The organism is Thermoactinospora rubra (assembly GCF_002093975.1).
GTDB lineage: Bacteria > Actinomycetota > Actinomycetes > Streptosporangiales > Streptosporangiaceae > Nonomuraea > Nonomuraea rubra_A.
Window position 1 is genome coordinate 112,350 of sequence record NZ_KZ084330.1, and the last position, 57,157, is coordinate 169,506.

Sequence of the window (57,157 nt, forward strand, 5' to 3'; positions counted from 1 at the left end):
GGCGTAGTGGGCGGGCAGCCAGCGCGCCACCGGGTCGTCCAGGCCCAGCAGCCCGTCCTCGGCCAGGGAGAGCATCGCCGCGGTGGTGCACAGCTTGCTGATGGAGGCCAGGTCGAACAGCGAGTCGCGGCGGGCTGCCGGCCGGTCGGCGGCCAGGGTGCCGGAGCAGTCGGCGTAGCGGACCAGCTCGCCCGCGACCGCGGCGGCGGCCACCCGCCCGCCGACGGCGACGAGCGCGACGGCGGCCGAGCACACCTCGGGCACGGCCCGCTCCAGCAGGGCGGCCAGCCCATCCGGCGGCCCATCGGGCCGCACGTCCGGCCGCTCAGCCACCGTTGACCTTCTCCAGCGCGGCGCCCAGGCGCTCGCCGTGCGACTCCAGCAGCGCCCGCGCGGCGTCGGCGTCGAGCCCGTGCTCGATCATGACGACCGCGACCTTGGCCTGCCCGCCCGCCTCCTCCAGGGCCTTGCGCGAGGTCTCCAGGTCCGCGCCGGTGATGTCGCGGACCATGCGCAGCGCGCGTTCGGCGAGCTTGGCGTTCATCGCCGACACCTCGATCATGCGGTTGCCGTAGGTGCGGCCGAGCCTGATCATCGAGATCGTCGAGATCATGTTGAGCACGAGCTTCTGCGCGGTCCCGGCCTTGAGCCTCGTCGAGCCGGTCACCACTTCCGGGCCGACGACGACCTCGATCGCGTGCTCGGTGGCCGCCGACAGGGGCGCCCCGGCGTTGCACGACAGGCCCACGGTGAGCGCGCCGCGGTCGCGCGCCTCGGCGACGGCGCCCAGCACGAACGGGGCCCGCCCGCTGGCCGAGATGCCCACCACCGAGTCCAGGCGCCCGACCTCCAGGCGCGCCATCTCCGCCGCGCCCGCCTCGGCGTCGTCCTCGGCGCCCTCGATCGAGCGGGTCAGCGCCTCGGGTCCGCCCGCGATGACGCCCTGGACGAGCGAGGGGTCGGTGCCGAAGGTCGGCGGGCACTCGGAGGCGTCGAGCACGGCCAGCCGCCCGGAGGTGCCCGCGCCGACGTACAGGAGCCTGCCTCCCGCCTCCATCCGGGCGGCGATCGCGTCGATGGCCGCGGAGATCGCGGGGATCGCCACGGCCACGGCCACGGGCACGGCGGCGTCGGCCGCGTTCATCAGCCTGGCGATCTGCTCGGTGGGCAACCGGTCGATCTGGCTGTAGCGCGGATCGCTCTGCTCCGTGGACAGCTCGGGAAGCGGCTCAACCATGACGCTAATCTTCACCTTCTCTTGCAGATTTGGCAATTAGTTTCACAGAATGCTCTCCATGCGCATCGGAGCAGAACGGCTGGCCGCGGATCCCTCCCTGGTGGAAGGCGCGCGGATCGGCCTGGTCACCAACCACGCGGGCGTGCTGCCCGACCTGACTTCTACCCCGTCCGCCCTGCTGGAGGCCGGCGTGCCGCTGGCGGCGCTGTTCGGGCCCGAGCACGGGCTGCGCGGCGCGGCCCAGGCGGCCGAGGGCGAGGCCGACGGCGTGGACCCGGCCACCGGGCTGCCGGTCTTCGACGCCTACGGCCGGGACCCCGGCGAGGCGCTGGCCAGGGCCGGCGTCGACACGCTCCTGATCGACCTGCCCGACGTGGGCGCGCGCTTCTACACCTACATCTGGACCATGCACGACTTCCTCCGGGCGGCGAGCCGGCAGGGCGTGCAGGTCGTCGTGCTGGACCGGCCCAACCCGCTCGGCGGCCTGGTGTGCGAGGGGCCCCTGCTGGACCCCGCCTACGTCAGCCCGGTCGGCAAGGCGCCCATCCCCATCCGGCACGGGCTCACCGTCGGCGAGCTGGCCCTCGGCTTCGACCCCTCGGCGCGGGTGATCGAGATGGAGGGCTGGCGGCGCGAGATGCTCTTCCCCGACACCGGCCTGATCTGGGTGATGCCGTCGGTCAACATGCCGTCCTTCGACACCGCGCTGGTCTATCCGGGGACGGGCCTGTTCGAGGGGACGAACTTCTCCGAGGGGCGGGGCACCACGCGCCCGTTCGAGCTCGTCGGCGCGCCGTACGTCGACGAACGCTTCGCCCCGGCGCTGGGCGCGCTGGACCTGCCCGGCGTGCGCTTCCGTGAGGCGTGGTTCCGTCCCACCTTCCACAAGCACGCCGGGACCCTGGTCCGCGGCGTCCAGGTGCACGTGCTGGACCCGCGGAGCTTCCAGCCGGTGCTGACCGGCGTGTCGATGCTCCACGTGGCCAGGACCCTGTATCCGGAGCAGTTCGCCTGGTGGGGTCCGGAGCGGTTCGAGCAACACCTGTGGGGTTCGGGCACGCTCACCGAGGGCCTGCGCGACCCCCGCGAGCTGTGCCCCGAACCCGCCCACCCCGTCGGCCACCTGCTCTACCCCAGCTCGCGCCGGTAGAGCCAGAACACCCGCTCCACGCGGGCGCCGACGGCGCGGGAGTAGAAGCGCTTGGGCCCCACCCAGCCGATCTGCGCCGTCGCCTGGCCCGCCACGCGCTGCTCGGCCAGGCAGCGCCGCAGCAGCACCCGCCCCAGCCCCAGGCCGGTGGCGTCCGGCCGGGTGCCCATCGGGCCGAACCAGGCGGGCCGGGCGCCCCAGGCCGCGAACGCCAGCACCTGCCCGTCGCGCATCGCGTAGTGCAGCCCCGCGGCGTTGGCCGCCTCCCAGGCCCAGGCGTCGTTCCACTGCTCGCGGACGAAGGCGACCACCTGCTCCGTCACCCCGGCGTGGACGCTCACGCCCCGCCCGGCCAGCCGTTCGAGGTCCGCCGCCACGTCCAGGTCGGCGGCCAGGTCGGCCGTCATGTTCCAGGCCGTGCGGTAGTGCTCGTAGCCCAGACTCTCGGCCAGGCAGGCGGCCGGGGTGTAGCGGACGTCGATGCCCGGCCAGGCGTAGCACGGCGGGTTGCCGGCGAACCTGGCCTCGCGCGCCCCCTGCGCCCGCAGCCAGTCCTCGGCCGCCCGGACCAGGCGCCGGCCGGTGCCGCGGCCCTGCCGTTCCGGATGGACGGCCAGCAGGTCCACGTGGCCGACGGAGGGATCCACGCCGGACAGCGAGGCGAACACGACGCCGCCGTCGAGCTCGATCGACGTCCAGCGCCGCGCCGCGGGCGGGGCGGCCAGCCGCCGCACGATCGCGGCGGCCTCCGGCGCGTCGTAGGTCAGGGCGGCCTCGGCCACCTCACAAGCCCAGGCCGCCTCCCACGCCTGCCGCATCCGGCTCACACCTCGGCCAGGGGCCGCGCCACGACGCTGCGGCGCTCGGGATGGAAGCACGCGTGCTCCTGCGGCACGCCCGCCGTGACCTGGAGCGTGGGCCGCTCGGCCAGGCACCGCTCGGTCCTGAACGGGCAGCGCGCGGCGAACAGGCAGCCGGCGTCGTCCACCGCCGCCTCGGGCCCGCCGGCCGGGACGACGGGCTGCGCCCCCGGCTCCTCCAGCCCGTGGAGCACGGGGATGGCCGACAGCAGCGCCTGGGTGTAGGGGTGGACCGGCTCGGAGATCACCGTGTCGACCCTGCCGTGCTCGACGACCTGGCCCCGGTAGATGACGTACAGCTCGCCGTCGTCGCCGATGTAGCGGGCGGTCGCCACGTCGTGGGTGATGAACAGCACGCTGACCCCGAGCCGCTCGCGCAGGTCCTTCAGCAGGCCCAGGATGCCCAGCCGCAGCGACACGTCGATCATGGAGACGGCCTCGTCGGCGACGAGCATCTCCGGGTCCACGGTCAGCGCCCTGGCGATCACCACGCGCTGGCGCATGCCGCCGGACAGCTGGTGCGGGTAGCGGCCCAGCACCGCGCCGGGGTCCAGCCCCACGAGGGTCAGCACCTCGGCCGCGCGCTCCTCGACCCACGCCGCGCTCCGCCCGGTCTGCCGGGCCCGCAGCTTCAGCGGCGCGTGCAGCGTCTGGTGGATCGTCCTGGTGGGGTTGAGCGCCGAGTAGGGATCCTGGTGGATCATCTGGATGCGCCGGAAGTACGGCTGGCGCGCCTTGGGCTTGAGCGGGGACATGGCCGCCCCGTCGATGGTGATCTCGCCCGCGTCCCAGCTCTCCAGGCCGGCGATGATCCGCCCGAGCGTGGTCTTGCCGCAGCCGGACTCGCCGATGAAGGAGGCCGCGCCGCCTTTGGGGATGGCGAAGTCCACCCCGCGCAGCGCCTGGACGGTCTGCCCGCCCAGCACGTGGCCGCGCTGCCGGAACGTCTTGGTGATGCCCGTGCCCGTGATCATGCGGTCTCCTCCCGGGTGGCGCCCGCCATGGCGGTCGCGTGACAGGCGACGAGCCGCTCGCCGTAGGCCGCGCTGGGCGGGTCGACGCTCTCGCACACCTCCATCCTGAGCGGGCAGCGCTCGCGGAAGACGCAGCCCTCCCTCGGCACGGTGGCCAGCGTGGGCGGGCGTCCCGGCAGCGCCTGGGCCAGGCCGATGTCGCCGGTCAGGCGCGGGATGGCCCTGATCAGCCCGCGGGTGTAGGGGTGGCGGGGGGAGGCCAGCACCTCGCGGGTGGGGCCCTGCTCGACCAGGCGCCCGCCGTACATGACCGCGAGCCGGTCGGCCACCTCGGCCACCACGCCGATGTCGTGGGTGATGACCAGGGTGGTCAGGCCCCGCTCGGCGTGGATCTCCCGGATGATCTTCAGGATGGTGGCCTGGGTGATCATGTCGAGCGCGGTCGTCGGCTCGTCCAGCACGACCACGTGGGCGTTGAGCACCAGCGCCAGCATGATGCCGACGCGCTGGCGCATGCCGCCGGACAGCTCGTGCTGGTAGGAGTCCAGCACGCGGGCGCCGTCCATGCCCATGCGGCCCAGCAGCTCCCTGGCCTCGCGCACCAGCGCGCGCAGGTCCGCCACGCCGTGCGAGCGGCCCAGGTCGAGCAGCTGCTTGCCGACGGTCTTGAGCGGGTTGAGGGAGTTCTGCGCCGCCTGGAACACATAGCCGATCTTGGCGCCGCGCGCCTGCCGCAGCCGCTCGCCCTTCAGGCCCACGATGTCGCCGAGGCCGCCGATCTCCACGCTGCCCGCGGCGATCCGGCCGGGCGGCTGCACGGCGTTGAGCAGCGACAGCGCCAGCGTGGACTTGCCGGAGCCGGACTCGCCGACGATGCCGGTGATGGAGCCCGCCGGCAGTTCCAGGCTGACGTCCCGGACCGCGGGCAGCTCGCCCAGGGGTGTCTTGTAGACGACCGTGAGGCCGTCGATGCGCACTGCGGTCACGCTACTCCTCGCGAAGGCGGGGGTTGAAGATCTCGTCCATGGCGTCGACGACCAGCACGATGCCCAGCGTCAGCAGCAGGATCGCCAGCAGCGGCGCCAGCAGGTACGGCAGGGCCGCCGCGGTGGTCATCGCGCCGCCGCCGAAGACGGCCAGGTTGAGCATCACGCCCCAGTTGTCGGCCTCGTAGGGCAGCACGCCGAGGAAGAACAACCCGACCTGCGCGTAGACGGCGCCGGTGACCGAGATGAGCATGTTCATCGCGATGTAGGGCGCCATCGTGGGCAGCAGCTCCTTGCCGATGATGTGCCCCGTCGACAGGCCCAGGCCGCGCGCCGCCTCGATGAAGCCGCGCTCGCGCAGCGACAGCGTCTGCGAGCGCACCGCCCGCGCCACCGTGCCCCAGTTGAGCAGGCCGAGGACCAGGCCCATCTCCACCGCGCTGCCGAACTTCCACACCGTGGAGAGCACCAGCAGCAGCGGCAGGCCGGGGATGGTGAGCTTCATGTCGGTCAGCCGCATGAGCACGGTGTCCCACCGGCCGCGCTTGAAGCCCGAGAACAGCCCGATCGCCGTGCCCAGCACCACCGTGATGAGCGCCGTCACCAGCGCGCTCAGCAGCACGTACTGCGAGCCGGTGACGACCTGGGCGAGCACGTCCTTGCCCTGGCCGTCGGTGCCGAAGGGATGCTCCCAGGTCATCGGCCCGTAGGTGTTGTTCACGTCCCGGGGCAGGTTGTCGGGGTAGAACAGCGGCCCGGCGGTGGCCATGAAGGCGAAGCCGATCAGGATGAGCACGCCGGCCATGCGGCTGGGCTTGCGCTTCATCACCCGCCACACGCCGCGCCAGAAGTTGCGGCGCAGCGAAGCGCTCGACGTCTCCAGGATGACGCTGGTCACGCCGCTGCCTCCTCTCCGCTGCGCACGCGCGGGTCGATGACGGTGTAGAGCAGGTCGGCCGCGATGTTCGCCACGATCGTCGCCCCGGTGATCAGCAGGAACGCCCCGCCCATGAGCGCGTAGTCGCGGTTGGTCACGCTCTCGATCAGCATGAGGCCCAGGCCGGGATAGTTGAAGATCCGCTCGATGAACACCGCTCCCGCGAACAGCAGGCCCATGGAGATGGCCAGGATGGTGAACAGCGGCAGGATCGCGTTGCGCGCGATGTAGCGGAAGACGATGGAGCGCTTCATCCCGCGCAGCTCCGCGGCCAGGATGAAGTCGTCGCCCAGCACGGTGACCACGCTGGACTTCATCGCCAGGATCCAGCCGCCGTAGCTGGCCAGGGCGTAGGTCAGCACCGGCAGCGTGGCGTGCTCGATGAGCGTGCCGATGTACTCGGGGGTGAAGCCCGGCTCGATGAGGATGTCCGCGGTGCCGTCGGTGGGCAGGATCGCCAGCGTCGTGCCGAAGATCGCGCCGAGCAGCAGCGCCAGCACGTACTGCGGCACGCCGTGCAGCAGCGAGCCGGAGATCGCCAGGATGTCGCCGAGCCTGCCCGAGCGCCGCACGGCCGCGTAGACGCCCATGATCACCCCGACGAGGAAGCTCAGCAGCGTGCCGGCCAGGACTGGTAGAACGGTCCACTTGGACGCCTCGGCCAGCACGCCGGTCACCGGCGCGCCGGGATTGGTCACCGAGGTGCCGAGATCCAGGCGCAGCAGCCCGCCCATGTAGTCGACGTACTGCTCCCACAGCGAGCCGGAGGGGTAGAAGCCGTAGGCCACCCGGACGGCCTGGCTGGCCGCCGCTGGGTCCATCCCCGAGGTGACGAGTTTCTCGTACAGCGCCAGCATCGGGTCGCCGGGGATGTTCCTGACGATGAAGAAACTGATCGTGGCGACCACGAAGATCATGGCGAGCCCGCGGGCCACGTGGCCCGCGAGCCGCCGGAGGAATGCCGTCATGCCTTCTTCTTGATCATCCCGAGCTGGATCCAGACGCCGTGCGGCTGGCGCAGCAGGTCGTGGTCGTCGCCGGGGAAGCCGGTGAAGCGGCTGTGGTTCTGGAACTGGGTGTTGACGTAGTCCCACATCTGGACCACCGGCAGGTCGGCGTTGGCGACCTTGGCCAGCTGGAGCATGAGGTCCTTCTGCTCCTCGGCGCCGACGCTGTTGAGCTTGGCGGTCAGCTCGCCGGGGTTGACCTTGCCCAGGCCCTCGACCTCGATCTCCTCGGCGCTGCCCATCCAGTTGCCGTTCTTGCCGGGCGCGTTGTGGGTGACCTTGCCGGCGATGTTGGTCCAGCCGTTGGCCGAGCCGTAGATGCGCTGGAAGATGTTGTACGGCGCCGGCCCCAGGGCGATGAGCCAGAAGCCGGTGTCGTACTTACCCTCGGCCATCTCGGTCTGGTAGAGCGGGAAGTCGGCGGTGGTGACCACCTCGGCGTCCACGCCGTTGTCGATCAGCTGGCTCTTGATGTTCTCCTGCGCCGCCAGCCAGTCGGAGAAGCCGGCCGGGGCGTGCATGGACACCTTCCACGGCTTGCCGTCGGGCAGCGTCCACTTGCCGTCCTTCTTGGTCAGGCCGGCGGCCTTGAACTCCGCCTCGGCCTTGGCCACGTCGTGGGCGTAGGGCTCCAGGTTGTTCAGCTCGGCGCCGAGCCACTCGGCGGCGGCCTTCTGGTGGATGCCGGTGGTGGTGACGGCGGGCAGGCCGCCCTCCGGCGAGGCGATCTTCTGGACCTCGGCCCGGTTGATCAGGTAGGCCAGGCCGCGCCGCACGTGGACGTTGTCGTAGGGCTTCTTGGACTGGTTGAACGCCAGGCCCACCGCGACGGGGGAGTAGCCCTTGACGACCACGTTGCCGGGCGTCTGCTTGATCTGCGCCATGGTGTCGGCGGGCACGGCGACGAACGGCGCGCTGTCGAGCTTGCCGGCCTTCAGGTAGTTCCACACCTGCTCGTTGCCGGTGTAGTTGAGCAGCTGCACCGCGTCGGGCGCGACGTTGGCGGCGTTGTAGAAGTTGGGGTTCTTCTTCAGCAGCGCCGCGCTCGGGTTGACCCGCTCCAGCACGTACGGCCCGGCCGAGACGTCCTTGCCCGGGTTGTGGGCGATGATCTTCTTGCCCAGCTCGGTGATCTCGGTGCGGGCGGCCTCGGCCGCGGCGTCGGTGCCGCGCGCCGCCTTGATCTTGTCCCAGATGTCGGCGGGCAGCACGCTGCTCCACACGTGCGCCGGGACGACGGCGGTGTCGAGCACGCCCCGCGCGAAGGTCTGGGAGGGGTTGGACATGTCCTGGGTGACCTTGACGGTCTTGTCGTCCACCACCGTCACCTCGGCGGCGGCGCCCGCGGCGCCCGGCTGCAGCGCGAAGGCCGTGCTGCCCTGGGTGTAGGCGATGGCCAGCGACAGCTTGACGTCCTCGGCGGTCACGGGCTTGCCGTCGGACCACTTGTTGTCCGGCTGGAGGCGGATGGTGATCGAGGAGTTGTCGGGGGCGACCTCCCAGCTCTCGGCGATGCCCGGGTAGAACTGGTTGGGGTCGGTCAGGTGGTTCTTGGCCCAGGCCAGCTTCATGGCGTTGTAGCCGGAGAAGGAGTTGCCCTTCGGGGCGAACGGGTTGGCCGGGCCGTTGGGGTCGATGCCGGGCTTGGTGCCGTCGATGGTGGTGTACACCGCCGAGCCGCCACCCGATGCGGACTTGTTGGTGTTGCCACTGCTGCTGCACGCCGACGCGGCGGCGATACCGAGCAGCGCCACGACGGCTGCTAGTCGCTTCATTGCTCCGCTCCGAGTGGGGGACCGTGGGATACGCCCCCGACCGTAAGGCGAAGCCCCAGCCGCGTCAAGATTATCTACATGCGTTGTGCCGTTAATGTAATTTTCCTTCATCCTTCCATGAGCAGGACGGCGACGCCGGTCACCCGGTCGTGCGCCAGGTCGGCCAGCGCCCGGTCGGCGGCCTCGAACGGGTAGGGCACCGTGGCCACCACGGGCGGGCGGGCGGCCGCCAGCTCCAGGTAGGCCCGGCCGTCGGCCCTGGTGTTGGCGGTCACGCTGCGCACGGTGCGCTCCTGGAACAGGTGGCGGTCGTAGCCGAGGGAGGGGATGTCGGTCAGGTGGATGCCCGCGATGGCCAGCGTCCCGCCGCGGTCCAGCGCCTCCAGCGCCGGCGGCACCAGCTCCCCGACCGGCGCGAAGAGGATCGCCGAGTCCAGCGGCTCGGGCGGCGTGCGCTCCTCGGCGGAGGCCGCGCCCAGCTCCAGGGCCAGCTTGCGGGCCGCCGCCGAGCGCGTGACGACGTGCACCCGGGCGCCGCGCGCGATGGCGGCCTGGGCGGTCAGGTGCGCCGAGGCGCCGAAGCCGTAGACGCCCAGCCGCCCGCCCTCGGGCAGATCGCACCGCAGCAGCGCCCGGTAGCCGATGATCCCGGCGCACAGCAGCGGCGCGAGCCGTACGGCGGGCAGGTCCTCGGGCAGCGGGTAGACGAACTCGCGCGGCGCGGTGAGGTACTCGGCGTAGCCGCCGTCGGCGTCCCAGCCGGTGTAGGCCGAGCGCGGGCACAGGTTCTCCAGGCCGCGCTCGCAGAACCGGCAGCGGCCGCACGTGGAGCGCAGCCAGGCGACCCCGACCCGCTCGCCGGTGCCCGCCACCCGGCCGACCACCTGGTGGCCGGGGGAGACCAGCGGGTGGCGCGGCGGCAGGTCGCCCTCGGCCAGGTGCAGGTCGGTGCGGCAGACCGCGCACGCCTCCACCCGCACCAGCACCTCGCCCGGGCCGGGCGCGGGGACGGGCCGCTCCACCAGCTTGAGCGGGTGGCCGTCGACCGGGCCCGGCTCGGTCACCACCCAGGCCCTCATCCGATCGGATCCCACGGCGTGTCCTCATAGCGGGAGACCACCCGCGCGTAGGCGGCCTCGTCGGTCTTCAGCTCCAGCTCGTCGACGCCTCCCACCGGGGAGACGCCCCAGGAGTTGCAGACGAACACGGCGGGGAAGGCGGGCAGGTCGGCCACGCGCAGCGGCCTTCGCCCGTGCGGCCCGCGCGACAGCAGCCGCATGGTGATGCCCTCCAGCATCGGCGCGTCGGGCCAGACGATCCGCTCGCCGTCGAAGCAGCCGAGGTTGGCGATCGACGTCTCGCTGATCAGGCCGTCCGCGCCGATGAGCAGCACGTCGTCGAAGCCCTCGGCCTGCGCCAGGCGGGCCAGGTGGGCCTGCGGGAAGCCGCCGCCGTGCTTGACGTGCGGCAGGAACCGCTGGTAGGCGACCGTCTTGAGCCGCCGCGGCGAGGCGGGCGCGTCGACCGGCGGGCCGGCGTCGACGATCACGTGGAGGGCGTCGGTGCGGGCCACGTGGACCCGCACGGAGGCGTCCGCGGCCTCGCTCACCGCCGCCCGCAGCGAGGCCAGGACGAGGTCCCTGTCCGGCTGCAGGCCGAACAGCTCGCGGGTGGCGCGCTCCAGGCGCCGCAGGTGCTCCGCCAGCCCGCGCACCCGGCCGCCCCTGACCTGCATGGCGGTGAAGTGCCCGGCCCTGGCGGCCAGGGCCAGGCCGATGTCGGACCCGCGGGCGGGCCGCCCGTCGACAACCGCATGAGTGATCACACGAGCAGCCTACGCCCGCCGTCCCTCACGCCGCCGTGAGCAGCTTCTCGTAGGCCAGCGAGGCGTACAGGGCGGCGCCGTCGGGCAGGACGGCGTCGTCGAACTCGGCCTCGGGGGAGTGGTTGTACGGCGCGCCGGCCGGGTCCCGGTCCGGCGGGCAGGCGCCCAGGAACACGAACGCGCCGGGCACCTCCTCCAGCACGTAGGAGAAGTCCTCCGCCCCCATGATCGGCTGCGGCGTGACGAAGTAGCGGCTCTCCCCGAACAGCTCGGTGGCCAGGCGCCCGGCGAAGCCGGCCTCGTCGTCGTGGTTCACCGTGACCGGGTAGCCGATGCCGAAGTCCGCCTCGACCTCCAGGCCGTGCGCCGCGCCGAGGGTCGTGACCAGCTCCACCAGCCGCCGCTTGACCCGCGTGCGGGTGTCCTTGCTGAAGGTGCGCACCGTCGCCTGGAAGAAGGCGTCGTCGGGGATGATGTTGTCCTTCGTCCCGGAGTGGAAGTTGCACACGCTCACCACGAGCGGGTCGAACGGGTCGAACTCCCGCGTCACGAGGGTCTGGATCGCGCCCACCATCTCGCAGGCCGCCGGGATCGGGTCCAGCGCCCGGTGCGGGGCGCTGCCGTGCCCGCCGCGGCCCTTCACCCGCACGTTGAAGGTGTCGGCCGCCGCCATGAGCGGGCCGCCGCGCGTGGTGAACAGCCCCCGCGGGAACATCGCCGAGGTCACGTGCAGGCCGTAGGCGGCCACGACGCGCTCACCGGCCGCGTCGAGGACGCCCTCCTCGATCATGTACTTGGCGCCCTCGAAGCCCTCCTCGCCGGGCTGGAACATGAACACCACGTCGCCCGCCAGCTCCTCGCGCCGCGCGGCCAGCAGGTGCGCCGCGCCCGCCAGCATCGCCGTGTGCAGGTCGTGGCCGCAGGCGTGCATCCGGCCCTCGTGCCGGGAGATGTACGGCAGGCTGTTGCGCTCGGCGACGGGCAGGGCGTCCATGTCGCCGCGCAGCAGGACGGCGGGCCCCGGCCGCCCGCCGCGCAGCACCGCGGTGACCGAGCTGAGCCGCTCGCCCGTGCTGATCTCCAGCGGCAGGCCGTCGAGGGCCCGCAGCACCTTCTCCTGGGTGACGGGCAGGTGGAGGCCGACCTCGGGCGTCTGGTGGAGGGAGTGGCGGAGCCTGACGAGCTCCTCGGACATGTCCTGGGCTGCTTCGGTGAACGACATGGACGACATTCTTCACATCCCGCTCACCACGTCGGCAAGAGGTCCTTTGTAGGATCGCCGTGTGACGGAGCGTGAGCGGATCGACAGCTGGCTGTCGGACATGGACGGCGTCCTGGTGCACGAGGGGCAGCCGGTGCCGGGGGCGGACGAGTTCATCAAGCGGCTGCGCGAGTCGGGCAAGCCCTTCCGCGTGCTGACCAACAACTCGATCTACACGCCCCGCGACCTGGCCGTACGGCTGCGCGCCGCGGGCCTGGAGGTGCCGCCGGAGTCCATCTGGACCTCGGCCCTGGCCACGGCGCAGTTCCTCGACGACCAGCGGCCGGGCGGCAGCGCGTACGTGATCGGGGAGGCCGGGCTCACGACCGCGTTGCACGAGGTGGGGTACGTCCTGACGGACCTGGCGCCCGACTACGTCGTGCTGGGCGAGACGCGCACCTACAGCTTCACGCAGATCACGCGGGCGATCCGGCTCATCGAGGGCGGCGCGCGCTTCATCGCCACCAACCCCGACCCGGTCGGGCCGTCGACCGAGGGGTCGCTGCCGGCGTGCGGGGCGGTCGCGGCGATGATCTCCAAGGCCACGGGCGTGGCGCCGTACTTCGTCGGCAAGCCGAACCCGATGATGATGCGCACGGCGCTGAACCTCATCGGAGGGCACAGCACGAGCACGGCGATGATCGGGGACCGGATGGACACCGACATCGTCTGCGGCATGGAGGCCGGGCTCTACACGATCCTGGTGCTGACGGGCGTGACGCAGCGGGAGCAGATCGACCGCTTCCCGTACCGGCCCTCGCTCGTGGTCGACTCGGTGGCGGATCTGATCGACCTGGTCTGAGGCCCCGCGCCTGCCAAACCTGACACCACCTGGCAGGTATGCCTGCCATCCTGGCCCTCATGAACCGGATCTATCTCGAGCTGGGCGCCAAGAAGGTGTTCGCCTGCTCGCTCGACTGGCCAGGATGGTGCAGGGCCGGCAAGTCCGAGGAGCCTGCCCTCGACCGGCTCCTCGACTACGCCCCCCGCTACCGGGTCGTGGCCGAGCGGGCGGGCCTGGACTTCGACCCCGGCGCCCCCACGGTGGTCGAAAGGCTCGACGGCCGGTCCGCCACCGACTTCGGCATTCCCGAGGTCCACGCCAAGGCCGACCACGAGCCGCTGACCGAAGCCGAGGCCGGGCGCCAGGTGGCGATCATGCGGGCCGCGTGGGAGCTGTTCGACGAGCGCGCCGCCGCCTCGCCGGAGGAACTGCGCAAGGGCCCACGGGGCGGCGGCCGGGACCGCACCAAGATGGTCGAGCACGTCGAGGAGGCCGAGCGAGGGTACGCCCGCATCCTGGGCGTCAAGCATCCGCCGTACCGGTCGCGGCAGGACCGCGACGCCCTGCGCGAGGAGCTGGCCGCGGTGCTGTCCCGGCCGTGGACGGGCCCCTGGGAGCCGAAGTGGACGCCGAGGTACGCGCTGCGCCGCATCACGTGGCACGTGCTGGACCATCTGTGGGAGATGGAGGACCGCCGGACCTGACGGGAGCCGGGGACGGGGCGGGGACATGACGGGCGGGCGGCGGCCCTAGGGTGGGCGGGTGCCCGACTCGTCGTTGCTGACATTCCTCGGGATCGCCTCGATCCTCGCCGTCCTGATCATGCTGGCGGTGGCCGCGCAGCGGCTGCTCGGCGTCAGGTTCGGCATCCTGCGCGTCGCCCTGGCCGGCTTCCTCACCCTGGCGCTGGCCGGCCCCATGCTGGAGCCCATCCTGCGGTCCTTCGGCGGCACCACCGCCGCGCCGGGGATCGGGCCGGTCTGGGTGCTGCTGCTGGTCATCATGTGCATCGCGCTGATGCCCATGGTCCTGCTGGTCATCGCCGAAGTGCTGATCCCGCCCGGCACCGTCCCCGGGCCGATCGAGTTCGCCCGCTCGCTGCGCGGCCGGATCTCGCGCGCCCGCCGCTACTCGCAGATCACCCGCATCGCGGTCAGGCACGGGCTGGGGCCGTACCTGCGCGGCCGCGGCGACCGCGTGGAGGACAGGAGCGGCCGGGTACGGCTGGCGCGGTCGCTGCGCGAGGCGCTGGAGGAGGGCGGGGTGACCTTCGTCAAGCTCGGCCAGGTCCTGTCGACCCGGCGCGACCTGCTGCCCGCCGAGTTCGTCCAGGAGCTGGGGCGGCTGCAGGACGAGGTGCGGCCGGCGCCGTGGGAGCAGGTCGAGCAGGTGCTCACCGCCGAGCTCGGCGGGCCGGTCGAGGAGGTCTTCGCCGCCTTCGACCGCAGGCCGCTGGCCGCCGCCTCGATCGCGCACGCCTACGCCGCGCGGCTGCACAGCGGCGAGGAGGTCGTCGTCAAGGTCCAGCGGCCCGGCATCCGCGCTGTGGTGACCAAGGACCTGGACATCGTGGCCAGGCTGGCGCGCACGCTGGAGGCCAGGACCCGGTGGGGCCGCGCGCTGGGCCTGCGGGACCTGGCCGAGGGCTTCGCCGCCGCGATCCGCGAGGAGCTGGACTTCCGCGTCGAGGCGGCCAACATGGCGGCCGTGGCCGCCGCCCCGCCCGGCCCCGTCCGCTACCCCGCCCCGGTGAGCCGCCACTGCGGCGAGCGGGTGCTCGTCATGGAGCGGCTGGCGGGCAAGCCGCTCGCCCAGGCGCCGCGCGACCCCCGGCTGGCCCGCGACCTGCTCGACTGCCTGCTGCGGCAGATCCTCCTGCAGGGCGTCTTCCACGCCGACCCGCACCCGGGCAACATCATGCTGCTCGACGACGGCAGGCTCGGCCTGCTGGACTTCGGCTCGGTGGGCCGCCTGGACGCCTCGGCACGCTCGGCGCTCCAGCGCTTCCTGCTGGCGATGAACCGGCAGGACCCGCTGGCGGTCACCGACGCGCTGCTGGAGGTGGTCCCCCGGCCCGAGGAGATCGACCAGGCCGCGCTGGAGCGGGCGCTGGGCCAGTTCATGGCCAGGCACCTGGGGCCGGGCATGGACAGCGTCCAGATGTTCACCGACCTGTTCAGGATCGTCGCCGCCTACGGGCTGTCCATCCCGCCCGAGGTGGCGGCCGTCTTCCGCGCGCTGGCCACGCTCGAGGGCACGCTCGTCCACCTGGCGCCCGGATTCGACCTGGTCGAGGAGGCCCGGGCCTTCGCCGGCCGCCACCTGGCCGCCCACCTGGAGCCCGCGTCGATCAAGGAGACCCTGGTCCAGGAGACGGCCGCGCTCGTGCCGATGCTGCGCCGCCTGCCCCGGCGGCTGGACCGCATCGTCAGCGCCGCCGAGCACGGCCGCCTGTCGGTGAACGTGCGGCTGCTGGCCGACGAGCGGGACCGCCGCTTCGTCACCACGCTGCTGCACCAGGTGCTGCTGACCGTGCTGGGCGCCACGGCCGGGCTGATGGGCACGATCCTGCTGGGTACCTCCGGCGGGCCGGTCGTGCTGCCGGGCGTGATGCGCCTGTATGAGCTGATCGGCTACAACCTGCTGGTCATCAGCGCGATCCTCGTGCTGCGGGTGCTCATCCTGATCTTCCGCCGCCGCGACTGACGATCAGGTGGGGCAGGGCGGTGATGGTGTCCGCGAGGTAGGCGGCGACCGGTTCGGGGACCAGGTGCCGCGAGAGGATCTCGGCGGGGTCCAGCGGCAGCCGCACCACCTCGTACCGCCCCTTGGCCGGGTCGGAGAACTCCGGGCCGGTCCGCAGGGCGGGGTCCATGGCGAGCAGGCGGCAGCCGTACACGTGCTGGGTCTTGCGGCCGCCGCGCCAGGAGTAGGTGAGCGTGGTGAGCGGCGTGACGTCGGCGACGGTGGCGCCCAGCTCCTCGCGCAGCTCCCGGTGCAGCGCGGCCTCCAGCGAGGCGTCGCCGGGCTCGACGTGGCCGCCGGGGACCGAGTAGTAGACCTCGCGCGAGGGGACGGTCCTGCGGAAGACGATCAGCTGGTCGGCCGCGTCGAGGAGGAGGCCGCGGACACTGGGCAGCATGCGCACAGCCTAGGAGGGGTACGGCTGCCGCGGCAGCCGTACCCCTCAGGCGGTCAGCGCTGGACGATCCTGACGTCGTCCACGCCGGCCTCCACCAGCGAGGCCGTGGAGGCGTCGGCCGCCTCGAAGCTGATCCGGACGGTCTGGCCCGCGTAGGAGCTCAGGTCGGCGGTGGCGGTCGCCCAGGCGCCGTTGCGGTTGGCGGCCGCGCCCAGCTGCTGGAACACCTGCGTGCCGTTCACCTTGACGCGGAAGTAGTCGGCGCTGGAGGAGTTCGAGCCGTGCGCCAGGTACCACGACCACGACAGCGTCAGCGTGCCGGAGGCGGGCAGCGTGATCGCCGGCGACTGGATCGTGGTGACGCCGCCGTCGATGTCGTGGTCGCCCGCGCCGGACCCGGCCAGCCGCCCGGTCACCAGGTCGTTGGTGCCGCTGACCGTGGTGCCCAGCTGCTTGGCCCCGCTGGAGGTGGTCGCCTCGGGGTCGCCGCGCTCCCACTGCCCCGTCGTCGCGGTGTCGGTGCCGGCCGGGTTGGCCGTCCAGCCGGTCGCGGTCTCGAAGGTGTCGGAGTAGACGGTCGTGCCGCCGCCCGTGCCGCAGTACTGGGCGTCCTTGCCGATGATGCGGTAGACGCAGTCGGCGTACTCCAGGAACCGCAGCACCGCCTCCCTGTTGCGCGTGGTCTGCGGCCCGATCTGCTCGTCGGGCGGGTAGAAGCCCGGGCTGGAGCTGACCGGGTACATCTCGAACGTGTAGGAGAAGATCTTGTGCGCGCCCCACATCCAGTCGTCGATCGAGCCGTCGGTGATGTAGAGGTCGCTGGCCTGCTGGGGCGTGTAGCCGTTGGTCGAGGCCATGTTCTGCCCCAGCGCGGCGTGCGCGTCGCGGTCGTCCTGCGTCAGGCCGGGCGCGGTGTCGTTGTAGGTGTAGCCGTACGGCCACAGGATCAGCTCGCCGTAGGTGTGCCAGTCGATGTGCGCCTTGAGCTGCTGGACGCCGCCGACGACGCGGCTGCGCACCCAGTTGGCCACGGCCCTGACCTCGGGCGCGGACTCCGCCGACGGGCCGCGGTAGGTCTCGCTGGAGGGCGAGCCGGACGAGCCGCCGCAGCAGCCCCAGTTGTAGGCCCAGTTGCGGTTCATGTCGGTGCCGACCGCCGTGGTGCCGGAGTTGGGCTGGCGGTTCTTGCGCCACATGCGGTAGGAGCCGGTGGCGATGTCGTACTCGCCGCCGTCGGGGTTGAGGTCCGGGAAGATCCAGATCTCGCGGGTGTTGACGAGGTTCGTGATGCGGGCGTCCGAACCGTAGTTGTCGGCCAGCAGGTGCATGATGTACAGCGCCATCTCGACCGTGAGGTGCTCACGGGCGTGCTGGTGGTGGGTGAAGAGCACCTCGGGCTCGTTCTCGTCGGTCGCGACGTTGTCGCTGATCTTGACGCCCACCAGGTCGCGGCCCTCGTAGGAGCGGCCGTAGACGAACTTGCCGACGATGGACGGCCGGGCGGAGACCAGCGCGTTGATGTCGGCGTTCATCTCCGCGTAGTTGTGGTAGCCCGAGTCTCCGGGCGGGAAGTCGAACGGCTCGGCGCCCGGGCGGGATAAGCGGGGCAGCTCGCTGACCCGGTAGCCGAGCTTCCTGATGGCCGCGACCTCCTCGGGCGTCGCGGTGACCACGACCGAGGTCTCGGCCACCTCGTCGATGGCGGCCCCGGTGGCCGCCACCGCGCTGCGCTGCCGGGCGTCGGCGGGTCCCTCGACCCGGTACTGCTTGTTGGCCGGAGGTTCGGCCCCTGCGCCGCTCGGGTTGGTCCAGCCGAGTAAGGCCAGGCCGAGGACGGCCAGCACGACGATCAGTCGGCGTTTCACCTTGTCCCTCCTCGGCGCGCGGTCCGGGGGGTGTGTGACTACCGCGCGCTGCACTGAGAGTGCGGCGAACCCGTCAGAGGGAAAAGGCCCAAATCTGCCTCAGCCGAGCCCACCTTGGCGGATGCGCCCGGCGTACCACCGGGCGCTGTCCTTGGGCGTGCGCTTCTGCGTCGCGAAGTCGACGTGGACGATGCCGAACCGCTGGCCGTAGCCGTGGGCCCACTCGAAGTTGTCCATCAGGGACCAGGCGAAGTAGCCCTTGAGCGGGACGCCCCGCCGTACCGCCTCCTCGCAGGCGGAGATGTGGCGGCGCAGGTAGTCGACGCGGGCGGGGTCGTGGACCGCGCCGTCCTGGCCCACCTCGTCGGCGAAGGCGGCGCCGTTCTCGGTGATGTAGAGGTCGACGGCCGGGTAGTCCTCGGTGATGCGGACCAGCAGCTCCAGCAGCCCCTGCTCGTCGATCTCCCAGCCCATCGTGGTGCGGGGACGGCCGCCGTCGACCCAGCGGACGTCCTCGGCGCCGATCCACGGCGTGTCCGCGACCGGGTCGCCCGCGGCGACCAGGGCCGGGGTGTAGTAATTGATCCCCAGCATGCCGATCGGGCGGGAGACGATCTCCAGATCGCCGTCGAGCACGTGCGAGAAGTCGCTCAGGTGGGACAGGTCGCGCACCATGTCGGCGGGGTAGGAGCCGAGCAGCACGGGGTCGAGGAACAGCCGGTTCTGCACGCCGTCGACGCGGCGGGCGGCGTCGAGGTCCGCGCGCGACTGGCTGGCCGGGGTCACCGGGGCCAGGTTCAGCGTGATCCCCACCCTGCCGCCGTTCCTGGACAGGGCCGGTACGGCCAGGCCGTGCCCGAGCAGCAGGTGGTGGACGGCCCTGACGGCGTTGCCGGGCTCCTTGCGGCCCGGGGCGTGCTCGCCGCTGGCGTATCCCAGCAGCGACGAGCACCACGGCTCGTTGAGCGTCGTCCAGTCGCTCACCCGGTCGCCGAGGGCGTCGTGGACGATCTCGGCGTAGTCGGCGAACCGGTGGGCGGTGTCGCGGACCGGCCAGCCGCCCGCGTCCTCCAGGTACTGCGGCAGGTCCCAGTGGTAGAGGGTCGGCCACGGCCTGATCCCCGCCTCCAGCAGGGCGTCGACCAGGCGCTTGTAGAAGTCCAGCCCCTTGGGGTTGACCACGCCGGGCTCGGGCACGACGCGCGGCCAGGCGATCGAGAAGCGGTAGGCGCCCACCCCGAGCTCGGCCAGCAGGCGCACGTCGTCGAGGTAGCGGTGGTAGTGGTCGCACGCCACGTCGCCGGTGTCGCCGCCCTTCACCTTGCCCGGGGTGTGGCTGAAGGTGTCCCAGATGGACGGCCCGCGGCCGTCCTCCTCCACCGCTCCTTCGATCTGGTAGCTGGAGGTGGCGGTGCCCCACAGAAAACTCATGCTCCCCGATTCCCTTCCCGACCTTGTGAGAGCGCTCCCACGGGATGACCTTAAGGCTCGCGGCCGGGTCGCGGGAAGTGATGCTCGTCACGCGGCATAGGCTCACCGTGAGCAGGAGTCAGTCAGCAGGTGTCGTCCCAGGGAGTCGATGTGGCCTCGGTCGTGAAGATCAACGTCCTGACGGTCCCGCCGGAGATGCGGGAGGAGCTCGAGCGGCGCTTCGCGGCGCGCGCCGGGATGGTGGAGTCCGCCGACGGGTTCGAGTGGTTCGAGCTGCTGCGACCGGTCGAGGGGACCGACCGCTACCTGGTCTACACCCGGTGGCGCAGCGAGGAGGACTTCCAGCGCTGGCTCAAGGGGCAGGCCTTCGAGCGCGGGCACGGCTCCGGCGAGCGGGCGGCGGCCACGGCGTCGGAGCTGTGGAGCTTCGAGGTGGTCGAGAGCGCCGGTCCCGCCCGGGCCTGATGAGGCCTGGATGAGTCGGCTGAGTCGGCTGAGTCGGCTCAGTCGGCTCTGCGCAGGCGCTTGAGCTCGGCGCGGTGCCTCTTGGCGGCCAGGCGCCGCTCGACCGAGCCGCGGGTGGGCTTGGTGGGCTTACGGCGCTTGGGCGGCGGGGCGATGGCCTCCCTGAGCCGCTGGACCAGGCGCCGCGCGGCGGCCTCCCGGTTGCGCAGCTGCGAGCGGTGCTCCGACGCGGCGACGGTGATCACCGGGGAGCCGAGCCGGCCGAGGGCGCGCGCCTTCAGCGCCGGGGGCAGCGCGGTGGTCGCGGCGACGTCGAAGGACAGCTCCACGCGGCTGTCGGTGGTGTTGACGCCCTGCCCGCCGGGGCCGGAGGAGCGGGAGAAGCGCCAGGTCAGCTCGGTGCCGGGGATGACGACCGAGTCGGTGACGACGATCGGTTCCGTCACGGCGGTCTCCTCCCTCCGGGCCTGCGATCCTCCGGGTCTGCGAGCCTCTGGACCTTCGAGTCTCCAGGTCTTCGATGCGTCGCCGGGCAAGTCTGCCATCGCTCTCCTGCCCCGGGACAACCGATATTTCGCGTTAAGCGGGTTGCAATCATGGCGTGCCAGGCTTCCCACCGACGGACTCGCGAGGGGAGTGGCTGTGGGGGCCATCGTCGGCGTGCACGGCATCGGCAAGTACAAGTACTACGTCCAGGCGTCCTATTCCGCCACCGGCGCGGCCGAGGCGATGCGGGCCAAGTGGAACCGCTACCTCAACATCGCCTTACGCGGACCGGAACCGGCGAACCACTTCGCCGAGGTGGCCTACTTCGCCCACCTCCTGCACAACGGCAAGGACCCCGAGGCCGTCGAGCCCGAGCGGATGGCCGCCGACGCCGAGCGGGTGTGGACCGCCTGGGCCCGCGAGTGCGGCATCGGCGAGGGGCTGACCGGGGCGCTCAGGGCGGTCACCGGCTGGCTGCTGGGCCGGATGGACGCCAGGGCGGCCGCCGCCTTCGCCGCCCGCTTCGCGCCCGAGGTGGCCACCTACCTCACCGACCAGGACCGGCGCCGCCAATGCGGCCAGGTCGTCGCCGAGGTGATCCGGCGCAACCGGCCGAAGGCCGTGGTCGCCCACTCGCTGGGCAGCGTGGTCGCCTACGAGGCGCTGTGGGCCAACCCCGACCTGGAGGTGGACCTGCTCGTCACGCTGGGCAGCCCGCTCGGGATGCGCAACGTGGTCTTCGAGAACCTGCTCCCGCCGCCGATCAACGGCAGGGGCGAGCGCCCCAAGGGCGTAAGGCGCTGGGTCAACATCGCCGACCGGCACGACATCGCCGCCATCCCGCCGCGGCTGCGCGAGTGCTTCCACGGCGTCGACGCCGAACAGCTGGTCGACCTCGACTGGATCGACTTCCACACCGTGGAGAAGTACCTCGGCTGCGGCGCGCTCACCGAGCACCTGCGACCATACCTGGCATGATCTGGATCGTCTTCGACTACGGCAACGTGCTGTCCCTTCCGCAGAGCCCGGAGGAGAACCGGGCGATGGCCCGGGCCGCCGGAGCCGACCCCCACGCCTTCGAACGGGGCTACTGGGAGCACCGGCTGGAGTTCGACCGGGCCGCCCTCACGCCGGAGGAGTACTGGTCCAAGGTGCTGGGCCGGCAGGCCACCGACGCCGAGCTCGCCAGGCTGGTGGAGATGGACGTGGCCAGCTGGTCCCATCCCAACCACGCCACGCTCGAGGTGACCGGCGAGCTGGCGGCGGCGGGCCGGCGTCTCGCCCTGCTGTCCAACGCCCCCGCGTGCGTCGCGGACGGCATCGACGGGCTGCCGTGGCTCGCGCCGTTCGAACCGCGCGTCTACAGCGCCCGGATCGGCATGGTCAAGCCGGACGTGGAGATCTACGAGCACCTGCTGGCCCGGCTCGGCGCCGAAAGCCCCAGGGACGTGGTGTTCGTCGACGACCGCCTGGAGAACGTCCACGGCGCCGAGCGGGCCGGCCTGACCGGCGTGCACTTCACCGGCGCCGAACGGCTGCGCGCCGACCTGGCGCTGCTCTAGCTGTACTGACCATGGACGTTGGTAACGCGGCCGCGGGTTGAAAGACCCGCCGTCGATGACCTTGAAATAGGCGAGGACCTCCTGAGGGTGGTGTGTAGCGACCAAGCAACGCACCACCGGCCCTGGAGGTCCTCGTGCCCCACCGTAACGCGCCGCTGACCGAACTCGGCAGACTTCGCCTGGCCCGCTGTGTCGTCGACGATGGATGGCCACTGCGACGAGCCGCCGAACGCTTCCAGGTCTCTGCCACCACCGCGCGCCGGTGGGCCAACCGATACCGGCAACAGGGACCCTCGGGCATGGCCGATCGCTCCAGCCGGCCGCACCACAGCCCCGCCCGCACCCGCACCTCGACCGAACGCCGGATCGTCAAGATCCGCTTCACCCATCGGCTCGGTCCCGCCCGGATCGCTGCCCGACTCGGCCTGCCCACCTCCACCGTGCATCGCGTGCTGACCCGCTACGGCTGCCCGCCCCTGGCTCACCTGGATCGCGGTAGCGGCACCCGGATCCGCCGCTACGAGCACAGCGCCGCCGGCGACCTGGTCCACGTCGATGTCAAGAAGCTCGGCAACATCCCCGACGGCGGCGGCCACCGCATCCACGGCCGCCAGATCGGTGGCCGCAACAGCCAACGCACCCAGACCGGCCAGCGCAACGCCTACCGCAACCCGCTGCTGGGCTACGGCTTCCTGCACACCGCCCTCGATGACCACTCCCGCCTGGCCTACACCGAAATCCTGGCCGACGAGCGCAAGGAAACCGCCGCCGCGTTCTGGCAACGCGCCCATGCCTACTTCACCAGCCTGGGCATCACCGTACGCCGAGTGCTGACCGACAACGGCAGCTGCTACCGCTCGCTGCTGTGGCGCACCACCCTGGCCACGGCGGGCATCACCCACAAACGCACCCGCCCCTACCGGCCGCAGACCAACGGCAAAGTCGAACGCTTCCACCGCACCCTGGCCGAGGAGTGGGCCTACGCCCGCCCGTACACCTCAGAAACCGAACGCCGCCGTGTCTTGCCAGCCTGGCTGCACATGTACAACCATCACCGCGGACACACCGCGTTGGGAGGGCAACCACCCGCCAGCCGCGTACCCAACCTCACGGGACAGAACATCTAGAAGGCTCCACGCTCTAGACGGCTCCACCCCGCCAGGACATGTTCATCCCGGCTTGACTCCGCGGCCACGGCCGGGTCAACCGGGATGGACATACCTGGAGCGTGGACCGCAGAACGTTCCTCGCAGCGACGACCCTCCCCGTCCTCCTCCCCCCGACCGGCGCCCGCACCGCCAGGACGCTCGCCCGCGACCCGTTCACGCTCGGCGTGGCCTCCGGCGACCCTTCCCACGACGGATTCGTGCTGTGGACCCGCCTCGCGCCCGACCCCCTGGCCCCCGACGGCCGCGGCGCCATGCCGTCCAGGACCGTCGAGGTCGGCTGGCAGGTCGCCGCCGACGAGCGGTTCTCCCGCGTGGTCAGATCCGGTACGGCTGCCGCCGACCCCCGCCACGCCCACGCGGTGCACGTCGAGCTCGAGGGCCTGGAGCCCGGCCGGGAGTACTTCTACCGCTTCCGCGCCGAGGGCAGGATCTCGCCCGCCGGCCGTACCAGGACCACCCCCACGGCCCTCCAGCCACTCGCCTTCGCGGTGGCCGCCTGCGCCCACTACGAGCACGGCTACTACACCGCCTACCGGCGCCTGGCCGAGCAGGACCCCGACCTGGTCGTGCACCTGGGCGACTACCTGTACGAGTACGGCCCCAGCGGCTACACCGCGCTGGCCGGGCGGGTGCGCACCCACACGCCGGGCAAGTGCGCCACGCTGGCCGACTACCGGCTGCGGCACGCGCAGTACAAGAGCGACCCCGACCTGCAGCGCGCGCACGCGGCCGCGCCCTGGCTGGTCGCCTTCGACGACCACGAGCTGGAGAACAACTGGGCCGGGCCGGTCTCCAGCACCGGCGCCCTCGGCTTCGCCCGCCGCCGCGCCGACGCCTTCCGCGCCTACTACGAGAACATGCCGCTGCGCCGCGCCAGCCTCCAGGGCACGGTGCTGCGGATCAACCGGCGCGTCTCGTGGGGGCCGCTGGCCCGCTTCCACCTGCTGGACACCCGGCAGTTCCGCGACGACCAGGCGTGCCTGGACGGCGTGCGCGCCGGCTGCGACGACCGGCTCGCCGAGGGCAGGACGCTGCTCGGCGCCGGCCAGTGGCGGTGGCTCGCCGAGGGGATGCGCGGCTCGACCGCCCAGTGGAACCTGCTCGGCCAGCAGATCCTCCTCATGCAGCGCGACTACAGGCGCGGCCCGGGGCGCGAGGTCAACCTGGACTCCTGGGACGGCTACGCCGCCGAGCGGGCCCACCTGCTGGAGCTGCTGGCGGGCACGCGCAACCCGGTGGTGCTGACGGGCGACGCGCACATGCACCACGCCGCCGAGCTGCGCCGCGACTTCGACGACCCCGGCTCGCCCGTCGTCGCCCCCGAGCTGGTCACCTCCTCGATCGCCAGCGACGGCGACGGCTACCGGGACCGGGCGTGGATCGAGGAGTCGCTGGCCGAGAACCCGCACATCTCCTACATCGACCAGCGGCGCGGCTACATCGTGTGCCGGGTCACCGCCGAGGAGCTGACCGCGGAGTTCCGCACGCTGGACTACATCTCGCGCAGGGGCGCGCCCGCCAGGACGTCCCACCGCGTGAGCGTCCCCGCGAGCCCCGCCCGCTAGCTCGGTCAGCCCGCTCCCCGCGGCTCAGTCCAGGGCGTAGCCGTACAAGCCCGAGCCCGTGGTCCACTCGCGCGCCCCGGCCGGGCGCAGGCCGGGGTACGGGCCGGGCCTGCGCGTGCCCGGGACCAGCGTGACGACGCCCTTGCCCGGGGCGGCGACGGCCAGCGACCACACCGGCCGGGACGCCGTCGCGGACACGGCGACGGATGCTGTCGCGGGCGCCGCGGGGGAGGCCGCGAGCGTGCGGTAGCGCGAGCCAGGGGCCCGCACCGCCGCCAGCGCCGTGCCGAAGTCGCCGCCCCGGCCCTTGACGAGCAGGTCGCCGTGGCGGGTCAGGCCGCCGGACCGGGTACCGGCCAGCACCTGGACCGCCCGCTCGCCGGGCACGCCGACGGCCAGCTCGTCGTCGCCGTCGCCGTTGAAGTCGCCGGCCGCCAGCGAGCTGCCGAACCGGTCGTAGTAGCGGGGCCTGCCGTCGAGCACGTTCTGCGTCCAGGCCTCGCTACGCCGCGTGGACCAGCCGTGCCGCGTGCCGTACAGGACGTGGACCATGCCGTCGCCGTAGTCCAACGCGCGCTGGCCCGGGGTCAGGCCCTCGCCGGGGGAGCCGACGGCCAGGTCGGCGCGGCCGTCGGCGTCGAAGTCGCCGGCCGTGAGGGCCGCGCCGAAGGAGTCCCACTTCTCCGCCTTCCCCTTCAGGCCGGGGCTGTCCTGCGTCACCAAGGCGGCCTTCCGGGCGAGCGGGTCGATCAGCGTGACCGAGCCCTGCCCGTCGAGCTCGACGCTGTCGGCCGGCGCGCCGACGGCCAGCTCGGCGCGGCCGTCCCCGTCCGCGTCGCCGATCGCGAGCGCCGCGCCCCACTGGTCGGTGGCCAGGCCGCGCTGCCGTACCCAGCCGGTGGACTGGGCGACGCGCGACAGGCCGCGCACGCCCACGAGGAACACCGCGCCGCCACCGCCGTGGGTGGGCGCGCCGACGGCCAGCTCGTCGGCCCTGTCGCCGTCGAGGTCGCCGGCCGCGAGCGCCGCGCCGTACCGGTCGCTGCCGGGCCTGGGCGCGGCGAGCCGGCGCCCGGGCCGCAGCCCGTCGGCCGAGCCGTGGAACAGCTGGACCACGCCGTTGCCGTCCGCGCCGGGCACCGGGTCGCCGAGGAACTCCTCCGACACGCCCACCGCGAGGTCGGCGCAGCCGTCGCCGTCGAAGTCGCCCGAGGCCAGCGCCGAGCCGAAGGAGTCGCCGGTCTCGGCCAGGTCCGGGGTGCCGGGGGTGTCCTGGGAGAGCTTCTGGGTGCGGCCCGAGCCGTACAGGATCGTGACCTCGCCGGCGCGGGCGTGGCCGGAGACGGTCTGGTACGGCGCGGCCACGGCCAGGTCGGTGCGGCCGTCGCCGTCGAAGTCGTGCGGGAGCCCGGAGCAGGCCCGCGCGTGCGCGCCCGCGGGTGCGGCGAGCGCGGCGGCGGCGAGCAGGGTGGCGAGGGTGACGCTCATGTCCCGGAGGATCCCCGCCGATGCGGACGGGCGCGTTAACCCGCGGGGAACGTGCCACGATGGACGGGTGCACATCGACGTGTCGGACATCGACCTGGCGGACCTGGAGTTCTGGCGGCGGCCGCTGAAGGAGCGCAACGAGGCGTTCGCCCGGCTGCGGCAGCTGGACCGCCCCGTGTTCTTTCCCGAGAGGAAGGTGCCCTTCCTGCGCTCGGGCACCGGCTTCTACGCCCTGGTACGGCACGCGGACGTGGTCGAGGCCAGCCGCAACGCCAAGGTGTTCTCCAGCGAGCCGGCGGTGACCAACCCCGAGCCCCCCGGCTGGGTCAAGCACGTCTTCGGCGAGTCGATGGTCAACATGGACGACCCGCGCCACGCCAGGCTGCGGCGCATCGTCTCGCGGGCCTTCAGCCCCCGCATGCTCACCGACCTGCAGAGCGACATCGAGGCCGCCTGCGCGAGGATCGTCGACGACGTGGTCGCCCACGGCCCGCGCGACTTCGTCTCCCAGGTCGCCGCGCGCCTGCCGATCCACGTCATCTGCGACATGATGGGCATCCCGGAGGCGGAGCGCGAGCGGGTCCACCGGCAGGTCGACGCCTCCACCGCCTACAGCGGCGTGCGGCCCAGCCTGTGGCGCAGCGCCCGGATGGCCGCGGGCAACGTGCTGGCGCTGCTCGCCCTGCAGCGGCTGGTCATCCGGCTCGGCCACGAGCGGGCGCGGCAGCCGCGCGGCGACCTGGTCTCGGCGCTGGTCAACGCCAACCCCGACGGGGAGAGGCTCACCGACAGGGAGCTGGGGTCGTTCTTCACGCTGCTGCTGGTCGCGGGCAACGAGACCGCGCGCAACACGATGGCGCACGGCATCAGGCTGCTCACCGACCACCCCGACCAGCGCGAGCTGCTGATGAGCGACTTCGACGCGCACATCGGCAACGCGATCGAGGAGATGGTCCGCTACGTCTCCCCGATCATCCAGTTCCGCCGCCGGGTCACCCAGCCCTACAACCTGCGCGGCCTGGAGCTCAAGCCCGGCGACCGGGTCGTGCTGTTCTACGGCTCGGCCAACCGCGACGAGGAGGTCTTCCCCGACCCCGACCGCTTCGACATCACCCGCGAGACCAAGCCGCACGTCGGCTTCGGCGGGCCGGGGCCGCACTTCTGCCTGGGCGCCAACCTGGCCAGGCAGGAGATCAGGACGATGTTCCGCGAGCTGCTGACGCGCCTGCCCGGCGTCCGCGCGGTGGGGGAGCCGGAGCTGCTGCTGTCCAACTTCGACAACGGCGTGCGCCGGCAGGCGTTCGCGTTCTGATCAGATGGCGGGCTGCTGCTGGGTGATGCAGTGGATGCCGCCGCCCATGGCGAAGATCGCGCGGGCGTCGACCGACTCGACGGCGCGGCCGGGGAAGAGCTTGGCGAACAGCTCGGCGGTCTCCGCGTCGCGCGGGTCGTCGAAGGAGCACAGCAGCACCAGGCCGTTGGCCAGGTAGTGGTTGATGTAGGAGTAGTCGACCAGCTTGCCGCCGGCCTCGGCCACGGTGGGCGCGAGCACCTCCACGACCTCCAGCGGGCGGCCGCGGGCGTCGGTGGATGCGCGCAGGACGGCCAGGTTCTCGCGGGTCACCTCGAAATCGGGGTGGGCGGGGTCGGGCTGGATGTGGCACAGCACCAGGCCCGGCCGGGCGAAGCAGGCCAGCAGGTCGACGTGGCCGTTGGTGCCGTAGCCGCCGTAGTCGGCGGTCAGGCCGCGCGGCAGCCAGAGGACCTTCTCGACGCCGAGCAGCCTGCGCAGCTCCGCCTCGGCCTCGGCCTTGGTCCAGCCGGGGTTGCGGCGCGGGTCCAGCTGCACGGTCTCGGTCACGATCACCGTGCCCTCGCCGTCGACGTGGATGCCGCCGCCCTCGCCGACCATGGACGTGCGGTGCGCGGGCACGCCCAGCCGGTCCAGCACGAAGCCGGCGACCTTGTCGTCCTTGTCGTGCGGCGCCCACCCCCAGCCGTTGAACGTCCAGTCCACGCCGTGCAGCTCGCCGTCGTGGACGACGAAGGTCGGGCCGTTGTCGCGCAGCCAGCAGTCGTCCAGCGGCACCTGCACCACCTCGACCCGCGGGTCCAGCCACCGGGCCGCCGACCCGGCCTCCGATGGGTCGGCCAGCATGGTCACCGGCTCGTGGCGGACGACCGCGTTGGCCACCGCCGACCAGGCGCGGTAGGAGTCCTCCGGGGCCTGCAGCACGTAGCCGACGGGCCAGGACATCCAGGTACGGCTGTGCGGCTCCCACTCGGGCGGCATGAACAGCGGCATGGACAAGGCGGCTCCTACAGGAAGTACAGGCGGTTGAGGGAGACCGAGTCGGCAGGCTCGGAGCCGATCGGCTCGCCGTCCAGCGTGACGCGGCCGAGCGGGTCGACCTCCACCTGGCCGAGCCGGGAGTTGCGGACCATCGAGGCCGGGCCGATGCCGCGCGTGCCCCGCACGGCGACCCGGCGGCGGCGCGTGGGCATCCGGTCGCCCGGCAGGGCCGCCCGCGCCACGAAGGCGACCGACAGGTCGGCGGCCGTCGCGCCGTGCGCGCCGAACTGCGGCCCCAGCACCAGCGGCTCGCAGGCGTCGGTGGAGGCGTTGGGGTCGCCGGTGACGCCGTAGGCCGGGAAGCCGGCCTTGAGCACCAGCTGCGGCTTGGCCCCGAAGTAGGCCGGCTCCCACAGCACGACGTCGGCCAGCTTGCCGATCTCCAGCGAGCCGACCTCGTGCGCCAGGCCGTGCGCGATGGCCGGGTTGATCGTCAGCTTGGCCAGGTAGCGCAGCACCCGCTCGTTGTCGTGTGCCGAGGGCTCGCTCTTCATCTTGTCCGCCATGGCGAACGTGCGCCGCACGGTCTCCCCGGCCCGGCCCATGCCCTGGGCGTCGGAGGAGGTGATGCCGATGACGCCCAGGTCGTGCAGCACGTCCTCGGCGCCCATCGTGCCCGCCCTGATCCGGTCGTGCGCCAGCGCGGCGTCGCCCGGCAGGTCGAGCTTGAGCCCGTGCACCGACACGATCATCCCGTGGTGCTCGGCGACGGCGTCGCGGCCGAAGGGCAGCGTCGGGTTGGTGGAGGAGCCGATGACGTTGGGCACCCCGGCCAGCTTCAGCACGTTGGGCACGTGGCCGCCGCCGCAGCCCTCGATGTGGAAGGCGTGGATCGTGCGGCCCTCCAGCACCGCGAGCGTGTCCTCCACCGACAGGCACTCGTTCAGCCCGTCGGTGTGCAGGGCCACCTGCACGTCGTGCTCCTCGGCCACCCGCAGCGCGGTGTCCAGGGCCCGGGTGTGCGCGCCCATGTCCTCGTGCACCTTGAACCCTGACGCGCCGCCCTCGGCCAGGGCCTCCACCAGCGGGGCCGGGTCGGAGGAGGAGCCGCGGGCCAGGAAGCCGACGTTGACCGGCCAGGCGTCGAAGGCGTTGAACGCGTGCCGCAGCGCCCAGGGCGAGTTCACGCCCACGCCCCACACCGGGCCGAACTCCTGCCCGATGACCGTCGTCACGCCGGAGGCCAGCGACGCCTCCATGATGCGCGGCGACAGCAGGTGGACGTGGGTGTCGATCGCCCCGGCGGTGGCGATCAGCCCCTCGCCCGGCACGATCGTCGTCCCGGTGCCGGCCACCACGTCGACGCCGTCGAGGGTGTCGGGGTTGCCGGCCCGGCCGATGGCGTGGATGCGGCCCTCGCGGACGCCGATCGAGGCGCTGCGGACGCCGAGGACCGGGTCGAGGATCAGCACGTTGCTGATCACCAGGTCGCAGGTCTCCTTGATCGAGGCCGCCTTCAGGTGCAGCCCGTCCCTGGCCGTTTTGCCGAACCCGGCCAGGAACTCCTCGCCCGGCAGCTGGGAGTCGTGCTCGACCTCCACCACCAGGCTCGTGTCGCCCAGCCGTACCCTGTCGCCCCGGCGGAAACCGTATGTGCTCATTCACGCTCCCAGGTATCCGCAGGCGCGCGCCCGCTCCATGGCCGCCTCGAACGCGCCGGGCGCGTCCAGCGGGCCGTCCACCAGGCCGGCGAAGCCGATCGCCACGCGGGCGCCGCCGATCGGGACCAGCTCGACCGTACGGCCGGCGCCGGGGTCGAAGCGGACCGTCGACCCGGCCGGCACGGCGAGGCGGCGGCCGTACGCGAGCGCCCTGTCGAAGCGCAGGCGCGGGTTGACCTCGAAGAAGTGGAAGTGCGAGGTGACGCTGATCGGCACCGGGGCGGTGTTGGTCACCTCGACCGTGACCGCCTCGCGCTCGACCGGCGGCTGCTCGGCGGGCAGCACCGCGCCGGGCGCCCGCTCGCCCAGGGAGCCGCCGCCGAACGGGTCGGTCACCACGGCCAGCCGCGACCCGTCGTCGAACACGGCCTCCACCTGGATCTCCGTCACGACGTCCGGCACGCCGGGCAGCACGTCGTCCGGGCCGAGCACGGCGCGTCCCGCCTCGATCGCCTCGGCCAGGCGGGCGCCGGAGCGGGCCGCCTCGCAGACGGCGTCCGCGATCACCGCGGTGGCTTCCGGCACGTTGAGCCGCAGCCCGCGGGCGCGCCGGGAGCGGGCCAGCTCCGCCGCCGTGAACAGCAGCAGCCGGTCGCGCTCCGTCGGTGTGAGTCTCACGGCCTTCCTCCGGGACGGTTAGAGCACAGCTCAAGATTTGAGCGCGAGTCTAACCCTTGTAGGGTGAAGGCGTGCAACGACCCGACATGCGGGCCCACGTGCTCAAGGCCGCGCTCCAGGCCATCGAGGACGTCGGCTTCGAGCGGCTGCGCGTGAAGGACATCGCCGACCGGGCGGGCATGAGCACCGGCCACGTCCTGTACTACTTCGGCAGCCGCGACCGGCTGCTGGTCTCGACGCTGCTGCTCAGCGAGGCCGACCTGGACGAGCGCCGCGGGGCCGAGCTGGACGGGCTGCCCCCGGAGGCGGCGCTGGCGCGCCTGGTCGAGCTCTACCTGCCGACGAGCGCGCAGGACGTGCGCTGGCGACTGTGGGCGCAGGTCATCGCCAAGCCGCCGAGCGACGCCGGCACCCTGGCCCGCCTCGACGGCTTCTTCCGCTCCTGGGCGGCCGAGCTGGCCGGCATCGCCCGCCGGCTGTCGCCCGGCCTGGACGCCGACGACTTCGCGGTACGGCACTGCCGGCTCATGGACGGCCTGGCGAGCGACGTGCTCCTCGGCACCGGCGACGCCGCCCGCGCCCGGGCCACCGCGCTGGCCGCGATGCGCCGCGAGCTGGCTACCGCAGGACGTTCTTCCTGATCGTGACGAACGTGATCAGCGCCGAGAGGACCATCAGCACGGTGCAGACGACCATGGCCCGCTCGTAGCCCGCGTCGAAGCGCACCGGGTCCTCGAAGGCCGCGCCGACCAGGCCGACCAGCGGCGGCAGCGCGGCCACCGCGAGCAGGCTGCCGGTCCTGGCCACCGCGTTGTTGACGCCGCTGGCCGTACCGGCATAGCGATCCTCGGCCGTGGCCAGCACGGTCGCGGTCAGCGGCGCGACGGCCGCCGACAGGCCCAGGCCGAACACCGACACCGCCGGCATCACGTGGAGCCAATAGGACGACCCCTGCCCGATCCCGGCCATCCACGCGAAGCCCGCCGCCGCGACCAGGATGCCGGCCGTCATCGGCAGCCGCGGGCCGTACCTCTTGGCCACCTCGCCCGCCCGGGCGGACAGCAGCATCATCAGGACCGTCACCGGCAGCAGCGCGGCGCCCGCCGCGGTGGCGGAGAACCCGGAGACCACCTGGAGCTGCACGCCCAGCAGGAAGAACACCACGCCCATCGCCCCGTACATGATCAGCGTGACCACGTTGACGGCGGTGAAGATCCGGTCGCGGAACAGGCTCACCGGCACCAGCGCGTCGGGCGACCTGCGCCGCTCCAGCACCGCGAAGGCCGCCGCCAGCGCCACGCCCAGGACGAGCGGGACGAGCGCGCCGGTCTCGGTCAGGCCGTAGGTGATGCCCGCCAGCGCCAGCGCAGCCAGCGCCGACCCCAGCACGTCGAAGCGCCCTTCGGCCTTCTCGTCGCGCGTCTCGGGCACGTGCCGCAGCGTCACCAGCACCACCAGCAGCGCGAACGGCAGGTTGATGAGGAACGCCCACCGCCAGCCCGGCCCCTGCACCAGCCAGCCGCCCAGGGGCGGGCCGATCGCCGCCGCCACGCCGCCGAGCCCCGACCACGCGCCCACGGCCCGGGGCCGGTCGTCGCGCGAGAACGACGCCTGGATGATCGCCAGCGAGCCGGGCGTCAGCAGCGCCCCGCCCACGCCCTGCAGGGCCCTGGCGGCCACGAGCACCTCGATGCTGGGCGCCAGCCCGCACAGCGCCGAGGCGAGCGCGAACCACACGGTGCCGATCAGGAAGACGCGCCGCCTGCCGTACCTGTCGCCCAGGCCGCCGCCCAGCAGGATCAACCCCGCCAGCGTGACCATGTAGGCGTTGACCGTCCACTGCAGGCCGGCCATGTCCGCGTCCAGCTCGCGGCCGATGTACGGCAGGGCCACGTTGACGACGGTCGCGTCGAGCATGGCCAGGCCGGAGCCGAGCACCGTGGCCGCGACGATCCACCGGCCCCGGGCCGACTTGAGAAGCACCTGCGTGGAAGGCATGGGGCTCATCTTGTCACCGGGACCTGATACACCTTGGATCTCCCCCCGACCGAGGAGATCACTTGAGCATCCACGAGCACCTGTCGCAGTTCCACGGCCTGCCGGTCCGGTGGCCGGAGGACGGGTCCGACCCCGCGGCCTTCGCCTGGCGCGTCTCGGGCGAGCCCTATGAGGACGAGCCGTCGATCACGGAGGCGTTCGAAACGTTCTTCAAGACCGTCGACGCCTCGCGTGTGCGCGCCATCGTCGTCGGCACCTGGGGCTGGGCGCACAACGACGACCGCGCCGACGTCCCGGTCCGGCTGCTCGCCGAGGCCGCGCCCCGGCTGCCCGCGCTGGAGGCGATCTTCCTGGGCGACTACGTCAGCGAGGAGTCGGAGATCTCCTGGATCGGGCAGGACGACGTCACCCCGCTGCTGACGGCCTATCCCCGGCTCAGGCGCCTCGACGTGCGCGGCGGCGACGGGCTCGCACTGGCCCCGGTCACGCACGAGAGCCTGGAGACGTTGCGCTTCGAGTCCGGAGGGCTGCCCGCCTCCGTGGTGCGGGCCGTGGGCGAGTCCTCGCTGCCCCGGCTGGAGCACCTGGAGCTGTGGCTGGGCGAGGACAACTACGGCGGCGACTCCGGCCCCGGCGACTGGGCGGGCATCCTCGCCGGCCACGGCCTGCCCGCCCTGCGCCACCTGGGCCTGCAGGACAGCGAACGGCAGGACGAGGTGGCCGCCGCCGTGGCCGCCGCGCCGATCGTGGCCCGGCTGGAATCGCTCGACCTGTCCATGGGCACGCTGTCCGACGCCGGGGCCGAGGCGCTGCTGTCCGGCCAGCCGCTCACCCACCTCAAACGGCTCAACCTGCGCCACAACTACCTCAGCGAGGAGATGGCCGCCCGGCTGCGCGCCGCCCTGCCCGGGGTGGAGGTCGACCTGTCGGACCGGCAGGAGGACGAGGAGGACGGCTGGCGCTACATCGAGGTGTCGGAGTGAGGCTGCTGGAGGAGCGGTTCCCGCCGCTGGAGCACTACCGGGAGGAGTACGCCGGGCTGCCGCTGGCGTGGATGTACCACGCCGCATGCGAGCCGCTGGACGACCCGGCGCAGGTGGCGTGGGTGTTGACGACGCACGGCCTCGGCGGCGGGGCGAGCGGCTTCGACCGGGTGCTGGAGGAGTTCGCCGAGCGGGTCGACACCACGCGGGTCCGGGCCTTGGTGATCGGCGAGTGGGACGACATGATCGAGCGCAGCTCCGAGACGGTGGTGCGCGAGCTCGTCGCCCGCGCTCATCGCTTCCCGTCGCTGCGGGCGCTGTTCCTCGGCGACGTGCCCTCGGAGACGTGCGAGATCTCCTGGATCCGCCACGGCGACGTCACGCCGCTGCTGGAGGCCTTCCCGGAGCTGGTGCGCCTGGACGTCAGGGGCTCCTCCGGGCTGGTGGTCAGGCCGGTCTCCCACGCGCGGCTGCGGGTGCTGCGGCTGGAGTCGGGCGGGCTGCCCGGCCATGTCGTGCGGGCCCTGGGCGAGTGCTCGCTGCCCAGGCTGGAGCACCTGGAGCTGTGGCTGGGCGTGCATGAATACGGCGGCGACGCCATGGTGGAGGACCTGGCGGGGGTGCTGGGCGGGGAGCGGCTTCCCGCCCTGCGGAGCCTGGGCCTGCGGGACAGCGAGATCCAGGACGAGGTCGCGGCCGCGGTGGCGAGGGCCCCGGCGGTGGCCCGCCTGGGGGCGCTGAGCCTGTCGTACGGCACGCTGTCCGACGCGGGCGCGGAGGCGCTGCTGTCCGGCCAGCCGCTCACCCACCTGGCGGAGCTGGACCTGCGGCATCACTACCTCAGCGCGGGGATGGTCGAGCGGCTGCTCGCCGCGCTGCCGGACACGCTGGTGGACGTGAGCGAGGAGGCCCCGCGCTGGGACTGGCGCCCGGGCGGGCGCTACGTGGCGGTGTCGGAGTGAGGGCCGGTGGTGCCGGGGGTGACGGCACGGCGGTGCCCGTCGTGGTCGGCACGCCGGGCGACCGTCGCGTCACCCTGTACGCCGCCGCTCTCCGCGCGGCCGGCCTGCCCGAGCCGGTGGTCGTGCCATGGCGCGACGTGCTGGCCGGACGGCCGCCGCGCCTGCCCGCCGGCGCCCGGGTCCGCATCGACTCGCCCGGCGAGGACGCAGCGTGCGACGAGCTGCTGCGCGGGCCGGGCCCGGCCACCCGCGTCGGCGGCGGCGCCGCCTGGCACGCGGCCTTCGTCCGTGGCCTGGAGCGGGTACGGCAGGCGGTCGCCGCCACGCCCGGCGCGCGCCTGCTCGCCGATGTCGACGACATCGCCGTGCTGTTCGACAAGCGCCGCTGCCACGAGCGGCTGTCGGCCGCCGGGGTCCCGGTGCCGCCCGCCCTGCCCGGCCCGATCGGCGGCTACGCCGACCTGCGCCGCGCGATGGCCGAAGCGGGCTGGACCAGGGTGTTCGTCAAGCCCGCGCACGGCTCGTCGGCCTCGGGCGTGGTGGCGCTCCAGGTGCATGGCGGGCGGGTGCGGGCCGAGACGTCGGTGGAGCTCGTCGCGAGGCGGTCTCCGGTCGCCGAGGCGTCAGTGGGGCACGGTGGCGGGCGGCCCCCCGCCGTCGAGATGCACAACTCGCTGCGCGTGCGGGTCTACGAGGACGAAGGCGACGTCGCGGCGATCATCGACGCCCTGGCGCCCGACGGGGTGCACGTCGAGACGTGGTTCCCCAAAGCCGGGATCGACGCCATGGTGTTCGACCTGCGCGTGGTCGTGATCGGCGGCAGGCCGACGCACGCGGTCGTCCGCGCCAGCCGTACCCCCATGACGAACCTCCACCTCGGCGGCATCCGCGGTGACCTGGACCGGGTGCGGGCCCGGCTGGGGGCGGAGGGCTGGCGGCGGGCCATGGAGGTCGCCGCCCGGGCGGCCGCGTGCTTCCCCGGCACGCCCATGACCGGGATCGACCTCATGGTGGGCGTGGGATGGCGGCGGCTGGCCGTGGCCGAGGCGAACGCCTTCGGCGACCTGCTGCCGCGCGTGACCGGGCTGCCGGGGAGCGGCGCGGAGGGGCTCGACACCTACGCCGCCCAGGTGGCGCACCACATGGCGGAAGGGACCCTGCGATGAGAGACATGAACGCGATCGTCGGCAGCCACGACATCCTCATGGTGACGCTCGACACCCTGCGCTACGACGTGGCCGAGGACCTGCTGGCGGCCGGGAGGCTGCCGACGCTGGCCAGGGCGCTGCCCGGCGGCAGGTGGGAGCGGCGGCACACCCCCGGCAGCTTCACCTATGCCGCGCACGCCGCGATGCTGGCCGGGTTCCTGCCCACGCCCGTCACGCCGGGCCCGCATCCGCGCCTGTTCGCCGCCGCGTTCCCGGGCAGCGAGACCACCGGCGCGGGGACGTGGGTGTTCGACGCCGCCGACCTGCCCGGTGGGCTGGCGAAGGCGGGCTACCACACGGTGTGCGTGGGCGGCGTGGGCTTCTTCAACAAGCTCACCCCGCTCGGCTCGGCGCTGCCCGGGCTGTTCGCGGAGTCGCACTGGGAGCCGTCGTTCGGGGTGACGAGCCCGACCTCGTTCGAGGAGCAGATCGCCTGTGCCGAGCGGGCGGTGCGCGGCCGGTCCGAGCCGGTGTTCCTGCTGGTGAACGTCTCGGCGCTGCACCAGCCGAACTGGTTCTACCTGCCGGGCGCCGACGGGGACAGCAGGGAGAGCCAGGCAGCCGCGCTGGAGTACGTCGACCGGCACATCGGGCGGCTGTTCGCGGTGATGGGCGAGCGGCGGCCGTGCCTGGCCATCGTGTGCTCCGACCACGGCACCGCGTACGGCGAAGCCGGATATGTCGGGCATCGCGTGGGTCATGAGGTGGTGTGGACCGTGCCGTACGGGGAGTTCGTCATCGAGCCGGGGGAGTGGCCGTGATCCCGACCTCTGCGGCGCTTCTGGACGCCTCGCCGTACCAGCACTACGTCTACGCATATCCCCACAAGACCGCCTACCGGCCGCTCGACCCCCGGCCGCCCCTCCGCGACGTGTGGGCAGGCGAGCGCACCGACGCGCTCTTCCTCTACCTGCACATCCCGTTCTGCGAGATGCGCTGCGGCTTCTGCAACCTGTTCACCAGGACCGGCGCGCCCGGAGAGCTGGTGTCCGCCTACCTCGGCGCGCTCGGCCGCCAGGCGCAGGCCGTACGGCAGGCGGTGCCGCGGGCCCGCTTCGCGGCGTCGGCCATCGGCGGCGGGACGCCCACCTACCTGTCGGCCGCCGAGCTGACGAGATTGTTCGACCTGGCCGAGCGCGAGATGGGCGCCGACTTCCGGGCGATGCCGCTGAGCGTGGAGACCTCACCGGCCACCGCGACGCCCGACCGGCTGGAGGTGCTCGTCGCCAGGGGCGCGACGCGGATCTCGATCGGCGTGCAGAGCTTCCTCGACGCCGAGGCCCGCGCCGCCGTCCGCCCGCAGCGCCGCGCCGAGGTCGAGGCCGCGCTGGACGCCATCCGCGCCTGCGGGGTCGCGGCGCTCAACGTCGACCTGATCTACGGGATCGACGGGCAGACCCCGGCGACCTGGCGGGAGTCGCTGGACGCGGCGCTGGCGTGGCGGCCCGAGGAGATCTACCTCTACCCGCTGTACGTCAGGCCGCTGACCGGGCTGGGCCTGCTGGGCCGCGAGTGGGACGACCAGCGGCTCGCGCTCTACCGGCTGGGCCGCGACCACCTGCTGGCCGCCGGGTACGAGCAGGTCTCGATGCGGATGTTCCGCCTGCCGGGGCCGGAGCCCGGGAGCGAGTACTCCTGCCAGAGCGACGGCATGGTGGGCCTGGGGTGCGGCGCCCGCTCCTACACCGGCGGCCTGCACTACTCCTTCGAGTACGCCGTGGGCGTCCGCCACGTCCGGGCGATCATCGACGACTTCGTCCGGCTGCCGCGGGAGGAGTTCGGCTTCGCCAACGTGGGCTTCCGGCTCGACGACGCCGAACGGCGCCGCCGCCACCTCCTCCAGTCGCTGCTGCAGGCCCGAGGGCTGGACCGGGTGGCGTACAAGCAGCGCTTCGGCGCCGACGTGCTCGCGGACTTCGACCTGGCGGCGCTGGCCGACCGCGGCTGGCTGGAGGAGGACGCCGCGCGGGTCCGCCTGACCGAGGAGGGCCTGGCCCACTCGGACGCCGTGGGGCCCGCGCTGTTCTCCGACCGCGTCCGGACGCTGATGGACGGCTATGACCTCCGCTGACCGGCGCCTGTCCATCTGGGACATCTCAGCCCGGGACGGCTCGGGCCGGGATGGCTCGGGCCGCGCCGGGGGGCCCGCCGTTCCGGCCGCCATGCCCTCCGACGGCCCGCGGCCCGCCCACCTCACGATCCTCTACCGGGGGCCGCTGGCCAGCTGCGACTACGACTGCCCCTACTGCCCTTTCGCCAAGCGCCGCGACAGCCCCGAGCGGCTGCGGACCGACCGGGAGGCGCTGGAGCGCTTCACCGGATGGGTGGCCGAGCGGGACTTCCCGATCTCGGTGCTGTTCACGCCGTGGGGTGAGGGGCTGGTCCGTTCGTGGTACCGCCGGGCGATGGTACGGCTGAGCCACCTCGGCCACGTGCCGCGCGTCGCCATCCAGACGAACCTGAGCAGCCGCCTGTCATGGCTGGCGGAGGCGGACCTCGGCACGCTGGCGTTGTGGGTGACCTACCACCCGGGCCAGGTGGACTACGACCGTTTCATCGGGAAATGCCGCGATCTGGTGGCGCTCGGGGTGCGATTCAGCGTGGGCGTCGTCGGCCTGCCGGAGCACCTGGAGGCGGCTCGCAGGCTGCGTGGCGACCTGCCGGACGAGGTCTACCTGTGGGTCAACGCCGCCGAGGGCCGCTCCTACACCGACGCGGAGGCCGCCGGCTGGACGGCCGTCGATCCGCTGTTCGGCCTGTCACGCCACCCGCACTCGAGCCGGGGGCTGCCCTGCCGTACCGGGGAGAGCGTGGTGTCGGTCGACGGCGACGGCCGGGTACGGCGGTGCCATTTCGTCACCGAGGTGATCGGCAACCTCTACGACGGCTCGGCTCTGCGTGCCCTGCGACCGCGCCCCTGCCCGCTGGCGGTGTGCGACTGCCATATCGGATACGTGCATCTGGAGCCTCTTGGCCTGTACGACACGTTCGCGGGAGGGGTTCTGGAGCGCATCCCGGCTGTCCGATGGGCGGCGTCGGCTCTCGAGCCGCCCCTGGCGGTGACGCCGGGAAATGAGGCCGCGCCAGGGGGAACGGTGATTCCGTGAGTTCTAAGCCAGGGAAGCGACGGCGATGCGTGAGCGTGTGCCAAGGACGACGGTGATCCGTGAGCTCTACGCAAGGGAGCGACGGTGACCCGTGAGCGTGTGCCGAGGACGACGGTGATCCGTGGTGTGCGCCGGAGGTCCGGCCTGCGCCGCGAAGAGCGGGCAGGCCGCGTCACCCGTGCCTCGGCTCGCGCTCAGGTCTGCCGGCTCGGGTCGTACTCCTCCGGACGCAGCCCGAACGTCCACGCGACTCCCTCACGCGCGGTCGTCACCCACGGCGGCACCCGCAGGAAGTATGTGCGCCTCGTGCCGTCGGGCTCCGGAGTCGAGTTGAGCACCTCCACCATGACCAGCGGCTCGTCGTCGGCCAGGTCGACGCGCCACAGCACGCCCGTCGTGTCCTGGTGCACCCGGGTGGCGTCGGACTCGGTCAGGTAGCGGTCGAAGCCGTAGTGCTCCAGCATCACGCGCCGCAGTTCGGCGTTGGGCTCGGCGCGGATGCGGTCCGGTGACAGGTCGGCCATGGCGGCGCCGAAGTGCGGAGGGACCGGCATGCCGTGCCAAGCGTGCAGCGCGAAACCGTCGGGGTAGGCGAGCGCGGGCCCGGTGGCGCGGTGGAGGCGGCCGAGCTCGTCGCGGTGGTGGACGACCGGGCGCTCGGTGAGCACGACCACCCGCTCGAACGGCCACCACCATCCGGCGGCGCGGGACACCTGCATGAGACCAGCCAGGGAAGAGGCGTCGAGGAGGGGCGGCCCGAGGACGTCGCCCTCGGGCGGCCGGCCGAGCGCGTCGAACAGGCACAGCCAGGCCGCGTCATGCTGCCCCAATACCGCGTCGAGCGTCACCCGCCGCAGCAGCGCTTCGATCTCCGCGCGGTCGCCATCCGCCGGCACGCTCGCCGTGGCTTCAGCGGCCGGGGAACTGTGCGTCACCGGGGCCTCGGCAGCCGGTGAGTCGTGCGCCGTGGCCAGCTGGCCGATGCCGCGGCGGATCTCGCCCACCAGCCTGTCGACTCCCGGCCACAGCTCTCTGCCCGTGAGAGCCCACGCCGCCGCCCAGCCCGATGGGCCGAGCAGCTCGGAGGCCCGAGCTCGGGCCTGCTCCCAGGGGCGCGTGCGGACCGCTTCGCGCACCGGGCGTCCCGCGTCGAGCGTCTCCAGTGTGGCGAGCACGTCGGCGACCAGGTCGTCCAGCCCGGCGGCGCGCAAGGCGCCGGGCCCGCAGGTGAGGAGCGCGGCGGCGATCGCGCCGCGGGCCGGGGAGTCAAGCCAGACGAAACGGGCGGGCTTGGGCAGTCCGGCGGCGCGATAGGCCGCACGGACGCCGTCCTCCGCCGAGGCACGGTCGGCGGGCGCGACCGAGACGGCGGTCTGCTCCCAGCGCGTGGCGGCCTCCGCCAGGCGGGCGGCCAGCTGGGGGGTGAGCGCGAGGGTGGTGGTCATGGAGCTCCGTCTCATCGAGTCAGGGGGAAGCGATCCGCTCGGGTCACGGAGGTCAGGCGAGCGGATCCATCAGGCGGTCAGGGAAGCAGGCGGTCAGGGAAGCAGGCGGTCAGGGAAGCAGGTGGTCAGGGACCCCGGCCAACAGACCCCGGACAACAGGGCCTCGGCCGACAGGGACCCCGACCAACAGGGACGCGGTGGGCAAGGGGACCAAGCGGACGGGGTGCGCGGTGCCTCGCCGGGCGACCCCCAGGGCCGGGCGACCCCAAGGCCAGGCGACCATGGGCGGCTGGGAAACCCCGAACGGCCCGGGAGAACCAGGCGACCACGGACGGCCCGGACGCTACGGGCGGCCGGAAAACCGGCGGCCCGGGCGCCGCGACTGGCCGAGACGCCGCGGACGGCTCAGTCGGCCACGTATCGGTGATACGCGCCCGGCACGTATTCGCGCTGCCGTACGACGCGATACCACCCCCGGGGCAGCGAGATGGCGTCGTGCTCCTCGTGAACCAGCCGGCCCCCGCTGGGCAGGTGCAGGTAGTCGGGCGCCTCGGGGGAGGGGTCGGGCAGCAGCGTGCCGGGGCCCGGGATGGCGTGGGCGTGTCCCGTGGCCTCGCCCAGAGCCAGGACGAGCCGCCCCCGCGCGTCGCGGGGCGCGGGCGCGGCGGACCGGAGCCGCGCGGGCACCTGGTCCTCGGCGACCGGGACGATGAGGATGTCTCCTTGGCGGTACAACAGCGAACCTCCTCGGCAACCAGAACGTGATCGAGAAGGTAGCCGACCCCACCGACAGTTTCGCGTCTCAGTTCGAAAGGGCGCGCAGCACGAAGCCGGAGACCCGCTCCTCGGCCTCCTCCAGGGCCACCGCCCCGCTGACCAGCGGGATCCGCTCCGCGCCGATCACCGCGAGGATCATGCGGGCCGTGGCGGCGGCGTCGGGGGCGTGGAAGTCGCCGCTGGCCGTGCCGCTCTCCAGGATCTCCACCAGGATCCGCTGCATCGGCGCGACGTGCTCGGCCAGCTGCTGGTAGGCGTCGGGGCCGAGGGCCGCCGACAGGTCGGCCGCGCCCGGGTGGGGGTGCGCCAGCAGCCCTTCGAGCTGCAGGCGCACGAAGGCGCGCAGCCGCTCGGCCGGGGAGGCGTCGGCGGGCAGCTCGCGCTCGAAGCTGTCGATGAAGTACTGCGTGACCCGCTCGGTGAAGGCCAGCAGCAGGGCGGCCTTGTCGGGATAGTAGTTGTACAGCACCGTCCGGGTGATCCCGGCCTCCTGCGCCACGTCCGTCATGGAGATGGCGTCGATGCCCTGGACGCGGGCCAGGTGCGAGACGGCCTGGAGGATGCGGTCGCGTGTCCGGGCTCGATGCTCGCCGATCGTCGCGGCCGAGATCCTGGGCATCCTCCTATGTTAGGCGGCTGGCCTGACGACGTGCAGCAGCTCCGCGAGCACCTCGGTGTTGAGCTGGTAGGCCAGCCGTACCTCGCGGACGACGCGCTGCCGCTCGGCCTCGTCGAGTTCCAGAGCGTCCAGGCGCGCGCGGTACTCCTGCTTGAAACGCGGCAGGCTGCCCACGGCGTCGAAGCGGTAGAAGTCCGCCCCGCCGCCCGCGCCGTACCCGTAGATCCTCTCCAGTTCGACGCGGATGAACTGCCCGCCCGACATGTCGCCCAGATACCGGGTGTAGTGGTGGGCGATGTAGCCGCCGGGCCAGTCGGCGACCTGGTCGATGCGGGCGACGAGCGTCCGGGTGGCCTTCGACGGCGCGATCCGCTCCCGCCAGGAGGGGCCGTAGACCGTCAGGAGGTCGCGTTCGAGGGCCTCCTCCCGATACAGCTCGGGGAAGACGAAACGCCCGGCGACGGGATGGCCGGCCAGCCGGCGCGAGGCGGCCTCCAGCGCCACGTAGGCGAAATAGTGCTGCGCCACCATCTCGCCGTACTCCTGCTCGCTCAGCCGCCCGGCCATGAGGAGCCTGAGGTAGTCCTCCGCCTCCGCGGCCTCGTGGTCGGCCCAGGTGGCGCTGCGCAGGGTCTCGGAGAACGGGGTCACGGCTCAACTCCCACCACGACGAAGGTATATGACGAAGTGTCACAAAAGGCGGGGCCGTTCGTCAAACTGTTGACGACACCATGTCATGAAAAAGTGGAGTCCGGCCAGGACCGCCGCGAAGACCGGCACCCAAGCCACGCGCGCCGCCACCACCCCACCCCCTCCGGCCTGCCGTACAGCCCTGCGCCCACCCACCGCACGCCACGAACACCCCCATCGTGAGCGCGAGCGCCGTCTGGTGCCACAGGAAGATTCGACACCCGCGCCCCCGTGACCCCTGCCATCGCCGCCGGGTAGCCGAATCAGCCGACCAGCGCCGCCGTTCCCGCGACCCCTCCCGCCAGCAGCGCCACCGGCCTGACCGGGCGTCCGCGCCGCGCCCACGCCATCCCCAGCAGGTACGGCACGAGCCAGGCGGCCACGACGTTGGGCCAGGCGATCCACGAGGGCGCGCCGAGGCCGAACCGCGCCACGTCCAGCGCCGCCACGATCCCCACGATCCCCACGATCCCCATGAGCACCGGCGGCCCGTGCCGTATCCTGGCCAGCCACGGCGCGGCCGCCGTGAACGCCGCGAAGACGAGCAGGAACCACAGCGGCCCCAGCACGGGCGTCAGCACCGCGCGCAGGCGCTCGACCGGCATGCCGTTCAGCACGGCCAGCAGCACGCCCGCCGCGGCCCAGAACCCGAGCAGCGCCGCCGCCGGGACCAGCAGCCGCCGCAGCCCCGCGCCCATCCGGCTCCCGTACGGCACGCGCTCCCCATGGCCCGCCACATAGCCGCCGACCAGGAAGAACACGGCGAGCGTCTGCAACGCCCAGGAGACCGGCGCCAGGTGCGGGAGGTACGCCAGCGGGCTGGAGATCACCGGCCCCGGCTCCCAGGCGGTGACCAGCCAGTGGCCCAGCACCACGCCCACGATCGCCGGCGCGCGCAGGGCGTCGAGGCCACGGTCCCGGTCCGGCGGCGTCGCCCGCTCAGCCACGGCTCACCTCGCCCGTCCGGCCGAGCGCGATGAGCGCCAGGTTCCGCAGGGACGGCGTGCCGGGACGGAAGTAGTCGCTGTGCCCGCCCGGCCCCGTGGCCAGGATCCGCGCCCCCACGGCCGGATCCATCGGGTCCGCGCCGAACCCCAGCGGGCCCAGCTTCACGTGCGGCACGAAGCGGATCCAGTCGCCGCTCGCCCGCCCCGCCCACAGCCGCGCCGAGCCCTCCCGCGCGGCCGTGCCCAGCCCCGGGCTGCCGAGCGCGACCACGTCGGTGACGGGCGGCCCCGGCGCGGCCAGCCCGCACACCACCGAGCCGTAGCTGTGGCACAGCAGCGTGACCGGCACCCGGGGCAGGCCGGCGAGGGTACGGCGCAGCGCCCGCGCCCCCTCGGCCGCGGCCGAGTCGGTGAGCGCCCGCAGGCTCCACGTCCGCGGGCTGGCGTACCCGAGCCAGGCGACCACCGCCAGGCGCGTGCGGGGGTCGATCGCCCGGGCCTGGGCGAGCAGCGCCCTGGCGGCGCCGCCGGGGCGGTGATGGCCCGCCTCGAAGGCGGCGGCTGTGGTGTCGCAGCCCGGCACGACGACGGCGATCCGGTCGGCGGCGGCCAGGTCGCCGTAGACCTTGACCAGCCGGTCGCCCGGCGGTTCGGCCAGGGCCGGGGTCAGGAGCGCGGCGGCGGCGAGGGCCAGGAGTCTCAGCATGCCGCGACGCTAGGAACCGAGATCGGTAACCCGCGTCACCGCCGGGAGCGATCGCCGCGCTCACCCCGCGGGACTACGCCGTCCGTCACCTGGAGGAGTCGCGCACGTACCGGTGCTTGGTTCCCGGCGGGAAGTACTCCGGGTCGCCGGTCTCCCGCAGCCGGATCACCGGCGGCTGCCGGTGGCGCGGCACGTAGGCGGTGAACTCGCTGTTGAGCCGGCGCAGCTGCCGCAGGATCGCCTCCCCGATGAGCTCCACGCCCGATCCCCGCGGCACTCCCGGAGCCAGCTCCACGGTGATCACCAGCTGGCTGTCGTGCTCGGCGTCCGCCACCACCTCCGCGACGAACTTCCCGGTCACCAGCGGGGCGACCTCGGGCTGCTCCAGCCCGATCGCGATGGTCTCCGGGTAGATGTTCGCCCCGTAGTACGACACCGTGAAGTGCGAGCGCCCGAAGACGTAGACGAAGGGCCGCAGCGGCCCGGGCTGCGAGGGCCGGAAGGCGTGCCCGCGCAGGAACTCCGTCATCCGGTGGTACGGCACGATGCCGCCCTCGTCGGCGATGTGGTAGCGCACCAGCGGGATTCCGTTGTCCCCGGAGAACACCAGCGTTCCCTCGTGCTCCTCGAAGAAACGGACCTCCGGGTCGTACTGCACGAGCGTGGGCAGGCGCGGCTCGCCGAACAGCTCCTTGGTCAGCTCCGGCGAGCGGGCCAGGTACCGGCGGATCTCCACCGACAGCGGCGTCTCGTTGCCGAGCACGCCGGCGTCGGCCGTGCCGTACAGGGAGGCGATGCCGCGGACGGGGTCGGCGATGCCGGCACGCGCGGCGACCAGCGTGCGCCATTCCTCGCTGAAGACCTCCCCGGCCGTGACGAGCTTGACGTTCCACTCGTGCCAGGGCAGGCCGGAGTCGATCACGTCCTTGAGGAAGGGCGGGTAGCCCAGCAGCACGACCTGGTCGAAGTGCGGCGCGAGCTCGGGGATGACGCGGAGGATCTCGCGCCGGTCGTTGCCGGGCGCGACGACGGTGAGCGGGTAGCCGCGCTCGGCGAGCATCCGCAGGCAGCCGTAGGTGAACAGCCCGCCCACCCACGTGCCCAGGGCGAAGCAGACCACGGCGAGGGTACGGCGGGAGCGGGCGTCGAAGGAGTCGCGGAAGACCTCCTCGAAGCGGTCGCAGATCACCAGCTCGTCGCGCGTGGAGCGGGGCCAGAACGCGGGCGTCCCGGTCGAGCCGGACGACACCGCGATCATGTCGCCGATCCGGCCGCCGCGGCACAGCTGGGGCAGGGGATAGCGGCGGATGTAGGTGTCCTTGGCCGTGATCGGCACCTGCGAGAAGTCGGTGACCGCGCCGGGCGAGACGCCCCGCTCGGCCAGGAAGGCGGCGTAGGCGGGCACGGTGGCGGCCACGCGCCGGAAGAAAGCGAGCAGGTCCACCAACCGACTCTAATCCCCCGGACGGATCAGGCCGGTCTCGTAGGCGTAAACGATCGCTTGGGCGCGGTCACGCAGGCCGAGCTTCATCAGGACGCGCCCGACGTGCGTCTTGACCGTCTGCTCGGCGACCGTGAGCCGGCCCGCGATCTCCTGGTTCGACAGGCCCTGGGCGACCAGCGCCAGCACCTCGGTCTCCCGCTCGGTCAGCTCGCTCAGGCGCCTGACCGCGGGCGCGCGCGGGCCGCCGAGGCGCGCGAACTCGCGGATCAGCCGCTTGGTGACCGCGGGGGCGAGCAGCGCCTCGCCGGCGGCCACGACGCGGACCGCCTCGGCGAGCTGGGCGGCCGAGGCGTCCTTCAGCAGGAAGCCGCTGGCTCCGGCGCGCAGGGCCTCGTAGACGTAGTCGTCCAGGTCGAAGGTGGTCAGGATGAGGACTTTTGACGAAATTTCGGGATCGGCGGAGATCTGCCGGGTGGCCGCGAGCCCGTCCATCCGCGGCATCCGCACATCCATCAGCACCACGTCCGGCCGCAGCGCCCGCGCCCGCTCGACCGCCTCCAGGCCGTCCGCGGCCTCGCCCACGACCTCGATGTCGGGCTGGGTGCCGAGGAAGACCGAAAAGCCCGTGCGCACCATGCCCTGGTCGTCGGCGATGAGGACCCGGATCACGCGGCCTCCAGCGGCAGGACGGCGGCGACCTCGAAGCCCCCGCCGGGCAGCACCTCCGCCCGCAGGCTCCCGCCGTGCGCCGCCGCCCGCTCGCGCATGCCCAGCAGCCCCTGCCCGCCCCCGCTCCGCCGTACCGCGGCGTCCTGGGGGAGTCCCACGCTGTTGATCACCCTCAACCGCAGCGCCTCCTCCTCACGCTCCAGCTCGACCCGCACCCGCGCCCCGGGGGCGTGGCGCATCACGTTGCTCAGCGACTCCTGCAGGATCCGGTACGCCGACAGCCCCACCGCCTGCGGCACGTCCTCCACCGGCCCGGAGCGGCGGAGCTCGACCTCCAGCCCGGCGGCCCGGGCGTTGGCCAGCAGGTCCTCCAGCCGCTCCAGCCCCGGCAGCGGCGCGGTCTCCACGCGGCCCTCGCCGTCGCGCAGGACGCCGAGGATCTGCCGCAGCTCGGCGATCGCCTCCAGGGACAGCGAGCGTATCGTGGCCAGGCCCGCCTCCAGCCGCCGGGGATCGCCCGCGGCCTCCAGCGGCACCGCCTCCGCCTGGATCGCGATCACCGACATGTGGTGCGCCACGACGTCGTGGAGCTCGCGGGCGATGCGCGCGCGTTCCTCCAGCACGGCCTGCGCCGCCTCGGCGATCTCGGTGCGCTCCTTCTCCTCGGCGAGCCTGGCCGTCGCGCTGCGCCGTACCCGCACGTTGTGGCCGAACAGGACGGCCACGGTCGGGATGATCGCGCCGAAGAGCAGCGAGTACTCGTGCTGGTCGACCAGCCACACGAACCCCACGGAGACGACCCAGGCGCCCAGCGTGGCGTCGCGGTCGCAGCGCACCGCGACCGCGTACAGGCACAGCGCCCCCGCCACCACGGTGCCCGGCAGGAACAGCGGCGTCCCCGCGGAGCGCAGCTCCGCCTGCACCACGAGCGTGGCGAGCGTGCCCAGCATCAGGACCCGCCAGGCGGCCAGCGGCCAGCGATGCCGCATCGCGATCGGCACGGAGAAGGCCAGGGCCGTGAGATAGATCATGCCCATCCCGCTCGACAGGGGCCGCTTGTCGTTCTCCCCGAGGAGGTAGCTCAGGCTCGTGGCGTAGACGAAGAACGCGATCGCGACGTCCGCCACCAGCGTCACGTCCAGGCCGCGGAACGGCAGCAGGCCCAGCCACCTCGGCATCGGGAACCGCAGGAACGAGTGTTGCGGCGGACCGGCCCGGCCGGTGAACAGGGCCAGCTTGAACGGCCGCGCCACGGCGGAGATCATCCGCTCAGCCTACGAGCGGCGCCGCGTCGCCCGCGTCCCCCTCAGGTATCGCTTACACGATTACGATCGCTGACAGCGAACTGGCTCAGGGTTGGGAACAACCCTAGGCTCTTGTTAATTGAGTCTATGTAACTCAACCAATTGGAGTTCGCATGAGTGAGAGCTTGACCCTGCCGGTGCTGCCGCTCGACGACGCGGTCGTCCTGCCGGGCATGGTGGTTCCGCTGGATCTTTCAGACTCCGACGTCCGCGCGGCGATCGACGCCGCCCGGGCGACTGGTGGCAACAAGCCGAGCGTCCTGCTCGTTCCCCGGATCGACGGCCGCTACGGCGCCGTCGGCGTGCAGGCCGTCGTGGAGCAGGTCGGCCGGCTCCCCGGTGGCGAGCCGGCCGCGGTGGTGCGAGGCGTGAACCGCGTGCGGATCGGGCAGGGCACCACGGGACCGGGCGCCGCGCTGTGGGTCGAGGCGCTCACCGTCGACGTCCCCCCGGCCGGCGAGCGCGCGCAGGAGCTCGCCAAGGAGTACAAGGCCCTGGTCACCACGATCCTGCAAAAGCGCGGCGCGTGGCAGGTCGTCGACCAGGTCAACCAGATCGACGACGCCTCCGCGCTGGCCGACCTGGCCGGCTACGCCACCTGGCTGAGCACCGAGCGGAAGGTGGAGCTGCTGGAGACCGCCGCCCCCGCCGAGCGGCTGGCCAAGCTGGTGGAGTGGGCCCGCGAGCACCTGGCCGAGCTGGACGTGGCCGAGTCCATCCGCAAGGACGTCCAGGAGGGCATGGAGAAGCAGCAGCGCGAGTTCCTGCTGCGCCAGCAGCTGGCCGCCGTGCGCAAGGAGCTCAAGGAGCTGGGCGGCGACGCCGACTCCGAGGAGGAGGACTACCGCGCCCGCGTCGAGGCCGCCGACCTGCCCGACAAGGTGCGCGAGGCCGCCCTCAAGGAGGTCGGCAAGCTGGAGCGCACCTCCGAGCAGTCGCCGGAGACCGGGTGGATCCGCACCTGGCTGGACACCATCCTCGACATCCCGTGGAACGAGCGGACCGAGGACAACTACGACCTCAAGAACGCCCGCGCCGTCCTCGACGCCGACCACACCGGCCTGGAGGACGTCAAGGACCGCATCATCGAGCACCTGGCCGTGCGCAAGCGCCGCCAGGACAAGGGCCTGGGCGTGGTCGGCGGCCGGCGCAGCGGCGCCGTCCTCGCGCTGGCCGGCCCGCCCGGCGTCGGCAAGACCTCGCTGGGCGAGTCCGTCGCCCGCGCCATGGGCAGGAAGTTCGTCCGCGTGGCGCTCGGCGGCGTGCGCGACGAGGCGGAGATCCGCGGCCACCGGCGCACCTACGTCGGCGCGCTGCCCGGCCGCATCGTCCGCGCGATCCGCGAGGCGGGCTCGATGAACCCGGTCGTGCTGCTCGACGAGATCGACAAGGTCGGCGCCGACTACCGGGGCGACCCCACGGCCGCCCTGCTGGAGGTGCTGGACCCGGCGCAGAACCACACCTTCCGCGACCACTACCTCGAGGTCGAGCTCGACCTGTCCGACGTGCTGTTCCTGGCCACCGCCAACGTCCTGGAGTCCATCCCCGGCCCGCTGCTGGACCGCATGGAGGTCGTCACCCTCGACGGCTACACCGAGGACGAGAAGGTCGCCATCGGCCGCGACCACCTGGTGCCCAAGCAGCTGTCGCTGGCCGGGTTCGAGCCCGGCGAGGTCGTCATCGAGGACGGCGCGCTGCGCCGCCTGGCCGCCGAGTACACCCGCGAGGCCGGCGTCCGCTCGCTGGAGCGGTCGATCGCCCGCATCGTCAGGAAGGTCGCCGTCAAGGAGTCCCTCCCGGTCACGGTGAGCGCCTCCGACCTGGAGGACTACCTCGGCCGGCCGCGGTTCGTGCCGGAGTCCTCGCTGCCGGAGTCGCGCCAGCGCACCTCGGTGCCCGGCGTGGCCACCGGCCTGGCGGTCACCGGGGCCGGCGGCGACGTGCTGTACGTCGAGGCGTCGCTGGCCGACCCCGAGACCGGCGACACCGGCCTGACCCTCACCGGGCAGCTGGGCGAGGTGATGAAGGAGTCGGCGCGGATCGCGCTGTCCTACCTGCGCTCCCACGGCGCGGAGCTGGAGCTGCCGGTCACCGCGCTGAAGGACCGCGCCGTCCACGTGCACTTCCCGGCGGGCGCCGTGCCCAAGGACGGCCCCTCCGCGGGCGTCACGCTCACCACGGCGCTGGCCTCGCTGCTGTCGGGCCGCCAGGTCCGCCCCGACGTCGCCATGACCGGCGAGATCTCGCTGACCGGGCGGGTGTTGCCGATCGGCGGCGTCAAGCAGAAGCTGCTGGCCGCCCACCGGGCCGGCATCACCACCGTGCTCATCCCGGCGCGCAACGAGCCGGACCTGGACGACGTGCCGGAGAAGGTGCGCGAGGAGCTGACCATCCACACGGTCAGCGACGTGCGCGAGGTCCTCGACATCGCGCTCACCCCGGCCAAGGTGGCCACCCACGCCGCCGCCTGACCGCCTCCCACGCCGCCCCGCCGTCACGGATGTCCCGGTACGACGGGGCGGCGCCATATGTATGAATCATCACGTTGTTTGACTCAATGATTCAGGCATGCTGTCATGGGTCCATGTTGTACGGCACGCCGAAGCTGGAGCCGGTCGACGAGGCGGTCCTCGGAGAGATCGAGGAGATGCGGCGCGACCTGAAATACCGCCTGGCCGAGCCACACCGCTGGGACGGGCAGCTGCGCCGCCAGCTCCAGGCGCGCGCGATCCAGGGATCCAACTCCATCGAGGGCTATCGCGCGAGCGTGGAGGACATCGAGTCGATCATGGAGGGGGAGGAGCCGCTGGAGGCGTCGTCTGCGGTGGCCCGGGAGATCGCGGGATACCAGCAGGCGCTCACCTACATCCAGCTGCTGGCCCGCGCCCACGCCTTCCGCTACGACGTGGGGCTGCTGCACGCGCTCAACTTCATGATGATCGGCCACCATCGCGACAAGACCCCGGGAGTAGCCCGGCCCGGCGGCATCTACATACGCGATTCCGACACGGGAGAGGTCGTCTACGAGGGGCCTGACGCCGAGGAAGTGCCCGGCCTCCTCGACGAACTGGTCGACTGGCTGAATGCCGGCGACCTCGACGCCCACAGCTACGTTCGGGCAGCCATGGCGCATCTCACGCTGGTGAAGATCCATCCGTGGCGCGACGGGAACGGCCGCATGTCACGTGCGCTTCAGACCCTGGTCCTCGGGCGCGACCAGATCACCACACCGGAGTTCTGCTCGATCGAGGAGTGGCTCGGCCAGCCGCGCGTCACGATGGAGTACTACGACGTGCTCGGCGCCGTGGGGCGCAGACGGTGGAGCCCGCACGACGACACGCTGCCCTGGGTGCGGTTCTGCCTGCGCGCCCACCACATGCAGGCCCAGCGGGTCCAGCGCCGGCTGACCGAGGCGGGGGAGATCTGGATGCTCCTCGAAGAGCAGGTCGACGCCGACGGGCTGCACACCCGCTGCGTTTCCGCCCTGTATGAGGTGTTCGTCAACACGCGGCTGCGCCGTACCCGCTACCAGGCCGACGAGGGGCTCAGCCAGGGCCAGGCCACGCGCGACCTGCGCGACCTGGCGGCCAAGGGATGGCTCCAGCCGTACGGCGAGACCAAGGGGCGCTTCTACGCGCCCGGGCCTCGCATGCGGCGCATCAAGGAGCGGTTCGCCGAGCGCGTGACGCCCCTGCGCGACCCCTACCGGTCCCGCTGAAGGCGAGCCGCGGCCCGGCGAAGCCGCCGGGCCGCGGGCGCGACGCTCAGACGGCCGCCTTGACCTCCGCGAAGTGGCAGGCCACCGGGTGGCCGTTGCCGCGGTCGACCAGCAGCGGCTCCTCCACCGCGCAGATCTCCTGCGCCTTCCAGCAGCGCGTGCGGAAGCGGCATCCGGTGGGCGGGTCCAGGGGGCTGGGCACCTCGCCGGTGAGGATGACGCGCTGGCGCTGCCGCTCCTCGCGCGGGTCGGCCTTGGGGGCGGCCGACAGCAGCGCCTGGGTGTAGGGGTGGGCGGGCCGGTCGTACAGGTCGTCCCGGGGGCCGGTCTCCACCACCTTCCCCAGGTACATGACCATGACGCGGTCGGAGATGTGGCGCACCACCGACAGGTCGTGCGCGATGAACAGATAGGCCAGGCCCAGCCGTTCCTGCAGGTCCTCCAGCAGGTTGATGACGCCCGCCTGCACCGAGACGTCCAGCGCGGAGACCGGCTCGTCCAGGATGAGCAGCTTGGGCTCCAGCGCCAGCGCCCGGGCGATGCCGACGCGCTGCCGCTGGCCGCCGGAGAACTCGTGCGGGTAGCGGTTGCCGTGCTCGGGGTTGAGCCCGACCAGCTCCAGCAGCTCGGCGACCCGCTTCTTGCCGCCGTCGCGCCAGCGGCCGTGCACCTTCAGCGGCTCGGCGATGATGTCGTTGACCGGCAGCTTGGGGTTGAGCGAGGCGTAGGGGTCCTGGAAGACGATCTGCATGTCCCGCCGCACGGACTGCATCTGCTTGTACGGCAGGCCGACCAGCTCCCTGCCCTCGAACCTCACCGACCCGGAGGTGGGCTTGTGCAGCTGGAGGATGGCCCGCCCGGTGGTGGACTTGCCGCAGCCCGACTCGCCCACGATGCCGAGCGTCTCGCCCTCCTCGACGTGCAGCGAGACGCCGCTGACCGCCTGGACGTGCCCGACGACCCGGCGCAGCAGGCCAGAGCCGCGCACGGGGAAGTTCATCACCAGGTCCTCGACCTGCAGCAGGCTCATCCCTTGATCTCGCTTTCCGCCCGGAAGAACACCGTCGGGTCCTCCACCGAGGCCATTTTCTCCCAGTGGTGGCAGGCGGCCCGGTGCTCGAGGCCGTCGGTGAGCATCAGCTCGGGCTCGCGCGTCACGCACACCTCGTCGGCCAGCGGGCAGCGCGGGGAGAAGGGGCAGCCCGGCGGCAGGTTGATGAGGGAGGGCGGGGCGCCCTTGATGGGCCGCAGCCGGTGCCCCGTGGTCTCCAGGGCCGGCATCGAGCCCAGCAGGCCCGCCGTGTACGGCATGCGCGGCCGGTAGAAGATCGAGTCGGTGTCGGTCACCTCGACCGGCTTGCCCGCGTACATCACCAGCACTTTGTGCGCCATCCCGGCGATCACCCCGAGGTCGTGCGTGATGAGCACGATGGCCGCGTTGACCGCGTCCTTGACCTCGATGAGCTTTTCGAGGATCTGCGCCTGGACGGTGACGTCGAGCGCGGTGGTCGGCTCGTCGGCGATGATGACGTCGGGGTTGTTGATGACCGCCATCGCGATCATGGCGCGCTGCCGCATGCCGCCGGAGAACTCGTGCGGGTAGGCCCGCAGCCGGGCCTCGGCCTGCGGGATGCCGACCAGGTCGAGCATCTCCTTGGCGCGGGCCAGCGCGTCCTTGCGCGGCATCAGCTCGTGGGCGAGCACCGCCTCGGCGAGCTGGTCGCCGACGGTGTAGACGGGGTTGAGCGCGGTCATCGGGTCCTGGAAGACCATGGCGATCTTCTTGCCGCGCAGGTCCCGCTGGCGGCGGGGGGACATCTTCAGGATGTCGTCGCCGCGGTAGAGGATCTTCCCGTGGATGCGGGCGTTGCGCGGCAGCAGGCCCATGACCGCCATGGAGGAGACGGACTTGCCCGAGCCCGACTCGCCGACGATGCCGAGCACCTCGCGCTCGTGCAACGTGTAGGAGACGCCGCGCACCGCGTGGACGATGCCGTCGTCGGTGGGGAACTCGACGGTCAGGTTCTCGACGCGGAGGATCTCCTCGTCCGACGGCGGCCGGACGTCCTCCAGGCGGACCGCGACGTGCGTGTCCTCCACGACGCCGTCGTGGCTGTTGAGGATCTCGCTCATCAGGCACGCACCCGGTTCTGGCGGGGGTCGAACGCATCGCGCAGACCGTCGCCGATGAAGTTGATGGACAGGGCGATCGCGATGATGAACACGCCGGGCCACCAGAACAGCCAGGGCCGGGTGAGCATGGCTCCCTGGTAGAAGCTGATGAGCTGGCCGAGGGAGATGTCAGGTGGTTGCACGCCGACTCCGAGGAACGACAGCGCCGACTCCAGCAGGATCGCGTTGGCGATGGTGAGGGTGGCGCTGACGATGATGATGCCCAGGGTGTTGGGCAGGATGTGCTTGAAGATGATGCGCCGGGGGCGGGTGCCGATGGCGCGGGCCGCCTCGACGAACTCGCGCTCGCGCAGCGACAGCACCTCGCCGCGGACCAGGCGGCCCAGCTGCGGCCAGATGACCAGGCCCAGGGCCAGGCCCAGGACGATGATGCCCGAGCCGCCGGCCATGCGGCCGACGATGGCGGCGATGAGCAGGACCGGGATGGTGATCATCACGTCCGTCCACCGCATGAGCACCGCCTCCGTCCATTTCCGGAAATATCCGGACAGGGAGCCGACGAGGGTGCCCACCGTGGTGGCGACGATGCCCACGAGGAAGGCCACGAGCAGCGACTGCTGGGCGCCGCGCATTACCAGCGCGAAGTAGTCCTTGCCCACGTTGTCCTGGCCGAAGGGGTGCTCGCCCAGGCTGAACGGCCACAGCGTGAGCGTCGGCTGGCCGCCGTTGACGACCGTGCCGGTCTGGGTCCAGTTGTACTTCCACCACCCGTCGAAGGGGCCGAAGCCCACCGAGGTGAAGGCCAGGACCACGATGGCCAGCAGCACGGTGAGGCCCGCCATGGCCGCCTTGTGCTGGAAGAAGCGCCGCCGTACCAGCTGACCCTGGGTCCTGGCGACGATGGTCATGCCCTGGGCGTCGCCGCTGGGGGCGGAAACCGAGAGTGTCATGCGTTGCGCTCCTTCACGACAGCCGGATCCGCGGGTCGAGATAGGCATACAGGATGTCGGCCAGCATGTTGCAGATCACGATCGCGCCGCCGGTGACGATGAAGAACGCCATCACCGGAGCCGGATCGACGGTCCGCAGGCCTTCCAGGAACATGTTGCCCATCCCCTTCCAGCCGAAGACGCTCTCGGTGACGACCGCGCCGCCGATGACGCCGGCGAAGTCGAAGGCGATCAGCGTGGTGATCGGGATCATGCCGTTGCGGAAGGCATGCTTGACGATCACGGTCCGCTCGGGCAGGCCCTTGGCGCGGGCGGTGCGCACGTAGTCCTGGTTCATCACCTCAAGCATGCTCGCGCGGCTGTAGCGGGTGTAGGTGGCCAGCGAGATGAGGATCAGCGCCATCGTCGGCAGCAGCAGGTGGGTCGCCGAGTCGAGCGTGAGCTGCCAGAAGTCGCCGCGGAAGTTCGGGGTGTTGGACCCGATCGTGGCGATGGGCCGGCCGCGCATGCGCCTGCTGTAGGCGGAGAAGGCGTTCAGCAGGGCGTCCATGAAGATCAGGCCCGCGGTCACGACGCCGGTGAGCACGGAGGCGGTGACCGCCTGGCGGCGCTGCAGCCCGCCCAGGGCGTACCCCAGGCCGACGCAGACGGCGACGGTGAGCAGCAGCAGGCCGAACAGCTCCAGCCACGTCGGGTCCACCAGCAGGCCGGGCATGACCGCCGACAGCGCGGTGCCGACGCCCGCGGCGGCGAGGGCGGCGTAGAGGGGGCCCCGGTACTGCAGGCCGGCGAACAGCGCCGTGACGCCCACGGCGGTGCCGAACGCCAGCAGGCCGATGACCACCGTGCCCAGGCCCGGGTCGGCGAACCAGCGGGTCGCGGACAGGAAGGTCAGGAAGACGGCCGCCACGGCCGCGCCGATGGCGAAGCTGGTCAGGCGCGCCTTCTGGGTGCCGACGGTGAGCGCTCCCCATGTCAGGCCGGAGATGAGCGAGACGACCACGATGACCGGCGGGTCGATGACGGGGTCGCGCAGCCAGGTGTTGAACTCGATGGCGATGTACTGCTTGAGCATCACCGCCAGCCAGAACAGCGGCAGCGAGAAGGCGATGAACGCCATGAACGTCACGGTGTAGTCGAACCCGCTGTACTGGCGCAGCGCCGAGATGATGCCGACCGTGATGCCGATGAGCATGGCCATGACGGTGGCGGCGACGACCAGCTGGAGGGTGGCCGACAGCGCGTTGCCCAGGATGATGGCGACGCTCTGGCCTTCCCTGTTGACGCCCAGGTCGCCGCTGAGCAGGCCGCCGAGCCATTGCAGGTAGCGCACCGGGATGGGCACGTCCAGGTTCATCCGCTCCGACCGGACCCGCATCTTCTCCTCGCGGTCGGGCCCCTGCTCTTGGCGGAGGTCCGCGAGCGGGTCGCCGGACAGCGCGGTCATGACGTAGATGATGATGGTGGCCGCGAGAAGGACGAAGACCGAGATCCCCAGTCTTCGCGCGATGAAGGCGATCACCGATTACCCCCTGTGGTTCCGGGATGGAACAGACGCGGGGCGGGGGAGGAGATCCGCCCCGCGTCTGAGTTCCTCGTGAGTGATCGGCCTAGGAGGCCAGCGTCCAGTCCTCGGCGTTCCAGACGAAGGTGGACTGGGCCGGGTTCGGGATGACGCCCTGGACCTTCTCGTCCCAGGCGGTCACCTGCGGGTGGGCGAACAGCGGGATCGTGGCCACGTCATCCCACAGGATCTTCTCGATCTGGTTGATGAGCGCCGGCTGCTGCGCCTTGTCGACGGTGGCGTTCAGCTGCTTGATGAGCTTGTCGACCTCCTTGTTGCTGTAGCAGCCGTTGTTGTTCTCCTTGTTGTTGGCGTCGCACTTCTTCGGCGTGGTGTAGGTGGAGGACCAGCCGCTGACCTGGCCGGAACCGACCCAGGCGAACAGCGCCACGTCGTAGGTGTTCTGCGTCAGGCCGCCGTCGGCCTCGAAGAAGTTCTCCTCGCCCTTGTCGACGATCTTGAAGCCGGCCTGCTCGCAGGAGTCGCGGATCAGGTCGACGGTCGAGGTACGACGCGGGTTCGGGATGATGTGGCCGATCTTGACCTCCTGGCCGACCTTGCCGGCCTTCTCCAGGATGGCCTTGGCGGCCGCGACGTCGGGCTGCTGGTACTTCTCCCAGCCGGTGCCCTGGGCGACCTGCTCGTAGGTCTGCTCGAACGGCAGGACGTTGCGCACCTTGAGCATCTGGGCGTTGGGGCTGACCGGCTTGATCAGGTTGTCGACGATCAGCTGCCGCGGCACGCACAGGGCGAAGGCCTCACGCAGGGCCTTGTCCTTGAAGGGGCTGGAGTCGAAGTTGAAGTCCAGGTGCTCGTAGGTGAACGAGTCGCCGGTCTTCACCGTGATGCCCTGCAGGCCCTCCAGCTGCTTGACCAGGTCGGTGTTGGGCTGCGGCTCGATGACCTGCACCTCGCCGTTCTGCAGCGCCTGGACCTGCTGGTCCTCGGGGATGACGCGCTGGATCAGCGTCTTGGTCTTCGGCGGCTCGCCCCAGTACTTGTCGTTGGCGACCAGGGTCACCGACTGGCCGGCCTGCATCGACTGGATCTTGTACGGGCCCGAGGCCGGGATCTTGTCCGCGCTCGGCAGGGCGCCGTCGACCACCCAGATCGTGTTGAAGGCCTTGGCCACCGGCTCCAGCTTCTTGGTGTCCGCGGCCTTGGCGGCGGCGATGAAGTCCTCTTCGGTGAGCCCGGCTTCCTTCCAGGCGACGTGCGCGGGCAGCAGCTCGTTGTTGCCCGGGCCGTTGGAGTCCCAGTCGGCGAACGGCTCGGAGTAGACCAGCTCGAAGGTCTTGCCGCCCTTCTCGCAGTTGGGAGCCTTGGTCGTCT

Annotated in this window: 53 protein-coding genes (2 of these 53 only partly in view); 19 read left to right on the plus strand and 34 right to left on the minus strand. The window is 72.4% G+C overall.

What is annotated here, in order from left to right; all coding sequences use genetic code 11:
• Both BSB02_RS10335 and murQ read right to left on the minus strand, forming a co-directional pair.
• Nucleotides 1-333: the 5' portion of a serine hydrolase domain-containing protein gene (locus tag BSB02_RS10335; protein ID WP_206184612.1), read on the minus strand. The gene continues 795 nt to the left of window position 1, outside the view; 333 of the gene's 1,128 nt are visible here — the first part of the coding sequence; it begins with the start codon at nt 331-333; its stop codon lies off the left edge, out of view.
• Entirely contained in the window at nt 326-1,237 is a 912-nt protein-coding gene (murQ, locus tag BSB02_RS10340) for an N-acetylmuramic acid 6-phosphate etherase (protein ID WP_084958500.1), read from the minus strand. The genes BSB02_RS10335 and murQ overlap by 8 nt, the downstream gene beginning before the upstream one ends.
• A 58-nt stretch (nt 1,238-1,295) precedes the next feature.
• Between murQ and BSB02_RS10345 the strand changes: the two genes are divergently transcribed.
• The gene (locus BSB02_RS10345) at nt 1,296-2,387 is read left to right on the plus strand and encodes an exo-beta-N-acetylmuramidase NamZ family protein (protein ID WP_206184613.1); all 1,092 of its coding nucleotides are present in this window, start codon (nt 1,296-1,298) and stop codon (nt 2,385-2,387) included.
• Here BSB02_RS10345 and BSB02_RS10350 read toward each other — a convergent pair.
• The 9 genes from BSB02_RS10350 to BSB02_RS10390 form a co-directional block, all read right to left on the minus strand.
• Nucleotides 2,366-3,205 carry a GNAT family N-acetyltransferase gene (locus BSB02_RS10350; protein WP_084958502.1) on the minus strand — a complete coding sequence of 280 codons (840 nt, stop codon included), beginning with the start codon at nt 3,203-3,205 and terminating at the stop codon, nt 2,366-2,368. The genes BSB02_RS10345 and BSB02_RS10350 overlap by 22 nt on opposite strands.
• Nucleotides 3,206-3,210: 5 nt before the next feature.
• A complete protein-coding gene (locus BSB02_RS10355; protein ID WP_084958503.1) occupies nt 3,211-4,221 on the minus strand; it encodes an ABC transporter ATP-binding protein in 1,011 nt (336 codons plus the stop codon).
• Nucleotides 4,218-5,207, minus strand: coding sequence for an ABC transporter ATP-binding protein (locus BSB02_RS10360; protein WP_240506330.1), 990 nt, complete (start codon nt 5,205-5,207; stop codon nt 4,218-4,220). The genes BSB02_RS10355 and BSB02_RS10360 overlap by 4 nt, the downstream gene beginning before the upstream one ends.
• 1 nt (nt 5,208) lies before the next feature.
• A complete protein-coding gene (locus BSB02_RS10365; RefSeq protein WP_084958504.1) occupies nt 5,209-6,105 on the minus strand; it encodes an ABC transporter permease in 897 nt (298 codons plus the stop codon).
• Entirely contained in the window at nt 6,102-7,112 is a 1,011-nt protein-coding gene (locus BSB02_RS10370; RefSeq protein WP_084958505.1) for an ABC transporter permease, read from the minus strand. Before BSB02_RS10370 ends, BSB02_RS10365 begins: the two co-directional genes overlap by 4 nt.
• Nucleotides 7,109-8,926 (minus strand): ABC transporter substrate-binding protein, encoded by a 1,818-nt coding sequence (locus BSB02_RS10375; RefSeq protein ID WP_084958506.1) that lies wholly within the window; start codon nt 8,924-8,926, stop codon nt 7,109-7,111. Before BSB02_RS10375 ends, BSB02_RS10370 begins: the two co-directional genes overlap by 4 nt.
• Before the next feature lie 107 nt (nt 8,927-9,033).
• The gene (locus tag BSB02_RS10380; RefSeq protein ID WP_084958507.1) at nt 9,034-10,005 is read right to left on the minus strand and encodes a zinc-dependent alcohol dehydrogenase family protein; all 972 of its coding nucleotides are present in this window, start codon (nt 10,003-10,005) and stop codon (nt 9,034-9,036) included.
• Complete coding sequence (locus BSB02_RS10385; protein WP_084958508.1) at nt 10,002-10,751, minus strand: aminotransferase class IV; 750 nt, start codon at nt 10,749-10,751, stop codon at nt 10,002-10,004. Before BSB02_RS10385 ends, BSB02_RS10380 begins: the two co-directional genes overlap by 4 nt.
• 25 nt (nt 10,752-10,776) lie before the next feature.
• Nucleotides 10,777-11,973 (minus strand): M20 metallopeptidase family protein, encoded by a 1,197-nt coding sequence (locus BSB02_RS10390; protein ID WP_084958637.1) that lies wholly within the window; start codon nt 11,971-11,973, stop codon nt 10,777-10,779.
• A gap of 61 nt (nt 11,974-12,034) precedes the next feature.
• Between BSB02_RS10390 and BSB02_RS10395 the strand changes: the two genes are divergently transcribed.
• Genes BSB02_RS10395 through BSB02_RS10405 form a run of 3 tightly spaced genes read left to right on the plus strand, consistent with a single transcriptional unit; the run spans nt 12,035 to nt 15,502 of the window.
• Nucleotides 12,035-12,814 carry an HAD-IIA family hydrolase gene (locus BSB02_RS10395; RefSeq protein ID WP_084958509.1) on the plus strand — a complete coding sequence of 260 codons (780 nt, stop codon included), beginning with the start codon at nt 12,035-12,037 and terminating at the stop codon, nt 12,812-12,814.
• Between the two features lie 59 nt (nt 12,815-12,873).
• A complete protein-coding gene (locus tag BSB02_RS10400) occupies nt 12,874-13,500 on the plus strand; it encodes a hypothetical protein (RefSeq protein WP_084958638.1) in 627 nt (208 codons plus the stop codon).
• Between the two features lie 58 nt (nt 13,501-13,558).
• Nucleotides 13,559-15,502 carry an ABC1 kinase family protein gene (locus tag BSB02_RS10405; RefSeq protein WP_240506331.1) on the plus strand — a complete coding sequence of 648 codons (1,944 nt, stop codon included), beginning with the start codon at nt 13,559-13,561 and terminating at the stop codon, nt 15,500-15,502.
• Here BSB02_RS10405 and BSB02_RS10410 read toward each other — a convergent pair.
• The 3 genes from BSB02_RS10410 to BSB02_RS10420 form a co-directional block, all read right to left on the minus strand.
• A complete protein-coding gene (locus BSB02_RS10410; protein WP_084958510.1) occupies nt 15,474-15,938 on the minus strand; it encodes an NUDIX hydrolase in 465 nt (154 codons plus the stop codon). The genes BSB02_RS10405 and BSB02_RS10410 overlap by 29 nt on opposite strands.
• Before the next feature lie 53 nt (nt 15,939-15,991).
• Nucleotides 15,992-17,803: a M14 family zinc carboxypeptidase gene (locus BSB02_RS10415; protein WP_084958511.1), complete on the minus strand. Its 1,812-nt coding sequence runs from the start codon at nt 17,801-17,803 to the stop codon at nt 15,992-15,994.
• A gap of 99 nt (nt 17,804-17,902) precedes the next feature.
• Nucleotides 17,903-19,234: a GH1 family beta-glucosidase gene (locus BSB02_RS10420; RefSeq protein ID WP_084958512.1), complete on the minus strand. Its 1,332-nt coding sequence runs from the start codon at nt 19,232-19,234 to the stop codon at nt 17,903-17,905.
• A gap of 150 nt (nt 19,235-19,384) precedes the next feature.
• Here BSB02_RS10420 and BSB02_RS10425 point away from each other — a divergent pair, with 150 nt between their 5' ends.
• Nucleotides 19,385-19,699, plus strand: a complete 315-nt coding sequence (locus tag BSB02_RS10425; protein ID WP_084958513.1) for an antibiotic biosynthesis monooxygenase family protein — start codon at nt 19,385-19,387, stop codon at nt 19,697-19,699.
• A 38-nt stretch (nt 19,700-19,737) separates the two neighbouring features.
• On the opposite strand, the gene arfB is transcribed toward BSB02_RS10425, so the two are convergent.
• Nucleotides 19,738-20,145, minus strand: a complete 408-nt coding sequence (arfB, locus tag BSB02_RS10430) for an alternative ribosome rescue aminoacyl-tRNA hydrolase ArfB (protein WP_240506332.1) — start codon at nt 20,143-20,145, stop codon at nt 19,738-19,740.
• A gap of 196 nt (nt 20,146-20,341) precedes the next feature.
• Between arfB and BSB02_RS10435 the strand changes: the two genes are divergently transcribed.
• From BSB02_RS10435 to BSB02_RS10450, 4 genes are all read left to right on the plus strand, one after another.
• A complete protein-coding gene (locus tag BSB02_RS10435) occupies nt 20,342-21,163 on the plus strand; it encodes a hypothetical protein (protein ID WP_084958515.1) in 822 nt (273 codons plus the stop codon).
• The gene (locus tag BSB02_RS10440) at nt 21,160-21,747 is read left to right on the plus strand and encodes an HAD family hydrolase (protein ID WP_084958516.1); all 588 of its coding nucleotides are present in this window, start codon (nt 21,160-21,162) and stop codon (nt 21,745-21,747) included. The genes BSB02_RS10435 and BSB02_RS10440 overlap by 4 nt, the downstream gene beginning before the upstream one ends.
• 134 nt (nt 21,748-21,881) lie before the next feature.
• A complete protein-coding gene (locus tag BSB02_RS10445) occupies nt 21,882-22,874 on the plus strand; it encodes an IS481 family transposase (RefSeq protein WP_084958517.1) in 993 nt (330 codons plus the stop codon).
• 101 nt (nt 22,875-22,975) lie between these two features.
• A complete protein-coding gene (locus BSB02_RS10450) occupies nt 22,976-24,481 on the plus strand; it encodes an alkaline phosphatase D family protein (RefSeq protein WP_084958518.1) in 1,506 nt (501 codons plus the stop codon).
• A gap of 24 nt (nt 24,482-24,505) precedes the next feature.
• On the opposite strand, the gene BSB02_RS10455 is transcribed toward BSB02_RS10450, so the two are convergent.
• Complete coding sequence (locus BSB02_RS10455) at nt 24,506-25,969, minus strand: FG-GAP and VCBS repeat-containing protein (RefSeq protein WP_084958519.1); 1,464 nt, start codon at nt 25,967-25,969, stop codon at nt 24,506-24,508.
• A gap of 67 nt (nt 25,970-26,036) precedes the next feature.
• On the opposite strand from BSB02_RS10455, the gene BSB02_RS10460 reads away from it, so the two are divergent.
• Nucleotides 26,037-27,281: a cytochrome P450 gene (locus BSB02_RS10460; protein ID WP_476756179.1), complete on the plus strand. Its 1,245-nt coding sequence runs from the start codon at nt 26,037-26,039 to the stop codon at nt 27,279-27,281.
• Here BSB02_RS10460 and BSB02_RS10465 read toward each other — a convergent pair whose 3' ends face one another.
• The 3 genes from BSB02_RS10465 to ureA are packed head-to-tail and all read right to left on the minus strand — an operon-like array spanning nt 27,282 to nt 30,601.
• A complete protein-coding gene (locus BSB02_RS10465) occupies nt 27,282-28,274 on the minus strand; it encodes an agmatine deiminase family protein (RefSeq protein WP_084958520.1) in 993 nt (330 codons plus the stop codon). It abuts the gene before it with no gap.
• 14 nt (nt 28,275-28,288) lie between these two features.
• A complete protein-coding gene (locus tag BSB02_RS10470; RefSeq protein ID WP_084958521.1) occupies nt 28,289-29,923 on the minus strand; it encodes an urease subunit alpha in 1,635 nt (544 codons plus the stop codon).
• On the minus strand, nt 29,924-30,601 hold the full coding sequence (gene ureA / locus BSB02_RS10475; RefSeq protein ID WP_084958522.1) for an urease subunit gamma: 678 nt from the start codon (nt 30,599-30,601) through the stop codon (nt 29,924-29,926).
• A 71-nt stretch (nt 30,602-30,672) separates the two neighbouring features.
• On the opposite strand from ureA, the gene BSB02_RS10480 reads away from it, so the two are divergent.
• The gene (locus BSB02_RS10480; RefSeq protein WP_143590454.1) at nt 30,673-31,242 is read left to right on the plus strand and encodes a TetR/AcrR family transcriptional regulator; all 570 of its coding nucleotides are present in this window, start codon (nt 30,673-30,675) and stop codon (nt 31,240-31,242) included.
• Here the strand turns inward: BSB02_RS10480 and BSB02_RS10485 are convergent.
• Nucleotides 31,220-32,599, minus strand: a complete 1,380-nt coding sequence (locus BSB02_RS10485) for an MFS transporter (RefSeq protein WP_240506333.1) — start codon at nt 32,597-32,599, stop codon at nt 31,220-31,222. The genes BSB02_RS10480 and BSB02_RS10485 overlap by 23 nt on opposite strands.
• Before the next feature lie 62 nt (nt 32,600-32,661).
• On the opposite strand from BSB02_RS10485, the gene BSB02_RS10490 reads away from it, so the two are divergent.
• The 6 genes from BSB02_RS10490 (at nt 32,662) to BSB02_RS10515 (ending at nt 38,859) form a co-directional block, all read left to right on the plus strand.
• Nucleotides 32,662-33,582 carry an STM4015 family protein gene (locus BSB02_RS10490; RefSeq protein WP_084958525.1) on the plus strand — a complete coding sequence of 307 codons (921 nt, stop codon included), beginning with the start codon at nt 32,662-32,664 and terminating at the stop codon, nt 33,580-33,582.
• On the plus strand, nt 33,579-34,544 hold the full coding sequence (locus BSB02_RS10495) for an STM4015 family protein (RefSeq protein ID WP_143590456.1): 966 nt from the start codon (nt 33,579-33,581) through the stop codon (nt 34,542-34,544). The genes BSB02_RS10490 and BSB02_RS10495 overlap by 4 nt, the downstream gene beginning before the upstream one ends.
• Complete coding sequence (locus tag BSB02_RS10500; RefSeq protein ID WP_240506334.1) at nt 34,541-35,710, plus strand: STM4014 family protein; 1,170 nt, start codon at nt 34,541-34,543, stop codon at nt 35,708-35,710. The genes BSB02_RS10495 and BSB02_RS10500 overlap by 4 nt, the downstream gene beginning before the upstream one ends.
• Nucleotides 35,707-36,513, plus strand: coding sequence for an STM4013/SEN3800 family hydrolase (locus tag BSB02_RS10505; protein WP_084958526.1), 807 nt, complete (start codon nt 35,707-35,709; stop codon nt 36,511-36,513). Before BSB02_RS10500 ends, BSB02_RS10505 begins: the two co-directional genes overlap by 4 nt.
• Entirely contained in the window at nt 36,504-37,823 is a 1,320-nt protein-coding gene (locus BSB02_RS10510) for an STM4012 family radical SAM protein (protein WP_206184614.1), read from the plus strand. The genes BSB02_RS10505 and BSB02_RS10510 overlap by 10 nt, the downstream gene beginning before the upstream one ends.
• 91 nt (nt 37,824-37,914) lie before the next feature.
• Nucleotides 37,915-38,859, plus strand: a complete 945-nt coding sequence (locus BSB02_RS10515) for an STM4011 family radical SAM protein (RefSeq protein WP_084958644.1) — start codon at nt 37,915-37,917, stop codon at nt 38,857-38,859.
• A 194-nt stretch (nt 38,860-39,053) separates the two neighbouring features.
• Here BSB02_RS10515 and BSB02_RS10520 read toward each other — a convergent pair whose 3' ends face one another.
• The 9 genes from BSB02_RS10520 to BSB02_RS10560 all read right to left on the minus strand — a co-directional run bounded on the left by BSB02_RS10520 (nt 39,054) and on the right by BSB02_RS10560 (nt 47,421).
• The gene (locus BSB02_RS10520; protein WP_240506335.1) at nt 39,054-40,304 is read right to left on the minus strand and encodes a DUF6745 domain-containing protein; all 1,251 of its coding nucleotides are present in this window, start codon (nt 40,302-40,304) and stop codon (nt 39,054-39,056) included.
• A gap of 405 nt (nt 40,305-40,709) precedes the next feature.
• On the minus strand, nt 40,710-41,039 hold the full coding sequence (locus BSB02_RS10525; RefSeq protein ID WP_084958527.1) for a hypothetical protein: 330 nt from the start codon (nt 41,037-41,039) through the stop codon (nt 40,710-40,712).
• A 67-nt stretch (nt 41,040-41,106) separates the two neighbouring features.
• On the minus strand, nt 41,107-41,700 hold the full coding sequence (locus BSB02_RS10530; protein ID WP_084958528.1) for a TetR/AcrR family transcriptional regulator: 594 nt from the start codon (nt 41,698-41,700) through the stop codon (nt 41,107-41,109).
• Between the two features lie 9 nt (nt 41,701-41,709).
• Nucleotides 41,710-42,351 (minus strand): biliverdin-producing heme oxygenase, encoded by a 642-nt coding sequence (locus tag BSB02_RS10535; protein WP_084958529.1) that lies wholly within the window; start codon nt 42,349-42,351, stop codon nt 41,710-41,712.
• A gap of 302 nt (nt 42,352-42,653) precedes the next feature.
• The gene (locus BSB02_RS10540; RefSeq protein WP_084958530.1) at nt 42,654-43,337 is read right to left on the minus strand and encodes an acyltransferase family protein; all 684 of its coding nucleotides are present in this window, start codon (nt 43,335-43,337) and stop codon (nt 42,654-42,656) included.
• Nucleotides 43,330-44,043 carry an alpha/beta hydrolase gene (locus tag BSB02_RS10545; RefSeq protein WP_084958531.1) on the minus strand — a complete coding sequence of 238 codons (714 nt, stop codon included), beginning with the start codon at nt 44,041-44,043 and terminating at the stop codon, nt 43,330-43,332. The genes BSB02_RS10540 and BSB02_RS10545 overlap by 8 nt, the downstream gene beginning before the upstream one ends.
• Nucleotides 44,044-44,128: 85 nt before the next feature.
• On the minus strand, nt 44,129-45,487 hold the full coding sequence (locus BSB02_RS10550) for a phenylacetate--CoA ligase family protein (protein WP_084958647.1): 1,359 nt from the start codon (nt 45,485-45,487) through the stop codon (nt 44,129-44,131).
• A gap of 9 nt (nt 45,488-45,496) precedes the next feature.
• Nucleotides 45,497-46,156 (minus strand): response regulator, encoded by a 660-nt coding sequence (locus BSB02_RS10555; RefSeq protein WP_143590458.1) that lies wholly within the window; start codon nt 46,154-46,156, stop codon nt 45,497-45,499.
• Nucleotides 46,153-47,421, minus strand: a complete 1,269-nt coding sequence (locus BSB02_RS10560; protein ID WP_084958532.1) for a sensor histidine kinase — start codon at nt 47,419-47,421, stop codon at nt 46,153-46,155. Before BSB02_RS10560 ends, BSB02_RS10555 begins: the two co-directional genes overlap by 4 nt.
• A 152-nt stretch (nt 47,422-47,573) precedes the next feature.
• Between BSB02_RS10560 and lon the strand changes: the two genes are divergently transcribed.
• Both lon and BSB02_RS10570 read left to right on the plus strand, forming a co-directional pair.
• Entirely contained in the window at nt 47,574-49,931 is a 2,358-nt protein-coding gene (gene lon / locus BSB02_RS10565; RefSeq protein WP_084958533.1) for an endopeptidase La, read from the plus strand.
• Nucleotides 49,932-50,044: 113 nt separating this feature from the next.
• Nucleotides 50,045-51,178: a Fic family protein gene (locus BSB02_RS10570; RefSeq protein ID WP_084958534.1), complete on the plus strand. Its 1,134-nt coding sequence runs from the start codon at nt 50,045-50,047 to the stop codon at nt 51,176-51,178.
• Between the two features lie 46 nt (nt 51,179-51,224).
• Here the strand turns inward: BSB02_RS10570 and BSB02_RS43285 are convergent, their stop codons facing one another.
• The 5 genes from BSB02_RS43285 to BSB02_RS10595 form a co-directional block, all read right to left on the minus strand.
• Nucleotides 51,225-52,208, minus strand: a complete 984-nt coding sequence (locus BSB02_RS43285) for a dipeptide ABC transporter ATP-binding protein (protein ID WP_084958535.1) — start codon at nt 52,206-52,208, stop codon at nt 51,225-51,227.
• Nucleotides 52,205-53,311 carry an oligopeptide/dipeptide ABC transporter ATP-binding protein gene (locus BSB02_RS43290; protein ID WP_084958536.1) on the minus strand — a complete coding sequence of 369 codons (1,107 nt, stop codon included), beginning with the start codon at nt 53,309-53,311 and terminating at the stop codon, nt 52,205-52,207. Before BSB02_RS43290 ends, BSB02_RS43285 begins: the two co-directional genes overlap by 4 nt.
• Entirely contained in the window at nt 53,311-54,261 is a 951-nt protein-coding gene (locus tag BSB02_RS10585; protein ID WP_084958537.1) for an ABC transporter permease, read from the minus strand. Before BSB02_RS10585 ends, BSB02_RS43290 begins: the two co-directional genes overlap by 1 nt.
• Before the next feature lie 13 nt (nt 54,262-54,274).
• Complete coding sequence (locus tag BSB02_RS10590) at nt 54,275-55,783, minus strand: ABC transporter permease (protein ID WP_084958538.1); 1,509 nt, start codon at nt 55,781-55,783, stop codon at nt 54,275-54,277.
• Between the two features lie 88 nt (nt 55,784-55,871).
• Nucleotides 55,872-57,157 carry the 3' portion of an ABC transporter family substrate-binding protein gene (locus BSB02_RS10595; protein ID WP_084958539.1) on the minus strand. The gene runs 454 nt beyond the window's last position, so the window shows 1,286 of its 1,740 coding nt (coding positions 455-1,740); its start codon lies off the right edge, out of view; it ends in the stop codon at nt 55,872-55,874.

Bases quoted from the DNA above. Each gene is read 5' to 3' on its own strand.
- murQ (WP_084958500.1), bottom strand. From the start codon at position 1,237: ATGGTTGAGCCGCTTCCCGAGCTGTCCACGGAGCAGAGCGATCCGCGC.
- BSB02_RS10345 (WP_206184613.1), top strand. From the start codon at position 1,296: ATGCGCATCGGAGCAGAACGGCTGGCCGCGGATCCCTCCCTGGTGGAA.
- BSB02_RS10350 (WP_084958502.1), bottom strand. From the start codon at position 3,205: ATGCGGCAGGCGTGGGAGGCGGCCTGGGCTTGTGAGGTGGCCGAGGCC.
- BSB02_RS10355 (WP_084958503.1), bottom strand. From the start codon at position 4,221: ATGATCACGGGCACGGGCATCACCAAGACGTTCCGGCAGCGCGGCCAC.
- BSB02_RS10370 (WP_084958505.1), bottom strand. From the start codon at position 7,112: ATGACGGCATTCCTCCGGCGGCTCGCGGGCCACGTGGCCCGCGGGCTC.
- BSB02_RS10375 (WP_084958506.1), bottom strand. From the start codon at position 8,926: ATGAAGCGACTAGCAGCCGTCGTGGCGCTGCTCGGTATCGCCGCCGCG.
- BSB02_RS10380 (WP_084958507.1), bottom strand. From the start codon at position 10,005: ATGAGGGCCTGGGTGGTGACCGAGCCGGGCCCGGTCGACGGCCACCCG.
- BSB02_RS10390 (WP_084958637.1), bottom strand. From the start codon at position 11,973: ATGTCGTTCACCGAAGCAGCCCAGGACATGTCCGAGGAGCTCGTCAGG.
- BSB02_RS10400 (WP_084958638.1), top strand. From the start codon at position 12,874: ATGAACCGGATCTATCTCGAGCTGGGCGCCAAGAAGGTGTTCGCCTGC.
- BSB02_RS10410 (WP_084958510.1), bottom strand. From the start codon at position 15,938: ATGCTGCCCAGTGTCCGCGGCCTCCTCCTCGACGCGGCCGACCAGCTG.
- BSB02_RS10420 (WP_084958512.1), bottom strand. From the start codon at position 19,234: ATGAGTTTTCTGTGGGGCACCGCCACCTCCAGCTACCAGATCGAAGGA.
- BSB02_RS10440 (WP_084958516.1), top strand. From the start codon at position 21,160: ATGATCTGGATCGTCTTCGACTACGGCAACGTGCTGTCCCTTCCGCAG.
- BSB02_RS10455 (WP_084958519.1), bottom strand. From the start codon at position 25,969: ATGAGCGTCACCCTCGCCACCCTGCTCGCCGCCGCCGCGCTCGCCGCA.
- BSB02_RS10465 (WP_084958520.1), bottom strand. From the start codon at position 28,274: ATGCCGCTGTTCATGCCGCCCGAGTGGGAGCCGCACAGCCGTACCTGG.
- BSB02_RS10470 (WP_084958521.1), bottom strand. From the start codon at position 29,923: ATGAGCACATACGGTTTCCGCCGGGGCGACAGGGTACGGCTGGGCGAC.
- BSB02_RS10485 (WP_240506333.1), bottom strand. From the start codon at position 32,599: ATGCCTTCCACGCAGGTGCTTCTCAAGTCGGCCCGGGGCCGGTGGATC.
- BSB02_RS10505 (WP_084958526.1), top strand. From the start codon at position 35,707: ATGAGAGACATGAACGCGATCGTCGGCAGCCACGACATCCTCATGGTG.
- BSB02_RS10515 (WP_084958644.1), top strand. From the start codon at position 37,915: ATGCCCTCCGACGGCCCGCGGCCCGCCCACCTCACGATCCTCTACCGG.
- BSB02_RS10520 (WP_240506335.1), bottom strand. From the start codon at position 40,304: ATGACCACCACCCTCGCGCTCACCCCCCAGCTGGCCGCCCGCCTGGCG.
- BSB02_RS10530 (WP_084958528.1), bottom strand. From the start codon at position 41,700: ATGCCCAGGATCTCGGCCGCGACGATCGGCGAGCATCGAGCCCGGACA.
- BSB02_RS10545 (WP_084958531.1), bottom strand. From the start codon at position 44,043: ATGCTGAGACTCCTGGCCCTCGCCGCCGCCGCGCTCCTGACCCCGGCC.
- BSB02_RS10560 (WP_084958532.1), bottom strand. From the start codon at position 47,421: ATGATCTCCGCCGTGGCGCGGCCGTTCAAGCTGGCCCTGTTCACCGGC.
- lon (WP_084958533.1), top strand. From the start codon at position 47,574: ATGAGTGAGAGCTTGACCCTGCCGGTGCTGCCGCTCGACGACGCGGTC.
- BSB02_RS10570 (WP_084958534.1), top strand. From the start codon at position 50,045: ATGTTGTACGGCACGCCGAAGCTGGAGCCGGTCGACGAGGCGGTCCTC.
- BSB02_RS43285 (WP_084958535.1), bottom strand. From the start codon at position 52,208: ATGAGCCTGCTGCAGGTCGAGGACCTGGTGATGAACTTCCCCGTGCGC.
- BSB02_RS43290 (WP_084958536.1), bottom strand. From the start codon at position 53,311: ATGAGCGAGATCCTCAACAGCCACGACGGCGTCGTGGAGGACACGCAC.
- BSB02_RS10585 (WP_084958537.1), bottom strand. From the start codon at position 54,261: ATGACACTCTCGGTTTCCGCCCCCAGCGGCGACGCCCAGGGCATGACC.